The following is a 54939-nucleotide window of genomic DNA, read 5'->3' on the forward strand; positions in this document are numbered from 1 at the left end:
ACCAGAGCGGCCAGCCCTGGAGCGGTAACTTCTACGCCCAGCTCAAGCGCGACAACAGCGCCGATCCGTCCTCCACCACCGCCACCGGCACGGCCACCTACCTGGGTGCGGCCCTGTGGACCGCCGAGGAGCCCTACAAGAAAGTCTCCATGAGCGACATGGACGACAAGAACCTGCGCGAAACCGTGCAGGGCGGCTGGGTTGCCTGGTTGCAGCACTACTTCGTCACCGCCTGGGTCGGTGCCAAGGACGACAACAACAGCGTGCAGACCCGCAAGGACAGCCAGGGCAACTACATCATCGGTTTCACCGGCCCGCTGTTGAGTGTCGCTGCCGGCGCCAGCGCCGAGACCGGCGCCACCCTGTATGCCGGTCCGAAGATGCAGGACAAGCTGGCCGAGCTGTCCCCGGGCCTGGAACTGACCGTCGACTACGGCTTCCTGTGGTTCCTCGCCCAGCCGATCTTCTGGCTGCTGGAACATATCCACAGCCTGCTCGGCAACTGGGGCTGGTCGATCATCTTCCTCACCATCATCATCAAGCTGGCGTTCTTCCCGCTGTCGGCCGCCAGCTACAAGTCGATGGCGCGCATGCGTGCCGTATCGCCCAAGCTGCAGGCCCTCAAGGAGCAGTTCGGCGACGACCGGCAGAAGATGTCCCAGGCGATGATGGAGCTGTACAAGAAGGAGAAGATCAACCCGCTCGGTGGCTGCCTGCCGATCCTGGTGCAGATGCCGGTGTTCCTGGCGCTCTACTGGGTGCTGCTGGAAAGCGTCGAGATGCGCCAGGCCCCGTGGCTGGGCTGGATCACCGACCTGTCGATCAAGGACCCCTACTTCCTGCTGCCGATCATCATGGGCGCCACCATGTTCATCCAGCAGCACCTCAACCCGACCCCGCCGGACCCCATGCAGGCCAAGGTGATGAAGCTGATGCCGATCATCTTCACCTTCTTCTTCCTCTGGTTCCCCGCCGGTCTGGTGCTGTACTGGGTGGTCAACAACGTCCTGTCCATCGCCCAGCAGTGGTACATTACCCGGCAGATCGAGGCGGCCACGGCAAAAGCCTGAACCCGCTAAGCTGCACAAGACGCCCCCTCGTGGGGCGTTTTGCTATCTGTCAGATATCCACAGCCGAGAACACCAGCATGACCAGCGCCCGTGAAACCATTGCCGCCGTCGCCACCGCCCAGGGTCGCGGGGGCGTCGGCATCGTGCGCGTGTCCGGGCCACGTGCGCGCGCCATCGGCATCAGCCTGTCCGGCCTGGAGCCCAAGCCGCGCCACGCCCACTACGGCCCCTGGCACGACGACGATGGCCAGGTGATCGACCAGGGCCTGCTGCTGTTCTTTCCCGGCCCGCATTCCTTCACTGGCGAAGACGTGCTGGAGCTGCAAGGGCACGGCGGCCCGGTGGTGCTGGACATGCTGCTGCAGCGCTGCCTGCAGCTCGGCGCGCGGCAGGCGCGCCCGGGAGAATTCAGCGAGCGCGCCTTCCTCAACGACAAGCTCGACCTGGCCCAGGCCGAGGCCATCGCCGACCTGATCGAGGCCAGTTCGGCCCAGGCCGCGCGCAATGCCCTGCGCTCGCTGCAAGGCGAGTTTTCGCGGCGGGTGCACGAGCTGACCGAACGGCTGATCCAGCTGCGCATCTACGTGGAGGCCGCCATCGACTTCCCCGAGGAAGAGATCGACTTCCTCGCCGACGGCCATGTGCTGAGCCAGCTCGACGCGGTGCGCGAGTACTTGTCCACCGTGTTGCGCGAGGCCGGTCAGGGCGCCCTGCTGCGCGACGGCATGAACGTGGTCATCGCCGGCCGGCCCAACGCTGGCAAGTCCAGCCTGCTCAATGCCCTGGCCGGGCGCGAGGCGGCCATCGTCACCGATATCGCCGGTACTACCCGCGACGTGCTGCGCGAACATATCCACATCGATGGCATGCCGCTGCACGTGGTGGACACCGCCGGCCTGCGCGACACCGAGGATCAGGTGGAGCGCATCGGCGTGGAGCGCGCGCTCAAGGCCATCGGCGAGGCGGATAGGGTGCTGCTGGTGGTGGACTCCACTGCACCGGAAGCCGCCGATCCCTTCGCCCTGTGGCCGGAGTTTCTCGACAGCAAACCCGACCCGGCGCGGGTCACCCTGATCCGCAACAAGGCCGACCTGTCCGGCGAAGCCGTCGCCCTGGAAACCTGCAGCGACGGCCATGTCACCATCGCCCTGTCGGCCAAGTCGGCCGACGGCCTGGATCTGTTGCGCGAGCACCTGAAGGCCTGCATGGGCTTCGAGCAGACCGCCGAGAGCGGCTTCAGCGCGCGCCGCCGTCACCTGGAGGCGCTACGCCAGGCCCAGGCCAGCCTGGAGCATGGACGCAACCAGCTGACCCTGATGGGCGCCGGCGAACTGCTGGCCGAGGATCTGCGCCAGGCCCAGCAAGCACTGGGCGAAATCACCGGAGCCTTCAGCTCGGACGATCTGCTCGGACGCATCTTCTCCAGCTTCTGCATCGGCAAATAACCAACCTGAGCCCTGTGGAAAACCTGCCCTGAACCCGGTCGATAAGCCTGGTGAAAAGGTCTTGGAAAAACCGTCTGTGCATAAACAGCAATTTCATCCACAGGGGTTATTCAGCTTGCCCAGTGGAAAGGGCCAGGAATGGCACAGGCTTATACAGCGCTGAACTCCATGAGTGGCGAGCCCTATAGCCATCTATCCACAGAAAGTCGCCGCACCATACATAAACATAGAAACTAAGCTTTATAAGATTTCTCTCTTTTATTCTCTATTTTCCTGAAAGCCCGAGCGCTGGCTATTTTTTGTGCAGAAGGCTTCATTCGGGCAGGTCAACTCCCTATACTTGCCACCCCTTTTCATTCCTCTTTTTCAACAGGCACGAGGTGCGTGGTGGACTTCCCTTCCCGTTTTGACGTGATCGTGATCGGCGGCGGCCATGCCGGCACCGAGGCTGCCCTGGCAGCCGCACGCATGGGCGTGAAGACCCTGCTGCTGACCCACAACGTGGAAACCCTCGGCCAGATGAGCTGCAACCCGGCCATTGGCGGCATCGGCAAGAGCCACCTGGTCAAGGAAATCGATGCCCTCGGCGGCGCCATGGCGCTGGCCACGGACAAGGGCGGCATCCAGTTCCGCGTGCTCAACAGCCGCAAGGGCCCGGCCGTACGCGCCACCCGCGCCCAGGCCGACCGCGTGCTGTACAAGGCGGCGATCCGCGAGATCCTGGAGAACCAGGCCAACCTGTGGATATTCCAGCAGGCCGCCGACGACCTGATCGTCGAGCAGGACCAGGTCAAGGGCGTGGTTACCCAGATGGGCCTACGTTTCATGGCCGACAACGTGGTGCTGACCACCGGCACCTTCCTCGGCGGACTTATCCACATCGGCCTGCAGAACTATTCCGGCGGTCGTGCCGGCGACCCGCCCTCGATCGCCCTGGCCAAGCGCCTGCGCGAGCTGCCGCTGCGCGTCGGCCGGCTGAAGACCGGTACCCCGCCGCGTATCGACGGTCGTTCCGTGGATTTCTCGGTGATGACCGAGCAACCCGGCGACACCCCGACCCCGGTGATGTCCTTCCTCGGCAACCAGGCCATGCATCCGCGCCAGATCAGCTGCTGGATGACCCACACCAACGCGCGCACCCACGAGATCATCGCCAGCAACCTCGATCGCTCGCCGATGTACTCGGGCGTGATCGAGGGGATCGGCCCGCGCTACTGCCCGTCGATCGAGGATAAGATCCACCGCTTCGCCGACAAGGACAGCCACCAGGTGTTCATCGAGCCGGAAGGCCTGACCACCCACGAGCTGTACCCAAACGGTATCTCCACCTCGCTGCCGTTCGACGTGCAGCTGGAGATCGTGCGCTCGATTCGCGGCATGGAGAACGCCCACATCGTGCGGCCCGGCTACGCCATCGAGTACGACTACTTCGATCCGCGCGACCTCAAGTACAGCCTGGAGACCAAGGTCATCGGCGGCCTGTTCTTCGCCGGCCAGATCAACGGCACCACAGGCTACGAAGAAGCCGGCGCCCAGGGCCTGCTGGCCGGCGCCAATGCCGCGCTGCGTGCCCAGGGCAAGGACAGCTGGTGTCCGCGCCGTGACGAGGCCTACATCGGCGTGCTGGTCGACGACCTGATCACCCTGGGCACCCAGGAGCCCTACCGCATGTTCACTTCGCGCGCCGAGTACCGGCTGATCCTGCGCGAGGACAACGCCGACCTGCGCCTGACCGAGAAAGGCCGCGAGCTGGGGCTGATCGACGACACCCGCTGGGCCGCCTTCGAGGCCAAGCGCGAGGGCATCGTCCTGGAAGAACAGCGCCTGAAAAGCACCTGGGTACGCCCCGGTACCCCGCAGGGTGATGCCATCGTTGCGCGCTTCGGCACACCGCTGGCCCACGAGTACAACCTGCTCAACCTGCTGGCCCGCCCGGAGATCGACTACGCCGGCCTGGCCGAAGTGACCGAAGCGCCGGCCGTGGATGCCCAGGTCGCCGAGCAGGTGGAGATCAAGACCAAGTACGCCGGCTACATCGACCGCCAGCAGGAAGAGATCGCCCGCCTGCGCGCCAGCGAGGACATCAGGCTGCCGGCCGACATCGACTACGCCGGCATCTCCGGCCTGTCCAAGGAGATTCAGGGCAAGCTGGGCAAAACCCGCCCCGAGACCCTCGGCCAGGCCGGACGCATTCCCGGCGTGACCCCGGCGGCCATCTCCCTGCTGCTGATCCACCTGAAGAAGCGCAACGCCGGCCAAACCCTGGAGGCCAGCGCCTGATGTCTCTGGTTACCCAACGCCATGCCGATGAACTCGCGCAGGGCGCGCAGACGCTTGGCGTGGCGCTCAGCCCCCTGCAGCAGGAACAGCTGCTGGCCTACCTGGCCCTGTTGATCAAGTGGAACAAGGCCTACAACCTCACCGCGGTGCGCAACCCGGACGAGATGGTGTCGCGTCATCTGCTCGACAGCCTCAGCGTGGTGCCCTTCGTGGCCCGATACGGTGACAACTGGCTGGACGTCGGCAGTGGCGGCGGCATGCCCGGCATTCCCCTGGCCATCCTGTTTCCCGAGCGGCGCTTCACCCTGCTCGACTCCAACGGCAAGAAGACCCGCTTCCTCACCCAGGTGAAGCTGGAGCTCAAGCTCGCCAACCTGGAAGTTATCCACAGCCGGGTCGAGGAGTTTCGTCCGCCAGTTCCGTTCAGCGGCATCTGCTCACGCGCCTTCAGCTCGCTGCAGGACTTCACCGACTGGACCCGCCATCTGGGTAACGGCGATACCCACTGGCTGGCGATGAAGGGCGTGCAGCCGGACGATGAGCTGCAGGCGCTGCCGGCGGACTTCCGCCTGCAAAGCTGCGACGTGCTCAAGGTTCCCGGTTGCCAAGGCCAGCGTCACCTGTTGATACTGCGACGCTCGGTCTAGGGGGAAGCACAGATGGCCAAGGTATTCGCGATCGCCAATCAGAAAGGCGGGGTCGGCAAGACCACCACCTGCATCAACCTGGCCGCCTCGCTGGTCGCCACCAAGCGCCGCGTGCTGCTGATCGACCTCGATCCACAGGGCAACGCCACCATGGGCAGCGGTGTGGATAAGCAGGCCCTGGAGCACTCCATCTACGACGTGCTGATCGGCGAGAGCACCGTCGGCGAGGCCATGCAGTTCTCCGAGCACGGCGGCTACCAGTTGCTGCCGGCCAACCGCGACCTGACTGCCGCCGAAGTCGCCCTGCTGGAAATGAAGATGAAGGAGAGCCGCCTGCGCTATGCGCTGGCGCCGATCCGCGAGAACTACGACTACATCCTCATCGACTGCCCGCCGGCGTTGTCGATGCTCACGGTCAACGCCCTGGTCGCCGCCGACGGCGTGATCATCCCCATGCAGTGCGAGTACTACGCGCTGGAGGGCCTGACCGACCTGATGAACAGCATCCAGCGCATCGGCGCGCTGCTCAACCCGGGCCTGAAGATCGAGGGCCTGCTGCGTACCATGTACGACCCGCGCATCAGCCTGACCAACGACGTCAGCGCCCAGCTCAAGGAGCACTTCGGCGAGCAGCTGTACGACGTGGTCATCCCGCGCAACGTGCGCCTGGCCGAGGCGCCCAGCTTCGGCATGCCGGCGCTGGCCTACGACAAGCAATCGCGCGGCGCCATCGCCTACCTGGCGCTGGCCGGCGAACTGGTGCGCCGCCAGCGCGCCAGCGCGAAAACCGCAACCGCATAAAGGAATCCCATGGCCATCAAGAAACGCGGACTCGGCCGCGGACTGGACGCCCTGCTCGGCGGCAGCACCGCCGCCACCCTGGAAGAAGAGGCGGTCAAGGTCGACAGCCGCGAGCTGCAGCACCTGCCGCTGGACCTGATCCAGCGCGGCAAGTACCAGCCGCGCCGCGACATGGACCCGGCCGCCCTCGAGGAGCTGGCCAACTCGATCAAGGCCCAGGGCGTGATGCAGCCGATCGTGGTGCGGCCCATCGGTGGCGGCCGCTTCGAGATCATCGCCGGCGAACGCCGCTGGCGCGCCAGCCAGCAGGCCGGTCTGGACAGGATCCCGGCCATGGTCCGCGAAGTGCCGGACGAAGCCGCCATCGCCATGGCGCTGATCGAGAACATCCAGCGCGAGGACCTCAACCCGATCGAGGAAGCCGTGGCCCTGCAGCGCCTGCAGCAGGAGTTCGAGCTGACCCAGCAGCAGGTCGCCGACGCGGTGGGCAAGTCGCGGGTGACCATCACCAACCTGCTGCGCCTGATTGCCCTGCCGGAAGAGATCAAGACCCTGCTGTCCCATGGCGACCTGGAGATGGGCCATGCCCGCGCCCTGCTCGGCCTGCCCCTGGAACAGCAGGTGGAAGGCGCGCGACATGTTGTCGCACGCGGCCTCACCGTGCGCCAAACCGAGGCACTGGTGCGCCAGTGGCTGAACGCCAAGGAAAAGCCGGCCGAAAAGGCCAAGGTCGACCCGGACATCAATCGCCTGGAGCAGCGCCTGGCCGAGAAGCTAGGGGCCCCGGTGCAGATCAAGCATGGTCAGAAGGGCAAGGGCCAGCTGGTCATCCGTTACAACTCGCTGGACGAACTGCAGGGCGTTCTGGCCCACATTCGCTGAAACAATTGCTCATCGTTGCCCGTGTAGCGGGCGGTCGGAATTCACTACCGGCCAGTTGAACAGGGGGGGAACCCCCCCTATACTCTGCGCGCATTTTGTCGGCACAAAGTATGCCAAGTTGTTGATTTAACGTGCCGACCCAGAGGAACAGCAACAGATGGACGCCCGCACGCCGAACCGCCTGCCCTTCCATCGTCTGCCGGTGTTTCCGGTGCTGCTGGCCCAACTGGCCGTGATCCTGCTGGCCGCTGCCGCCCTGTTCGGCTGGCGCGGCGCGGTGAGTGGCTACTCGGGACTCTGTGGGGGGCTCATCGCCTGGCTCCCCAACCTGTATTTCGCCCACAAGGCGTTCCGCTTCAGCGGGGCGCGGGCCGCCCAGAGCATCGTCCGGTCGTTCTACGCCGGCGAGGCGGGCAAGCTGATTCTGACGGCAGTGCTGTTTGCACTGGCGTTCGTGGTGGTGAAACCGCTGGAGGCGCCGGCGCTGTTCGGTGTCTTCGTGCTGGCGCTCAGCGTCGGCTGGTTCGCCCCGCTGTTGATGAGAACAAGACTTTCGAGACCTTAGAGCGTTTGAGGCAAACATGGCAGAACAAACCGCTTCGGGCTATATCCAGCACCACCTGCAGAACCTGACCTTCGGGAAACTGCCGAATGGTGACTGGGGCTTCGCCCATACCGCGCAAGAAGCAAAGGAAATGGGCTTCTGGGCCTTCCACGTCGATACCCTCGGCTGGTCCGTTTTCCTTGGCCTGGTATTCATCCTGCTGTTCCGCATGGCCGCCAAGCGCGCCACCAGCGACCAGCCGGGTGGCCTGCAGAACTTCGTCGAAGTGCTGATCGAGTTCGTCGACGGCAGCGTGAAGGACACCTTCCACGGCCGTAACGCCCTGATCGCTCCGCTGGCCCTGACCATCTTCGTCTGGATCTTCCTGATGAACTTGATGGACCTGGTACCGGTCGACTTCCTGCCGGTCCTGGCCGCCACCATCACCGGCAACGAGCACCTGTTCTTCCGTGTGGTGCCGACCACCGACCCGAACGCCACCCTGGGCATGGCCCTGTCGGTGTTCGCCCTGATCGTGTTCTACAGCATCAAGGTCAAGGGCATTGGCGGCTTCCTCGGCGAGCTGACCCTGCACCCATTCAGCAGCAGCAACATCTTCGTGCAGACCCTGCTGATTCCGGTGAACTTCCTGCTTGAGTTCGTGACCCTGATCGCCAAGCCGATTTCCCTGGCTCTGCGTCTGTTCGGCAACATGTACGCCGGCGAGCTGATCTTCATCCTGATCGCCGTGATGTTCGGCAGCGGCCTGTTCCTGCTGAGCACCCTGGGCGTGGCGCTGAACTGGGCGTGGGCCGTGTTCCACATCCTGATCATCACCCTGCAGGCCTTCATCTTCATGATGCTGACCATCGTCTATCTGTCGATGGCGCACGAAGACAACCACTAAGAGGCGCCTTGCGCGCCTCTGGTACCGCTAAACCGCTTTACCGCTTCACTTAAACCCCTAAACCAATACGACATAAAAAGTCGGGAGGAAAAATGGAAACTGTAGTTGGTCTCACCGCGATTGCTGTTGCCCTGCTGATCGGTCTGGGCGCTCTGGGTACTGCCATTGGCTTCGGTCTGCTGGGCGGCAAGTTCCTGGAAGGCGCTGCTCGTCAGCCGGAAATGGTTCCGATGCTGCAGGTGAAAATGTTCATCGTCGCCGGTCTGCTGGACGCCGTGACCATGATCGGTGTGGGTATCGCCCTGTTCTTCACCTTCGCGAACCCCTTCGTTGGTCAAATCGCCGGCTAATCACTCGCTTTCGAGTGATTGGTGTGACGAACAACGAACGAGCGAGGTGTTGGCGTGAACATTAATGCAACCCTGATTGGCCAGGCCGTTGCGTTCTTCATTTTCGTGCTGTTCTGCATGAAGTTCGTGTGGCCTCCGGTCATCACGGCTCTGCGCGAACGCCAAAAGAAGATCGCTGATGGTCTGGACGCCGCCAACCGTGCGGCTCGCGATCTGGAACTGGCCCATGAGAAAGTGGCCCAGCAACTGCGCGAAGCCAAAACCCAGGCTGCTGAAATCATCGAGCAAGCCAAGAAGCGCGCGACCCAGATCGTCGACGAAGCCCGTGATCAGGCTCGTGTCGAGGCTGACCGCGTGAAGGCTCAGGCTCAGGCCGAGATCGAGCAGGAAATCAACGGTGTCAAAGACGCCCTGCGTGCCCAAGTGGGTGCCCTGGCCGTTACCGGTGCCGAGAAGATCCTGGGCTCGACCATCGATCAAAACGCGCATGCGGAGCTGGTTAACAAACTGGCAGCCGAAATCTAAGCGAGGGCGATCATGGCAGAACTGACCACGCTGGCCCGTCCTTACGCTAAGGCTGCCTTCGAGTACGCCCAAGGCAACCAGCAGCTGGCCGCATGGTCGGCCATGCTGGGCCTCGCTGCAGCGGTGTCGCAGGACGACACCATGCAGCGCGTGCTCAAGGCCCCGCGTTTGACGAGCGCAGAAAAGGCCGCCGCTTTCAACGAAGTGTGCGGTGACAAGTTCGACGCCCAGGCACGCAACTTCATTTCCGTCGTCTCCGAAAACGGTCGTCTCGACCTGTTGCCGGAAATCGCCGCCCAGTTCGAGCTGTACAAGGCCGAGCAGGAGAAGTCGGTGGACGTGGAAGTGACCAGTGCCTTCGCATTGAGCACAGAACAGCAAGACAAACTCGCCAAGGTTCTCAACGCACGGCTCAGCCGAGAAGTGCGTCTGCATGTGACGGAAGACGCCGCCCTCATCGGTGGTGTGGTTATCCGCGCAGGCGACCTGGTTATCGATGGCTCGGTTCGCGGCAAAATCGCGAAGCTGGCCGAAGCGTTGAAATCTTGAGTTTGAAGGGGCAGCAGAGCAATGCAGCAACTCAATCCTTCCGAAATTAGTGAAATCATCAAGGGACGTATCGAGAAACTCGACGTCTCTTCCCAAGCCCGCAACGAAGGTACCGTGGTATCCGTTTCCGACGGTATCGTGCGTATCTACGGTCTGGCCGACGTCATGTACGGCGAAATGATCGAGTTCCCGGGCGGCGTCTACGGTATGGCGCTGAACCTGGAGCAAGACTCCGTCGGTGCCGTAGTGCTGGGTGCATACACCAGCCTGGCCGAAGGCATGAGCGCCAAGTGCACCGGCCGCATCCTGGAAGTCCCGGTTGGTCCGGAACTGCTGGGCCGCGTGGTCGATGCCCTGGGCAACCCGATCGACGGCAAAGGCCCGATCAATGCTCAAGCCACCGACGCCGTCGAGAAAGTCGCTCCGGGCGTGATCTGGCGTAAGTCGGTCGACCAGCCGGTGCAGACCGGTTACAAGTCGGTCGATGCCATGATCCCGGTCGGCCGTGGCCAGCGCGAGCTGATCATCGGTGACCGTCAGATCGGTAAGACCGCTCTGGCCGTCGACGCCATCATCAACCAGAAGAACAGCGGCATTCGCTGCGTCTACGTGGCCATCGGTCAGAAGCAATCGACCATCGCCAACGTGGTGCGCAAGCTGGAAGAAGCTGGCGCCCTGGCCAACACCATCGTGGTCGCCGCGTCCGCGTCCGAGTCGGCTGCCCTGCAGTTCCTCGCGCCGTACGCCGGTTGCACCATGGGCGAATACTTCCGCGACCGCGGTGAAGACGCCCTGATCGTGTACGACGACCTGTCCAAGCAGGCCGTGGCCTACCGCCAGATCTCCCTGCTGCTGCGCCGTCCGCCGGGCCGCGAAGCCTACCCGGGTGACGTGTTCTATCTCCACAGCCGTCTGCTGGAGCGCGCTTCCCGCGTTTCCGAAGAGTACGTCGAGAAGTTCACCAATGGCGCCGTGAAGGGCAAGACCGGTTCCCTGACCGCTCTGCCGATCATCGAAACCCAGGCTGGCGACGTTTCCGCGTTCGTTCCGACCAACGTGATCTCGATCACCGACGGTCAGATCTTCCTGGAATCGGCCATGTTCAACTCGGGTATCCGTCCGGCCGTCAACGCCGGTATCTCGGTTTCCCGCGTGGGTGGTGCCGCTCAGACCAAGATCATCAAGAAGCTGTCCGGTGGTATCCGTACCGCTCTGGCTCAGTACCGTGAACTGGCGGCTTTCGCCCAGTTCGCTTCTGACCTGGACGAGGCCACCCGCAAGCAGCTGGATCACGGTCAGCGCGTTACCGAGCTGATGAAGCAGAAGCAGTACGCGCCGATGTCCATCGCCGACATGGCGGTGAGCCTGTATGCCGCCGAGCGTGGTTTCCTGGCCGACGTCGAAGTCGCCAAGATCATCAGCTTCGAGCAGGCCCTGATCGCCTTCTTCAACCGTGAGAACGCCGCGCTGATGGCGAAGATCAACGAGAAGGGCGACTTCAATGACGATATCGACGCTCAGCTGAAGGCTGGCATCGAGAAGTTCAAGGCCACCCAAACCTGGTAAGCCGCAGTGGGGGCCGCGAGGTCCCCGCTTGCTAACCTGATAGGTGTTACATGGCAGGCGCAAAAGAGATTCGCAGCAAGATTGCGAGCATCAAAAGCACGCAGAAGATCACCAGCGCCATGGAAAAGGTGGCGACCAGCAAGATGCGCAGGGCTCAACAGCGCATGGCTGCCAGTCGTCCCTACGCGGAGCGTATCCGCCAGGTGATTGGTCATCTGGCCAACGCCAACCCGGAATATCGTCACCCGTTCATGATCGAGCGTGAAGTCAAGCGCGTCGGTTACGTGGTGGTGAGTTCGGACCGTGGTCTGTGCGGTGGTCTGAATACCAACCTGTTCAAGGCTCTGGTCAAGGACATGGCGAGCAATCGCGAGCAAGGCGTGGAGGTTGATCTCTGCGTGATTGGCAGCAAGGGTGCGGCGTTCTTCCGCAACTTTGGTGGCAATGTCGTTGCTGCGATCAGCCACCTGGGCGAAGAACCGTCGATCAACGATCTGATCGGTTCGGTCAAGGTGATGCTCGATGCCTACCTGGAAGGTCGCATCGATCGTCTGTCCGTGGTCTCGAACAAGTTCGTCAATACCATGACGCAAAAGCCGACAGTGGAGCAGCTGGTTCCGCTGGTGGCGACTCCGGATGAGGGTCTCAAGCACCACTGGGACTACCTGTACGAACCCGACGCCAAGCAGATCCTCGACGGTCTGATGGTGCGTTACGTGGAGTCGCAGGTGTACCAGGCGGTGGTCGAGAACGCTGCTGCTGAACAAGCGGCACGGATGATCGCGATGAAGAACGCCACCGACAACGCTGGCGATCTGATCAAGGACCTGCAGCTGATTTACAACAAGGCTCGTCAGGCAGCGATCACCCAGGAAATTTCGGAAATCGTCGGCGGCGCTGCCGCGGTTTAAGAACGGTTCAAATATTCAGAGGAACCAAAGATGAGTAGCGGACGTATCGTTCAAATCATCGGCGCCGTTATCGACGTGGAATTCCCGCGTGATCAAGTGCCGAGCGTTTATGAAGCGCTGAAAGTAGTTGGCGCCGAAACCACCCTGGAAGTTCAGCAGCAGCTGGGCGACGGCGTGGTGCGTTCCATCGCCATGGGCTCGACCGAAGGTCTGAAGCGTGGCCTGGACGTCACCCGCACCGGCAAGGCCATCTCCGTACCGGTCGGTAAAGCGACCCTGGGCCGGATCATGGACGTGCTGGGCAATCCGATTGACGAAGCCGGCCCGATTGGCGAAGAAGAGCAGTGGGAAATCCACCGCGCTGCGCCGTCCTATGCCGAGCAGGCTGGCGGCAACGAGCTGCTGGAAACCGGTATCAAGGTAATCGACCTGGTCTGCCCGTTCGCCAAGGGCGGTAAGGTCGGCCTGTTCGGCGGTGCCGGCGTCGGCAAGACCGTGAACATGATGGAACTGATCCGTAACATCGCCATCGAGCACAGCGGTTATTCCGTGTTCGCAGGTGTGGGTGAGCGTACTCGCGAGGGTAACGACTTCTACCACGAGATGAAGGACTCCAACGTTCTCGACAAAGTGGCCCTGGTCTATGGCCAGATGAACGAGCCGCCGGGTAACCGTCTGCGCGTGGCGCTGACCGGCCTGACCATGGCCGAGAAGTTCCGTGACGAAGGCCGTGATGTTCTGTTCTTCGTGGACAACATCTACCGCTACACCCTCGCCGGTACCGAAGTATCCGCACTGCTCGGCCGTATGCCTTCCGCAGTGGGTTATCAGCCGACCCTGGCCGAAGAGATGGGCGTTCTGCAGGAGCGTATTACTTCGACCAAGACCGGTTCGATCACCTCGATCCAGGCCGTTTACGTACCTGCGGACGACCTGACCGACCCGAGCCCGGCGACCACCTTCGCCCACTTGGACGCCACCGTCGTACTGTCGCGTGACATCGCCTCCCTGGGTATCTACCCGGCCGTGGACCCGCTGGACTCCACCTCCCGTCAGCTCGATCCGCTGGTGGTTGGTCAGGAGCACTACGAGACCGCGCGTGGCGTGCAGTACGTACTGCAGCGCTACAAGGAACTGAAGGACATCATCGCGATCCTCGGTATGGACGAGCTGTCCGAGTCGGACAAGCAACTGGTAGCCCGTGCTCGTAAGATCCAGCGCTTCCTGTCCCAGCCGTTCTTCGTCGCCGAAGTCTTCACCGGCTCCCCGGGCAAGTACGTTTCCCTGAAGGACACCATCGCTGGTTTCAGCGGCATCCTGAAAGGTGACTACGATCACCTGCCGGAGCAGGCGTTCTACATGGTTGGCAGCATCGACGAAGCGATCGAGAAAGCCAAGAAACTGTAATCCCCTGTGCGCCCGGCAACGGGCGCTCGTGAGGCAAGCGTATGGCCATTACTGTCCATTGCGATATCGTCAGTGCCGAAGCGGAGATCTTCTCCGGTCTGGTCGAGATGGTGATCGCGCACGGCAACCTGGGCGATCTGGGTATCGCTCCGGGCCACGCCCCGCTGATCACTGATCTGAAGCCGGGCCCGATCCGCCTGGTCAAGCAGGGTGGCGAGCACGAGGTGTTCTACATCTCCGGTGGCTTCCTCGAAGTGCAGCCGAACATGGTGAAGGTCCTGGCCGACACCGTGACTCGTGCCAGCGACATCGATGAAGCGGCCGCTCAGGAGGCCCTCAAGGCCGCCGAGAAGGCGCTCAACGAGAAGGGTGCGGAGTTCAACTACGGCTCCGCCGCCGCTCACCTGGCCGAAGTGGCAGCCCAGCTGCGCACCGTCCAGCAGATGCGCAAGAAGTACTGAGGCTCGTCCTCCGGCTTCCAGCGTCAGCGAGTAAAAGGGTAGCCTTGGCTACCCTTTTTCTTTTCTGCCGTTTTAATCCGCGGGCGGCTGGCCGCCTGCACCCGTTCAGGATTCCGCCATGTCCCTCGATATCGTCATTCTCGCCGCCGGCCAGGGCACCCGCATGCGTTCGGCCCTGCCCAAGGTCCTGCACCCGGTGGCCGGCAAGCCCATGCTCGGCCACGTCATCGATACCGCCCGCCAGCTTGCGCCGCGCAAGATCCATGTTGTGATCGGCCATGGCGCCGAGTTGGTGCGCGAGCGCCTGGCGGCCGACGATATCCAGTTCGTGCTGCAGGCCGAGCAGCTGGGCACCGGCCATGCCGTGGCCCAGGCCCTGCCGGCGCTGTCGGCGGACAAGGTGCTGATCCTCTACGGCGACGTGCCGCTGACCCGGGTCGAGACCCTGGCCCGCCTGCTGGAGCAGGCCGGTGACAACCAGCTGGGCCTGTTGACCGTCAACCTGGCCGATCCCACCGGTTATGGCCGCATCATCCGCAACGAAGCCGGCGTGGTGCAGGCGATCGTCGAGCACAAGGATGCCAGCGAAGCGCAGCGCGCCATCCGCGAAGGCAACACCGGCATCCTCGCCGTACCGGGCAAGCGACTCGGTGACTGGCTGGGCCGCTTGTCCAACAGCAATGCCCAGGGCGAGTACTATCTCACCGACGTGATCGCCATGGCCGTGGCCGACGGCCTGATCGTCGCCACCGAGACCGCCCAGGACGAAATGGAAGTGCTGGGTGCCAACGACCGCATCCAGCTGGCGCAGCTCGAGCGCCACTACCAGCAGCGCATGGCCCGCCAGCTGATGGCCCAGGGCGTGACCCTGCTCGACCCGCATCGTTTCGACGTGCGTGGCGAAGTGACCGTGGGCCGCGACGTGACCATCGACATCAACGTGATCTTCGAAGGCAAGGTGGTCATCGAGGACGACGTGCAGATCGGCCCGAACTGCGTGATCAAGGATTCCATCCTGCGTCGCGGCGCCATCGTCAAAGCCAACAGCCACCTGGAAGGCGCCGAGCTGGGTGAGGGCGCCGATTGCGGCCCGTTCGCTCGCCTGCGACCGGGCGCTAGGCTGGGCGCCAAGGCCCATGTCGGCAACTTCGTCGAGCTAAAGAACGCCGTGCTGGGCGAGGGTGCCAAGGCTGGCCACCTGAGCTACCTGGGCGACGCCGAGATCGGCGCACGCAGCAACATCGGCGCCGGCACCATCACCTGCAACTACGACGGCGCCAACAAGCACCGCACCGTGATGGGTGAGGACGTGTTCATCGGTTCCAACAGCTCCATCGTCGCCCCCGTCACCCTGGGCAATGGCGCCACCACCGGTGCCGGCTCCACCGTGACCCAGGACGTACCGGCGGCGGTCCTGGCAGTGGGCCGTGCCAAGCAGCGCAACATCGAAGGCTGGAAGCGCCCGCAGAAGGCGCCGAAGTAACAGGCCTGTCATTGTGCTGAAAGGCGGCTCAGGCCACCTTTCGTCTATCTGGCGCTTGACCTGACGCTTTCATTAGGCTTTGATTCGCGCACTTATCTTTCGAATCGAAACTTAAATGTCGAAACGCAACACACCCCAGCGCCGCCACGCGATTCTCGCCTTGCTCAACGAGCAGGGCGAGGTGGTTGTGGATGCCCTGGCGCAACATTTCGCCACCTCCGAAGTTACGATCCGAAAGGACCTGGCCGAACTGGAGAAGAACGGCCTGCTGCTGCGTCGCTACGGCGGTGCGGTACCCATGCCGCAGGAGCTGATCGGCGAGCCGGCGCAGCCCATCTCCCGCCACAAACAGGCCATTGCCCGCGCAGCGGTCGGCCTGATCCGCGAGCACGCGCGCATCATCATCGACAGCGGCAGCACAACGGCGGCAATGATCCCGCAGCTTGGCCGCCAGCCCGGTCTGGTGGTGATGACCAACTCGCTGAACGTGGCCAACGCCCTGCGCGACATCGAGCACGAACCGGTGCTACTGATGACCGGCGGCACCTGGGACCCGCACTCGGAGTCCTTCCAGGGCCAGGTCGCCGAGCAGGTCCTGCGTTCCTACGACTTCGACCAGCTGTTCATCGGCGCCGACGGCATCGACCTGGAGCGTGGCACCACCACTTTCAACGAACTGCTGGGGCTGTCGCGGGTCATGGCCGAGGTGGCCCGCGAGGTCATCGTCATGGTCGAGAGCGACAAGGTCGGCCGCCGTATTCCCAACCTGGAGCTGCCCTGGAGCAGCGTCCATACCCTGATCACCGACGACCGCCTGGATAGCCAGGTGGCCGAACAGATACGCGCGCGCGGGGTCCAGCTGATCCTCGCCGCCGCTTCCTGAGGAGAACCCCTATGTGTGGCATCGTTGGCGCCGTCGCCGAACGCAACATCACCCCGATCCTGGTCGAAGGCCTCAAGCGCCTGGAGTACCGCGGCTATGACAGTGCCGGTGTGGCGGTCTTCACCCAGGCCGGTACGCTTTCGCGTTGCCGCCGCGTGGGCAAGGTCGCCGAGCTGGAGCAGGCCCTGGCCGCTGAGCCGTTGACCGGCCACCTGGGCATCGCCCATACCCGCTGGGCCACCCACGGCGCGCCGAGCGAGCGCAACGCCCACCCGCATTTCTCCGGTGAGCAACTGGCCGTGGTGCACAACGGCATCATCGAGAACCATGAGGAGCTGCGCGAGCGCCTCAAGGGCCTCGGCTACGTCTTCACCTCCGACACCGACACCGAGGCCATCGTCCACCTGTTGCAGCACAAGCTGCAGCAGCTCGGCGACCTCACCGCTGCGCTCAAGGAAGCCATTCCTGAGCTACACGGCGCCTACGGTCTGGCGGTCATCAGCGCGGCGCAGCCGGACCGCATCCTTGCCGCCCGCAGCGGCAGCCCGTTGGTGATCGGCTTAGGGCTCGGCGAGAACTTCCTCGCCTCCGATCAGCTCGCTTTGAGACAAGTAACGGACCGTTTCATGTACCTGGAGGAGGGCGATATCGCCGAAATCCGCCGCGACAGCGTGCAGATCTGGGACGTCGCCGGCCAGCCGGTACAGCGTGAGTCGGTGCAGTACCACGAAGGCGCCGAGGCCGCCGACAAGGGCGAGTACCGCCACTTCATGCTCAAGGAAATCCACGAGCAGCCCCAGGTCGTGCAGCGCACCCTGGAAGGCCGCCTGGGCGGCGACCACGTGCTGGTCCAGGCCTTCGGCCCGCAGGCCGCCGAACTGTTCGCCAAGGTGCGCAACGTGCAGATCGTCGCCTGCGGTACCAGCTACCACGCTGGCATGGTCGCCCGTTACTGGCTGGAGGCGTTGACCGGCATTCCCTGCCAGATCGAAGTGGCCAGCGAGTTCCGCTACCGCCAGGTGGCGGTGCAGCCGGACAGCCTGTTCATCACCATCTCCCAATCCGGCGAGACCGCCGACACCCTGGCCGCCCTGCGCAATGCGAAACAGGCCGGCTACCTGGCCAGCCTGACCATCTGTAATGTCGACACCAGCTCCCTGGTGCGTGAATCCGACCTGTGCCTGCTGACTCAGGCCGGCCCGGAAATCGGCGTCGCCTCGACCAAGGCCTTCACCACCCAGCTGGTCTCTCTGCTGCTGCTGACCCTGGCCCTCGGCCAGGTGCGCGGCACCCTGCAAGCCGGTGTTGCCGCCGAGCTGGTGGAAGAACTGCGCCGCCTGCCGACCCGCCTGGGCGAGGCGCTGGCGATGGACAAGACGGTGGAGAAGGTCGCCGAGCTGTTCGCCGAGAAGCACCACACCCTGTTCCTCGGCCGCGGTGCCCAGTACCCGGTGGCCATGGAAGGGGCGCTCAAGCTCAAGGAAATCTCCTACATCCACGCCGAGGCCTACCCGGCCGGCGAACTCAAGCACGGCCCGCTGGCCCTGGTCGACGCCGACATGCCGGTGGTCACCGTGGCGCCGAACAACGAGCTGCTGGAAAAGCTCAAGTCCAACCTGCAGGAAGTCCGCGCCCGTGGCGGGCAGCTGATCGTCTTCGCTGACGGCGCCGCCGGCTTGGGCAATGGCGAAGGCACGCATGTCATCAACATGCCGCACATCCACGACGTGCTGGCGCCGATTCTCTACACCTTGCCGCTGCAGCTGCTGTCCTACTACGTGGCCGTGCTCAAGGGCACCGATGTGGACCAACCGCGCAACCTGGCCAAGTCGGTAACGGTGGAATAATTAGAGAGCAAAAAGAAAAAGCGGGCTATTAGCCCGCTTTTTTACTTGTCTTGCTGAATCTATTGGACCAGATCCGGCATGTGCGAATGGGGTAGAGCCATGAGGCTCTTGCCAGGCCGAGTGAGCGAGGTATTTGTTCGCTGGCTGGGGCTAGAGCGGGCCTATGGCTGTTGCCTCCAGAGTCTCTAAGCTCTGTGAGTCAGCCATCTCTCGAGGAGCCAGACCATGTTCACTACACCGCGCGCCATGTTGCTAGGTCTCTGTCTGCTGCCAGCCCTGGCCGGCGCGGAGCCGCGTGCCGGCCTGTGGGAGTTCACCAGCCAGATGCAGCAGGACGGCCAGGCCATGCCGGACATGCAGCAGATGCTCGAGCAATTGCAGAAGTTGCCGCCCGAGCAGCGCCAGATGATGGAACAGATGTTGGCCCAGCAGGGCGTCAAGCTGGGCGGCGGAGGGGTGCAGCTGTGCCTCAGCGAGGCGAGCGCCAAGGCCCGTGACATCCCCCTGCAGGACCCCGATTCGGGTTGTACCCAGGAGATCACCGAGCGCAGCGCCGAGGTGTGGAAGTTCCGCTTCAAGTGTCCCAATGGCGAGGGCGAAGGTGAGACCCGTTTCGACGGCGATACGGCCTTCACCACCACGCTCAATGGCGTCTACGACGGCCAGCAGAGCAGCATGCACAGCCAGGCGCGCTGGCTCGGCGTGGACTGCGGCGGGCTGCCCGCCCGCTGAGCGTCGCTGGCGGGTACACTGCCCGCTGGGCAACGGCAGGGGGCAGGGAATGCAGGGGCTGGGACTTGGGTTGGCGCTGGTGCTGGCGGCGCTGGTGCTGCTGGCGGTGATCTATTGCTACAACCGTCTGGTGTTCAACCGCGCACGGGTGGCCGAGGCCTGGAGCGGCATCGAGGTGCAGCTCAAGCGCCGCTCCAGTCTGATTCCGCAGCTGGTCGCCTGTCTCAAGGCGTACATGGCCCATGAGCGAGATACCCTCGAAGAGCTGGTCATCCGGCGTGGCGAAGCGCAGGCCCACGAGACCGATGGCGCCGCCGGCCGCGGTCCGGTCGAAGGCCAGCTATCGGCAGCCCTGCAGCGCGCCTTCGCCTTGGTCGAGGGCTACCCGGAGCTCAAGGCCGATGCGGTGTTCCTCGACCTGCAGCGCAACCTCAGCGAGGTCGAGGAGCATATCCAGATGGCTCGCCGCTACTACAACGGCGCCGTGCGCGAGCTCAACGTGCTGGTCGAATCGGTGCCGAGCAACCTGGTGGCGCGCGCCTTCGCGTTCCGCTGCGCCGCCTATTTCGCCCTGGACGACGCCCGCGACGGGCAATCACCGGAAATGGAGTTCTGAACATGCCGGGATGGCTGAAACCCCTGCTGCTGTTGTGTGCTCTGCTGCCTGGCGTGACGCTGGCGCGGGAAGTGATCGAGGATTTCGCAGTCGAGCTGCAGGTTCGCAACGATGGCCTGCTGGATGTGACCGAGCGCATCACCGTGCAGGCCGAGGGCGACAGGATCCAGCGTGGCATCTATCGCGACATTCCGGTGACCTATCGCCTGCCCGGTGGCCTGCTGCGCAAGACGCCGATCGACCTGCTGAGCGCCACCCGCGACGGTGAAGCCGAGTCGGTACGCCGCGAGACCCAGGGTGCCTACCAGCGCTTCTACCTCGGTTCGCCGCATATCCTGCTGGAGCCGGGGCGTTATGTGTATGAACTGCGCTATCGGGTCGATCCGCAACTGCTGCAGCGGCCGGACGAGGACGAGCTGTACTGGAACGTCACCGGCAACGCCTGGGCGTTCCCGATCCTGCAGGCATCGGCGCGTGTAGAACTGCCGGAGGGGGCGAGGATCGGCCGCGTCTCAGGGTACACCGGTGCCAGTGGCGAGCAGGGCGTGGGCTACCAGGTGCTGGAGCAGACCGAGAATTCGCTGCTGCTGGAGACTACCGTTGTGTTGCCGCCGCAACAGGGTTTCACCCTGGCCGTGGACTGGCAGGCCGGCATCGTCGAGCGGCCCGGCCTGTTGCAGCGCAGCCTGCGCCTGCTGTTCGACAACGCCGGCCTGACCCTGGGTGCCGTGCTCTGGCTGGCCCTGCTCGTTTACTACCTGCGCACCTGGCGACGCGTGGGGCGCGACCCGCGCAAGGGCCTGCATATCGTGCGTTTCGAGGCTCCCGATGATCTCAGCCCGACGCAGGTGGGCTATCTCTGGCATCGCGGCTTTCGCGGTGCCTTCAACGATGCCCGCGCGCTGGCGATCTGCTTCACCGACTGGGCGATCCACGGTCTGATTCGCCTGGAGGACCGGCCAGGTGGCGACGGTTTCGTTCTGCAGCCCGGCCGCAAACCGGCGGAATCGGCACGTGTGGGCGAGATCGAATGGCTCCGCCGCCTGTTCCCGCTGAACAACTCCGCGCCCCTGGAATTGGGCAGTCGCTACCAGCCGCGCCTGGCCGAGATGAAGACGCGCATGTTCGACAGCCTGCAGACGGTGGGGGTGCTGTGGCACGCCAACAACCGTGGGGCCTGGGCCACCGGCCTGGCCATCGCCGTGCCCGGCCTGTTGCTCGCTGTGCTGACCGGGCTGGAGGGCGAAGAGCAATGGGGCTTGGCCATCGCCGGCATGGTCTTCAGCCTGGGCTTCGGCATACCGGCGGCGGTGGTGCTGACGCTGGCGATGCGTGAGGCGGGCTACGGCAAACGGATTGGCTTGGTGGTAGTGGCACTGCTGTTCGGCTTCCCGGTGCCGATTGGCCTGTGGATGCTGCTGTCTGCCTGCTCGCTGCCGGTCATGCTGCTGGTGATCGCCTACCTGTTGCTGGTGGGGTTGTTCTACCGCTGGCTGGAGGCGCCTTCGGTGAAGGGGCAGCAGTTGCTGGATGCCGCGGCCGGCTACCGTGACTACCTGCAACTGGCCGAGAGCGAGGTACTGGCGCGCGCGGCCGAAGCGCCGGCGATGAGCATCGAGCTGTACGAACGCCACCTGCCGTACGCCATGGCGCTGGGCGTGGAGGCACAGTGGAGCGCGCGTTTCGCCGCCGCGCTGGAAGCCGGCCTGATCGATCCCAGCCGGCACGAGTACCGACCGGGCTGGTACGCCGCGCGTGAGCGCTTCAGCTCGCCGACCGCCTTCAGCGGCGCCCTGAGTTCGAGCCTGGCCAGTGCCAGTGCCAGCGCCTCGACGCCGCCGGCCAGCTCATCCTCGTCCTCCGGCGGCTCCTCAGGCGGAGGTTCCTCGGGGGGTGGCAGTGGCGGCGGCGGTGGTGGTGGCTGGTAGGGTAGCTGTGCCTCGCTACGCAGCCGTTCGACCAGCTCGGGCAGCGGGCGGCTGTCGCCAGCCAGAGGTTCATGGTGCGAGCGCGGTCAGCAGGGTATCGAGGTTGTGCTGGAGCATGCCCAGGTAGGTGCTGGCCGGCCCCTGGCTGGCCAGGGCATCGGAATACAGGGTGCCGCCGACGCGGGCACCGGCCTCGTCGGCAATCTGCTGCAGCAGGCGCGGGTCGCGGATGTTTTCCACGAACACGGCGCGCACGCCTTCGCTGCGCAGCTGACGGATCAGCGCGGCGACTTCGGCGGCAGACGGCTCGTCATGGGTGGACAGGCCCTGCGGCGCGATGAACTGCAGCTGCCAGGCCTGGCCCAGATAGCCGAAGGCATCGTGGCTGGTCACCACCTTGCGCTGGCTGGCCGGCAGGCTGGCCAGACGTGTGTTGGCCTGTTTGAGCAGCGCATGCAGCTTGGCCAGGTAGGCGTCGCGGTTGGCGGCGTAGGCGTCGGCATGCGCAGGGTCGAGCTGGCTGAGCGCCTGGGTGATGTTGCGCACGTAGATCTCGGCATTGCTCAGGCTCTGCCAGGCGTGCGGGTCGGCGACTTTCTCGCCGTCCTCCTCCAGCCACAGCGGCAGCACGCCCTGGCTGGCGTCGATGCGCCGGCCGCGCGCTTCGCTGCTGGCCAGCAGGCGTTCCAGCCAGGGCTCGAAGCCCAGGCCGTTGGCGATGATCAGGTCGGCCTGCAGCAGTGTGCGCGCATGTTCCGGGCTGGGCTCGAAGACGTGGGCGTCTTCGTCGGGCCCGACCAGGTTGGTCAGAACAATGTGCTCACCGCCAACGGCGCGGGTCAGGTCGGCGAGGATGCTGAAGCTGGTGACCACCTACGGCTTGTCGGCGGCGGACAGTGACAACGGCAGGAGCAAAGCGATCAGGGCGAGCAGGGCGCGCATGGGTTTTCCTCAGGGCGATGTGGGTAAGGGAGCCGGGCGCCAGAGACCGTGAACCGGCCCGGCGATCACCGAGATCAGGTAGGCCAGCCCGGCCAGCAGGACGATGCAGGGTCCGCTCGGCAGGCCGGCGTGGTACGACAGCAGCAGGCCGAGCCAGACGCTGGCGGCGCCGATCAGCGCGGCGAGCAGCAGCAGGTGCGGCAGGTGGCGGCTCCAGAAGCGCGCGGCGGCGGCCGGCAGCATCATCAGGCCGACCACCATCAGGGCGCCGATGGCCTGGAAGCCCATCACCAGGTTCAGCACCACCAGGGCCAGGAACAGGCCGTGCACCAGCGGGCCGATGCGGCTGACGCTGCGCAGGAACAGCGGGTCGAGGCTGTCCAGCGCCAGCGGGCGGTAGATCAGCAACAGCACGATCAGGCTGATGGCCGCCACGCTGAGCATGCCGTGCAGGGTGGGCAGGTCTACCGCCAGCGCCGAGCCGAACAGCAGGTGCATCAGGTCCAGCTTGCGCCCGGCCAGGCCGAGCAGCAGCACGCCGCTGGCCAGCGAGATGGGGTACAGGGCGGCCAGGCTGGTGTCCTCGCGCAGCCCGGTGCGACGCGTGACCCAGGCGGCCAGCATGGCCATGCCCAGGCCGGCGACCAGGCCACCGGCGGTCAGCGCCGGCAGGCTCAGGCCGAACAGCCAGAAGCCCAGCGCGGCGCCGGGCAGGATGCCGTGGGCGATGGCATCGCCAATCAGGCTCATGCGCCGCAGCATCAGGAACACGCCCAGCGGCGCGGCGCTGCAGGCCAGCGCCAGGCCGCCGAGCAGGGCGCGGCGCAGGAAGGCGAATTCGGCGAAGGGCTGCCATAGCGGCTCGAGCATCAGGCCACGCGCTCCAGACGCGCGCCGCGCAGTTCGCTGACCGGCGCCAGGATGCAGCCCTGTGCGGACACCAGCAGGGCATTGTCCTGCCAGTCGCTCAAATGGCCCACGGCGTGGCTGACCACCAGCAGCGTGCGGCCTTCGGCCTGCCACTGGCGCGCGCGTTGCCAGAACAGCGCCTGGCCTTCGGCATCCAGCGCCGCTTCCGGCTCATCGAGCAACAGCAGGCGGGCACCGGTCAGGTCGAGGCGGGCGAGCAGGGCGCGCTGCAGCTGGCCGCCGGACAGTGCTTCCAGCGGCAGTGCCTGCAGCCCGTTCAGCTGCCAGCGCTCCAGCGTCTGCTCCAGCCGGGCCCGTTGTGCGGCGCGCGAGTGCTTCTGCGACCACAGTCCGCCGGCCACCAGGGCGTCCAGGCGAATGGGAAACTGGCGGTCGAAGGCCTGCTGCTGGATCAGCACGCCGATGCCACCCTGGCGTGGCGCCTCCACCCGCACCCGGCCCGCCAGCGGCGCCTGCCAGCCGGCGATGACCTTGAGCAGGCTGCTCTTGCCGCAGCCGTTGTGGCCGATCACGGCGGTCAGGCTGCCGGCCGTCAGGTGCAGGTCCAGCGGTGGGGTCAGCGGGCGGCCGGGCGGCCCCCATTGCAGGCCCTCGCAGCGGATCATGCCGGCCGGCTCCACTGGCTGCGGGCCACGGCATCGTGGGCATGCAGGCTTTCGGCGTGTACCACTTCCAGGGCGAAGCCGAGCAGCCCGTCCTGCTCGCGCAGGGTTTGGTGCAGACGGCGCGCGGCGTCCTCGCAGAACATCAGGTTCTGCCCGTTGGCCAGGGCGAAGGCCTGTTCATCGGCGCGTTTGACCGCCGTCTGCAGGGCGGTGCCCAGGGCGGCCTCGGCGCTGTCCAGCCAGTGCAGCAGTGGCAGCTCCTGCAGGCTCGGGTCCAGGTGCAGCTGCAGGCGCGCCTCGCTGCGCTGGCTGTGCGGGGTGGCGAGGATGCCCTGTGAACTGCCCAGCCAGTCGATGATATCGGCATGATCGAGTGATTTGCCGGCAAAATAATCTACAAATCGCTGCTGAATCAGTTGCCGGGCCAGCGCCGCCGAGCACGGGCAGGTCGAGGAATAGCCCAGTGTCAGCTGCAGTTCCACGTGAAACCCCAGGTCATCCAGCCGGGTGTTGAGTGCCACGGGGTAGGCCTTCCAGCCGGCCAACGGGCTGACCAGTGCCGGGCGCTTGAGCAGCAGCTCGCCGCGCAGGTTGAGGTAGGCGCGTTGTGACAGGCCTGCGTGGCTGTCCAGGAACTGGCGCAGCACCCGCTGCACGGCCGTCAGGGTCAGCGGCTGGTGTTCCAGGGCTTCCAGTGCCAGGTACAGGCGCGACATGTGAATGCCCCGCGCGCTGGCATCATCCAGGCTGACCCCGGCGTCCACCCGGCAGGCCAGCGGCATGCCGGCCAGCTGCACGGGCAGGGCGATCTGCTGCATGCCGACGAAGTCCAGCGCGGGCTGCGCCTGGGCGCTGGTTTGCGCAGCGATATCGGGGAGAGTCAGGGCGTTCATCGGGAACCTGTGGCGGCGAGGGTGGTTGTTCAAAATGTTATGTTATAACAAAATAAAGCGACACCCCTGACGAGTCCACCCCGTGATCAGCGAAGCCGACCTGCTTGCCATGCCTGCCGACACCTACATGAACGAGGTGCAGCAGGCGTTCTTCCGCCAGCGCCTGCTGGAGCAGCGTGCCGAGCTGCAGCAGCGCATCGACGAGGAATTCGGCCAGCTGCGCGAGCAGCAGCCGGCCAGCGATCCGGCCGACCTGGGCAGCGCCGAGGAGCAGCGCCAGTGGCAGCTGCGCCTGCTGGAGCGGGAGAAGAAGCTGCTCGACAAGATCGACGAAGCGCTGGAGCGCCTGGCCCGCGGCGAGTACGGCTGGTGCAGCGAGACCGGCGAGCCGATCGGCCTGCGCCGTCTGCTGCTGCGGCCCACTGCCAGCCTGTGCATCGAGGCCAAGGAACGTCAGGAACAACGCGAACGCCATATCCGTGATGTGCGAGGAAACCCCAATGGATAACCGCTTACCCGTCACCGTGCTGTCGGGCTTTCTCGGCGCCGGCAAGAGCACCCTGCTCAACCATGTGCTGAAGAACCGCGACGGCCTGTGCGTGGCGCTGATCGTCAACGACATGAGTGAAATCAACATCGACGGCAGCGAAGTGCAGCGCGACGTCAGCCTCAACCGTGCCGACGAGAAGCTGGTGGAGATGAGCAACGGCTGCATCTGCTGCACCCTGCGCGAAGACCTGCTGGAGGAAGTGGCGCGGCTGGCCCGTGATGGTCGCTTCGACTACCTGCTGATCGAGTCCACCGGCATCAGCGAGCCGCTGCCGGTGGCCGAGACCTTCACCTTCCGCGACGAGCAGGGCCAGAGCCTGTCCGACCTGGCGCGCCTGGATACGCTGGTGACGGTGGTCGACGGGGTGAACTTCCTGCGCGATTTCCATGAGGCCGAGAGCCTGGCCAGTCGTGGCGAAACCCTCGGTGAGGAAGACGAGCGCTCGATCACCGACCTGCTGATCGAACAGGTGGAGTTCGCCGACGTCATCCTGATCAGCAAGACCGACCTGATCTCCAGCGCCGAGCGCGAGGAACTGATGGCCATCCTGCGTGGGCTCAACACCGAAGCCGAGATCGTGCCGATGGTGATGGGCCAGGCGCCGCTGGCGAAGATCCTCAACACCGGCAGCTTCGATTTCGACCGGGCTTCCCAGGCCCCCGGCTGGCTCAAGGAGCTGCGTGGCGAGCACGTGCCGGAGACCGAGGAGTACGGCATCGCCTCGACCGCCTACCAGGCGCGCCGGCCCTTCCACCCGGAGCGTTTCTTCGCCTTCCTCAGCCGCGAATGGGTCAATGGCCGTCTGCTGCGCTCCAAGGGCTACTTCTGGCTGGCCAGCAAGTACCAGGAGGCCGGCAGCTGGTCGCAGGCCGGCGGCCTGATGCGCCATGGCTATGCCGGGCGCTGGTGGCGCTTCGTGCCCAAGACGCAGTGGCCCGAGGACGAGGACGGTCTGCGCACCGTCATGAGCAAATGGAGCGCCGAGGTCGGCGACTGCCGCCAGGAGCTGGTGTTCATCGGCCAGAACATCGACTTCGCGCGCCTGCGCGCCGAGCTGGACGACTGCCTGCTGACCGACGCCGAAATGGCCGCCGGCCCCGAAGCCTGGCAACGCCTGCCCGACCCATTCGGCGCCTGGACCGAGGAGGCCGCCTGATGCTGGCGCTGCAGCTGCGACCGCCGCCCCGCGCGTGCCTGGGAGCCGAGCCCGAGGTGCTTGCCGAGGCGCTGCAGGAGGGCGTCAACCTGGCGGTCTGGCAGCGCCGTCTGCCAGCGCAGGTCGAGGACTTCGCGCGGGTGTTGCTGGCCCAGCCGCTGGAGGTCTCGGAGTCGGTGCAGATCGAGGTGGGCGCCGACGAGCAGCTGCGCCTGCCCGCGCTGCTGCGGGCGCAGGCCGATTTTCATGGCTATGACGCCTTCGTCGCCGATCTCACCTGGCTGGTCGAGGCCTTTGCCTGCCTGCTCGGTGCCCGGCGTATCGGCCTGCGCCTGCGCAGCCTGGACAAGCCGATGTGCCCGCGTTTCCACGTCGACCATGTGCCGCTGCGGCTGATCAGCACCTACGCCGGCGTGGCCAGCGAATGGCTGGAGGAAGGCGGCATGGACCGCCGCCGTCTCGGCGAGGCCCAGGCTGAACCGCGTGACGGCGAGCGCATCCAGCGTCTGCAGGCGGGCTGGGTGGCGCTGGCCAAGGGCGAGAAGTGGCCGGGTAACGAAGGCGCCGGGCTGATCCATCGCTCGCCGACACCGCCACCGGGCGAGCGCCGCTTGCTGCTGACCCTGGACTGGCTGGCCTAGCGCGCCATCCACACGCCCTTGCTCTGCTGCTCGCAGGCGGGCTTGAGGTAGCGGGCGTCGCTGGCCACGCCGTAGTAGTGGATGTCCTGCTGGTAGGGCGTGCCCTGCACCTTGGCGTTGCGGCACTCGCCGAAGGCGCCGGCCGGGCACTGCGCGGCGAAGCTGACCTCGACCTTCTGCCCCTTGAGCTGCGGCGCGCAGAAGCCTTCGCGGAACAGGTGGGCGGGGATGCTGCGGTTCTGCTGGCAGAGCTTCACTTCCACCTGCTTGCCTTCGGCATGCACCACGCAGGCCTCGGCCCAGGCCTGGCCGGCCAGGCTCAGCAACAGCAGGGCAAGCATCGCACGCATCGCATCTCTCCTCGAACAAAGCGGCGACTTTAGCCTTTCCCGCGGCCGCGTGAAACCGCACCATAGCGCCATGCTCGCGAATATCCCGACCCATCTCATCGCCGGCCCCCTGGGGGCTGGAAAGACCAGCCTGATCCGCCATCTGTTGGCGCACAAGCCGGCGCATGAGCGCTGGGCGGTGCTGATCAACGAGTTCGGCCAGATCGGCCTGGACCAGGCGCTGCTGAGCGGTGCCCACGACGGCGTGAGCCTGAGCGAGATCCCCGGTGGCTGCCTGTGCTGCGTTGCCGGCGCGCCTTTCCAGGTCGGCCTGGCCCGCCTGCTGCGCCAGGCCCGGCCGGATCGCCTGCTGATCGAGCCTTCCGGCCTGGGCCACCCCCTGGAATTGCTGCGCCAGCTGGGCCAGGCGCCCTGGGCCGGGGTGCTGGCCCTGCAGCCACCGGTACTGGTGCTGGACGCCGCCGCTCTGGCCGCCGGCCAGGCGCTGCCTGAGAGCCAGCAGGCGACCCTGGCGCTGGCCGGCCTGTTGCTGCTGAACAAGGCGGAGGCCCTGGACGAGGTGGCGCGCGCGCGGCTGCAGGCGCAGCTGCCGGCCGTGCCGCTGCGCTGGACCTGCCAGGGCGAGCTGGACTTCGCCGCGCTGCCCGGCAGTGCGCTGCGGGCGGCAGCGGCCGAGCAGGATGTGCCGCTGCCCGCGGGGCGGGCACCGTTGGCGCAGATCTGGCGCGACCCGCGCGAGCCGATCTGCCAGGTGCAGGCGCAGGCCGAGGGCTGGAGCATTGGCTGGCGCTTCCATCCGTCGCAGCGCTTCCAACTGGGGCGGGTGCAGGCCTGGCTGGCCGGCCTGCCCTGGCGGCGGGCCAAGCTGGTGCTGCACGGCGAGTCGGGCTGGCACTCGGCCAACGCCCTGGACGGTGGCGAGCTGCTCTGGCGAGAGAGCGAGTGGCGGCGTGATTCGCGGCTGGAGCTGATCTTCGCCTCCGCGCAGGAGGCGTCGGAACTACAGGAGGCCTTGCTGGCCTGCCGGCTGGGTTAGGTCGCCAGCAGCGCCTCGATGCCGGCACCGAGCAGTACCAGGCCCAGCAGGATGAGGCTGGCGCGGCGCATCAGTGGCGAGCGGCACAGGGCGATGAATCGGTTGTCCCGGGCCTCGGCCTGCTGCAGCCGGTAGCCGGATTCGTCGGGCGCCTCGCCGAGCAATTGCCAGGCCTGCTGTGCATCGTGCGCGTGTGGCAGCAGCAGGGCGTAGCGATGGCCGCGAGCCTCCTCGCCCAGGTCGCAGGCGATGGCCTCTATGCCGCGGCCTTCTAGGCGCTCGCGGAGAAAGTCGATATAGCCGCCGTTGTCGGAGGTACGCAGGTTCTGCAAGGGGAGGGTCCGGGTGCCTGGGGTGATGGGTGCAGATGGTAGCAGAGTGCCATGCCGGATTTCCGCAGCATGCTGCCGATCGCGCGGCCTTATCGGGAAGTATTCGGCGCCTGTGCCGGCCTGACTCGGCCGGGCGTCGTCGTTACACTGGCTGCAGTTTCCTGTCGTGGCCTCTTCCATGCACCTGCTTCCCTGGTCCCATCCCACTTCCGCCGGCTTCACCCTGAGTGGCTGGCACAGCCCGCCCTCGGGCAAGCCGCTGCTGCACTTCCTGCACGGTAACGGCTTCTGCGGGCGTACCTACGAGCCGATGCTGGCCGACCTGGCCGAGCACTTCGACCTGTGGCTGTGCGATGCCCAGGGCCATGGCGACAGCGAGCACGGCGGCCGTTTCCATGGCTGGAACCGCAGCGCCGAGCTGGCGGTGGAGGCCTTCGCGGCCGGCCGCGGGATCTTCGGCGAGGTGCCGTGCTTCGCCCTCGGCCACAGCTTCGGCGGGGTGCTGACCTGCCTGATCCTGGCCCGCCACCCCGAGCTGTTCGAGCGCGCCGTGCTGCTCGACCCGGTGCTGTTCAGCAAGCCGATGATCGGTGTAATGGCGCTGTCCGAGCTGGTCGGCCTGCACCGGCGCAACGTGATGGCGAAGAAGTCGGCCAGCCGCCGCCGGCACTGGCCGGATCGCGCCAGCGCCTTCGCCCTGCTGCAGGGCAAGGGCATCTTCCGCGGCTGGACCGATGCGGCGCTGCAGGCCTATGTCGACCATGCGCTGAAGGACAGCGCCGAGGGCGGCGTCGAGCTGAAGTGCCGGCCCAGCCGCGAGGTGGACATCTTCAGCTCCTTCCCGCGGCGCCTGTGGCCGTCGCTGGCGCGCATCGCCACGCCGAGCCTGCTGCTCTACGGCGATAAGACCTACCCCTTCGTCGGCCAGTCGGCGCGGCGCCTGGCCGCGCTCAATGCCGCGGTGAGCATCGCCGAGGTGGCCGGCGGGCACTGCTTCATGCAGGAGCAGCCCGAGGCCGCCGCCGCACGGGTCCTGGCCTTCCTCCTGCCCGGAGCCTGAGATGGGCGCCAGTCGCGAGGATGTCTGGCTGGCGCTGTCCGAGCTGTGGCTGGACAGCGAGCCGGGGCCCGTCGGCCTCGCGCACATCGTCCGCGTGCTGCGGGCCAGCGGCCTGTCACGCCAGGAGCTGCAGCACATCTTCCACTGCGAGGTGGCGCCGGCGGTCTGGCTCAACGCCTGGAGCGCGGCCGGGGTGTGGAGTGGCTTCGCCCCACAGTGGCTGTTCGCCGAATGCCGACGCAACCAGGCGCGCGGCCGCCTGCACCGCTGTCGCTGCCGCCTGCTGCGCCGGCCCATGACCTACGCCTGTCGCGCCGAGTGGCGTGCCATCCTGGCGCAGCTGGACAACCCCGAGGAACGCCCATGAAGCATCTGCTCCTGAGCCTGTTGCTGAGCCTGTGCGCCACCGCCCGTGCCGCCCCGCTGGAGGAAGTCCCGGCCCTGGCGCCGCTGTTCGCGGCGGCCGGGGTCGACGCCACCTTCGTGCTGCACGACGTCGCCAGCGGCGGCCTGCGCGGCTACAACGCGCCGCGCGCCGCGACGCGCTTCGTGCCAGCCTCGACCTTCAAGATCGCCAACAGCCTGATCGGCCTGGACAGCGGCGCGGTGGCCAGCGTCGACGAGCTGTTCCGCTACGACGGCCAGCCGCGCATGCTCGACAGCTGGGAGCGTGACATGGGCCTGCGCGAGGCGATCAGGGTCTCCAACGTGCCGGTCTACCAGGAGCTGGCGCGGCGCATCGGCCTGGCGCGCATGCGCAGCCAGGTGGCAGCGCTGCAGTACGGCAACGGCGAGATCGGCGCGGTGGTGGACCGCTTCTGGCTGGACGGCCCGCTGGCGATCAGCGCGCTGGAGCAGACGCGCTTCCTCGCCCGCTTGGCGCAGGGTCACCTGCCGCTGCCCGCGGCGGTGCAGGCGCAGGTGCGCGAGATCTGCCTGCTGGAACAGGGACCGGGCTGGAAGCTGTACGGCAAGACCGGCTGGGGCACTGCGCGCGAGCCGGGTATCGGCTGGTGGGTCGGCTGGCTGGAACAGGACGGTCGGCTGTACAGCTTCGCCCTGAACATGGACATGCGCGGCGAGCAGGACCTGCCGCGTCGCATCGAGCTGGGCAAGGCCAGCCTGCGCGCGCTCGGGCTGCTCTAGTCGACCCGGCGCTGCTCGTCGCCCTTCGGATGCTCGCGGCGCCAGTCGTCCAGGCGGATCACCTTGGCGTCATCGGCCCCCGCCGCGTGGAAGGGATGCGCATCCAGCTCGATGCGCCCGGGACGCTGGCCGAACATCTGCACCGTGCCGCGCAGGCGCTGCTCGCCGGTGACGGTGAATTCGAAGTCGTAGAGGCGCGCCAGGCGACGCTGGCCGCGGGCATCGCGCACCAGCTGCAGGCGGCGCAGGGCGACGTTGCCGTCCAGCAGTTCCACGTCCAGGCGCGCACAGTGCTGCTTGGCCAGCAGCAGGGCGCGCTCGCGAATGCCATGGCCGCGCCACAGCCAGGCGCAGGCGGCGGCGAACAGCATCAGCAACAGCACATCCAGCAGGTCGATCATGGCGGCTCCGGCAGTCCCTCGGGCAAGCTTAACCGATCCGCGCCGGCGCGGCCTGTCGCCGAGCCACCCGGTAGCGGCTATGCTTGCCGGCGGCGCCCCCGCCCGCCCGGATAGCCCGCCCTTGTCCTCGACCCGCCATCTCCAGAACACCGCGCGCCTGGCCCTGCTGGCCATGTTCCTGCTGCTGGCCGCGCCGCTGTTCTCGCAGGCCGTGGGGGCCAGCGCCGTGCCGGCGTGGATGAGCGAGATGGCCTGCGGCGACGGTGGCCACGAGCCCCTGGGCCACGATGCGCCGCTGTGGGCGCAGTGCGGCTACTGCACATTGCTGCTGTCCAGCCCGGCGCTGCCCGGCGCCCCGGCCATGGCCGCGAGCAATGTGCTGCCGGCGGTGGGCGCCGGGTTGCCTGGCGCGCCGCACGCCTCGCGCGGGCGCCTGGCCGCGCACGACGCGCCGCCGCGCGCGCCGCCGCTCCGCTCCGTCTGATCTTCGTCACCCGAGGCCGCAGAGCCTGCCGATCCGACCATTGCGGAGTCTTTCCCGTGAGCACGCCATCCTTCTACCACCTGGCCTGGCGCTGGCATTTCTATGCCGGGCTGTTCGTCATTCCCTTCATGATCCTGCTGGCGCTGACCGGCATCGTCTACCTGTTCAAGCCGCAGCTGGACCAGCTGATGTACCCCGAGCTGCTCAGGGTGCAGGCGGCCGCCACGCCGCTGTCCGCCGACCAGCAGCTGGCGCACCTGCAGCAGGCCCTGCCGCAGGCGCAGGTGAGCCAGTACTTGCCGCCGGCGACGGCGACCAGCAGCGCGCAGTTCGTCGCCCAGCTCGACGGGCGCCAGACCAACCTGTTCCTCGACCCCTACAGCGGCGCGCTGCTCGGCCAGCAGGACGCGGCGAACAACCTGCAGGCCATCGCCCGCGCCCTGCACGGCGAGCTGCTGATCGGCACCGTCGGCGACCGCCTGATCGAACTGGCCGCCGGCTGGGGCGTGGTGCTGGTGGTGTCCGGCCTGTACCTCTGGTGGCCGCGCGGCCAGGGTGGCGCCGGCGTGCTTTGGCCGCGCCTGTCGGCCCGCGGGCGCCTGCTGTGGCGCGACCTGCATGCGGTCACCGGGTTCTGGGGCAGCGCCCTGCTGCTGTTCATGCTGCTCACCGGCATGACCTGGACCGGCTTCTGGGGCGCGCAGTTCGCCGGCGCCTGGAACCACTTCCCGGCGGCCATGTGGGATGCGGTGCCGCAGTCGGACGTGCCGGCGCGCAGCCTCAACACGGCGGCCCGGCAGACCGTGGCCTGGGCGGTGGAGAACACGCCGCTGCCGCAGTCCGACCCGCATGCCGCACACCAGGCCCACACCGATACGGCGCCGGCAGCGCCCACGCGCATCGGCCTGCAGCAGGTGGTCGACACCGCCGGCCGCCTGGCCGTGCAACCGGGCTACAGCGTCAGCTTCCCGGCCGACGACAAGGGCGTGTTCACCGTCGCCCTGTTCGCCGACGACCCGCGCCATGACGCCACCCTGCACCTGGACCAGTACAGCGGCCAGGTGCTGGCGGACATCCGCTGGGCCGACTACGGCCTGGTGGCGCGGGCGGTGGAGAGCGGGGCGATGCTGCACGAGGGCAAGCTGTTCGGCCTGGCCAACCAGCTGCTGATGCTCGGCGTGTGCCTGCTGATCCTGTTGGCCTCGGTCAGCGGCCTGGTGATGTGGTGGAAGCGCCGCCCGCAGGGCCGCTTCTGCGTGCCGCCGCTGCGCCATGACCTGCCGCTGTGGAAGGGCGGGGTGGCGATCATGTTCGGCCTCGGCCTGCTGTTCCCTCTGGTGGGCGCCTCGCTGCTGCTGATGCTGGCGCTGGACTGGCTCGGCCAGCGCCTGACCCGGCGCGGGGCCGAGGCAGTCGCCGGCTGATGCTCTCGCCCGCCTTGTGGCAGGAGGTCAGCCCTCGTCGTCGAGGAACTGGTAGCGCTGCTCCAGTTCCTCGCGGATCACCCGGCGCTGCTGCGCCTGGCGGAAGCGCCGCTGCTCGTCGGCGCTCTCCGGCTGCAGCGGCGGCACCGGCTTGGGCTGGCCCTCGGGGTCCATCGCCACCATGGTGAAGAAGCAGCTGTTGGTGTGGCGCACCGAGCGCTCGCGGATGTTCTCGGTGACCACCTTGATGCCGACCTCCATCGAGGTGCGGCCGGTGTAGTTGACCGAGGCGAGGAAGGTGACCAGCTCGCCGACATGCACCGGTTCGCGGAAGATCACCTGGTCCACCGACAGGGTCACCACGTAGCTGCCGGCATAGCGGGCGGCGCAGGCATAGGCCACCTCGTCGAGGTACTTGAGCAGGGTGCCGCCGTGCACGTTGCCGGAAAAGTTGGCCATGTCCGGCGTCATCAGGACGGTCATCGACAGTTTGTTGGTTCCAAGTTCCATGGGTATCTCATAGGCAGATGAATATGCGCCGGCGTTGCAGTCCTGCGGGTCTGCTTCTTGTTATAGGTTCTGCCTTACATCTTCGCTGTGCCGGCGCCCGCGCCATGCAAGTTTGTGGCCGCTACCCGGCATGGGCGGTGGCGGCCCGCTAAGCTTGGGTCTTTGTCCGAGGAGGCCGACCATGCGCGCCCATTTCCTGCCCCTGCTGCTGCTCCCATTCGGCGCGCCCTGCACCGCCGCGGAGCAGGCCTGCGCCACTGCCTCGGCCTGCAACCAGGCCGGTACTGCCGCCTACCAGACCGGCCGCTACGAGCAGGCCATCGCCGCCTTCGAGCGCCAGTTGCGGCGGGCCGAGCAGGCCAACGGCGATGCCGGCGACGGCGAGGAGCTGGCGCTGAACAACCTGATGCTGGCCAACCTCAAGGCCGGCCAGCCGGGCCTGGCCCGTGCCTGGCTGGAAGTGGCGCTGGATCGCGGCTTCAGCGGCGCGGCCACGCGCCATAACCTGGGCAAGGTGGCGCAGGCGCTGGACTTCGCGGCACTCGCTGCCAGCGTCGAGGGGCACTACCTGCGCTACGCCGGCCAGGGCCTGTGGAGCAGCCTGGATATCCAGCGCCAGGGGCAGGGTTACGAGGTGTTCTTCAGCCCGCTGCGTGCCGGCTTCCAGGTCGAGGACTATGGACCGGCGGCGATCGGCGAGCTGACTGGCCGCATCAGCGGTTCCGGGCCACATTTCCGCCTGACGGATGCCGGGCTGGAGCAGGGCTGCGCCGTGGAGCTACTGTGGCACGGCGCCGACCTGCGCGTGCTGGAGGTGCCGGGCGAGCGCTGCCAGGCCTATGGTGGCGCCGGTATCGGCGTCGCCGGCCGCTACTACAAGACCAGCGGCGCGGCGCAGTTCTGAGCCGTCACTTGCCGGCGGACAGGCCCAGGTCGATGGCCAGGTCGGCACCGGTGATCGCCGCTGCCCCCGGCTGGCAGAGGAAATGCACCAGCTCGGCCACCTCGGCGGGCTGCACGAAGCGCGCCTGCTCGCCCTGCGGATACTTGTCCAGCAGCTCGCGGAAGTAGGCGCGCGGGTTGCCGTTGCCGTAACGCTCGGCCTGGAACTGCAGCATGGGCGTGTCGATATCGCCGGGCGACACCGTATTGACCCGCACGCCATGCGGCGCCAGGTCCAGCGCCAGGGTCTTGCCGAGCAGGGTCAGGCCGCCCTTGCTGGCGCAGTAGGCCGCCGCGTTGCGGTTGCCCTGGTGGCCGGCGTCGCTGGAGATGTTGACGATGCAGCCGCGGGTTTCCTTCAGGTGCGGGATGGCGGCCGAGCACATGAAGAAGGGCGCCTTGAGGTTGGCGGCCATCACCAGGTCGAAGTCCTCCTCGGAGAAGTCCTCCACCGGCCCCTCGCGCCAGATGCCGGCGGCGTTGATCAGGGCGTCCAGGCGACCGACGCGGCCCAGCGTGCGCTCAACCACGTCGCGGCAGGCGCCGGCCGTGCGCAGGTCGGCAGGGATGGAACCGGCCAGCGGCAGCTCGTTGCCCAGCTCGGCCAGGCCGGCGGCGTTCTGGTCGGTGACCACCACCCGCCAGTTGCCCTGGTGAAAACGCTGCGCCAGGGCGCGGCCGAGGCCGCCGGCGGCGCCGGTGATCAGTACGACGGGTTGCATACGGACTCCTGCAAAGGGGGAGGGGGCAGATGCAGCAAGGCCAGCCGGTGGGGGCTGGCCTTGTAGGTGGACATCAGGCGTGGGTCAGGTACCAGCGCCAATCCTGCTCGCCGACTTCGCCGACGAACTGGCGGAACTCTTCCCACTTGATCGCCAGGAATATCTTCAGGAAGTCCTCGCCGAGGGCTTCTTTGGCCCAGGCCGACTGTTCCAGGGTGCGCAGCGCGGTCAGCCAGTCGGTCGGCAGGGTCTCGCGCGCCTGCTCGTAGCCGTTGCCGACGATGGCTTCGCCCGGGTCGATCTGGTGCTTGATGCCGTGGTGGATGCCGGCGAGGATCGCGGCGGCGGCCAGGTAGGGGTTGGCATCGGCGCCGCAGATGCGGTGCTCCACATGGCGGCTCTTGGCCGGGCCGCCGGGCACGCGGAACGACACGGTGCGGTTGTTCACGCCCCAGCTCTTGGCCAGCGGCGCGTAGCTGTTGGCCTGGAAGCGGCGGTAGGAGTTGGCGTTGGGGCAGAAGATCGCCAGCGCGTCGTTGAGCGTGGCCATCATCCCGCCGATGGCGTGCCTGAGCAGCGGGGTGCCGTGCGGGTCTTCCGAGGCCATCAGGTTATTGCCCTGCTCGTCGGCCAGCGACACGTGCATATGCAGGCCGCTGCCGGCCAGGTCGCCGAACGGCTTGGCCATAAAGCAGGCAATGAGGCCATGTTTGTTGGCCACGCCCTTGACCAGACGCTTGTAACGGATGCCTTCGTCGACCGCCTGCAGGGCGTCGAAGCGGTGCTCCAGGGTCAGCTCCAGCTGGCCGGGGGCGTACTCGGAGATCGCCGTGCGCACCGGCAGGCCCTGGGCTTCGCAGGCGCTGTAGAGGTCATCGAGGAAGGCCTGCTGCTGTTCCAGCTCCAGCACGCCATACACCTGCGGCGCCTGCGGGCGCACGCCGTTGGCCTGCACGGCCGGCTGCGGGCGGCCATTGGCGTCGCGGTTCTTGTCCAGCAGGTAGAACTCCAGCTCCACCGCCATCACCGGGTGGTAGCCGTCGGCCTTGAGGCGGTCGATGGCGCGCGCCAGCACATGGCGCGGGTCGCCGGCGGCGGCCGGCTGGCCCTGGGTCGGGTGCATGCTCACCTGCACCTGACCGGTGGGCGTGGCACGCCAGGGTTGCAGGGTCAGGGAGCCGGGGATCGGGTAGGTCCAGCAGTCGGCATCGGCGACTTCCCAGACCAGGCCGCTGGCCTCGACGTCCTCGCCCTGGATGGTCAGCGAGAGGATGGAGCTGGGCAGCGGGCGGCCGTTCTCGTAGATCGCCAGTAGCTCGTCGCGGTGCAGCAGCTTGCCGCGCGGGATGCCGTTGGCGTCGATCAGCATCAGCTCGATCAGGCGCACCTCGGGGTGCTGGGCGAGGAAGTCGCGGGCTTCCTGGGGGTTGGCGAATTGCATGGTGGTGTCCTTTGCTGTGGTCCCCTCTCCCACTAGTGGGAGAGGGGCCGGGGGAGAGGGAAGGGGCTGTTGCCCTCTCCCCAGCCCTCTCCCGTAAACGGGAGAGGGAGTTAAAGCCGCGCGCCGGGAATGGCCAGCAGCTCGGTGATGGCCTGGTCCAGCATGCTGATCAGCTTGTCCACATCCTCGGCCGTGGTGCTCGGGCAGCACAGGGTCATGTTGTGGAACGGGGTGATCAGGATGCCGCGGTTGATCAGGTACAGGTGCAGGGCCATCTGCAGCTCATCGTGGAAGGCGGCCTCGGCCTCGGCACCGGTGCGTGGCGACACCGGGCAGAACTGGAACTCGCTGCGCGCGCCCAGCTCGGTCACCGACCACTTCAGGTCGTGCTTGGCGATCAGGCCACGGAAGCCGTCGGCCAGGCGCTTGGCCAGTGGCAGCATGTGGTCGTAGGCGGCCTGGGTCATCACCTGTTCCAGGTTGGCGCGCATGCAGTGCATGGCCAGGGCGTTGGCCGACAGGGTGGTGCCCATGCCGCTGTGGCCGTGGCCCTGGCTGTCCGCCTGGGCTTTCTTGCGCGAGGCGAGCATCTTCTCGGCCATCTCCGCGCTGCAGCCGAAGATGCCGCAGGGCACGCCGCCGGCGATCGGCTTGCCGACCACGAAGAAGTCCGGGTCGAGGTTCCACAGCTTGGTGCAGCCGCCGATGTCGGTGGAGATGGTGTGGGTCTCGTCGATGATCAGCAGCGAACCGTACTTGCGCGTCAGCTCGCGGCACTTCTGCATGAAGCCCGGGTCGGGCAGGACCATGCCGATGTTGGTCATGGCCGGCTCGCACAACAGGGCGCAGACATCGCCCTGAGCCAGCGCGGCTTCCAGTGCCGCCACATCGTTGAACGGGATGGCGCGGCTGTATTCGGTCAGGTCATAGGCCTGGCCGACCAGGCCGGAGCGGTGCACGGTCTGGCCGTCGCGGTAGCGCACCATCACGTCGTCGACGGTGCCGTGGTAGCAGCCGTCGAACACCAGCAGGGTCTTGCGCCCGGTCACCGCGCGGGCCCAGCGCAGCACGTAGCGGTTGGAGTCGGTGGCGGTGGCGGTGACCTGCCAGAACGGCAGGCCGAAGCGCGCGGCCAGCAGCTCGCCGCAGACCACGGCGTCCTCGCCCGGCAGCATGGTGGTCAGGCCGTTGCCCGCCTGCTCGGCGATGGCCTTGGCGATCGGGTCCGGCGAGTGGCCGAACATGGTGCCGGTGTCGCCCAGGCAGAAGTCGATGTACTCGTGGCCGTCGACGTCATAGAAGCGCGCCCCCTTGGCGCGCTCGACGAACAGCGGGCAGGGGGTCGACCAGTCGGCCATCCAGTGCATCGGCACGCCGGCGTACAGCGAGCTGCGCGCACGTTCGGCCAGGGCCACGGATTTCGGGTTGCGCGCCAGGAACAGTTCGCGCTCGCGGGCGGCGAAGGTTTCCACGGCGGAGGGGCTGATACCGCTGGCAGTCATGTTGAACACCTCGTTCGAATTTCTGCACATGCTATTTTGTGATCACAGAAATGGCAATAGCTCCATTTTTTAGCGATTTGATCTAGTATCGACTTGAATTTGTGATCACAAAAGGCTTATCCATGAACATGAAAGGGCAAGTGGCTCTGGTCAGCGGCGCCGGCAGCGAACAGGGCATCGGCATGGCCATCGCGCGGCGCCTGGGGCTGGCGGGTGCGCGGGTGCTGGTGACCGCCAGCAGCGCGCGCATCGAGCAGCGTGCCGCCGAGTTGCGCCAGGAAGGTATTGAAGCACGCGCCTGGGTGGCCGACCTCACCGACGAGCAGCAGGTCGCCGAACTGGCCGCCTGGGCCGAGGCGCAGTGGGGCCGGGTGGATATCCTGGTGAACAATGCCGGCATGGCCATGCAGGGCAGCCCCGAGCCGTTCGCCGAGCTGGCGCAGATGGACCTGGCCACCTGGCAGCTGTCGCTCACGCGCAACCTGACCACCGCCTTCCTGCTCACCCGCGCCGTGCTGCCGGGCATGCAGGCGCGCGGCTACGGGCGCATCGTCAATATCAGCTCGACCACCGGCACCCGCGGCAGCAATGTCGGCGAGTCGGCCTACAGTGCGGCCAAGGCCGGCATGCTCGGCCTGTCGATGGGGCTGGCGCTGGAAGTGGCCAAGCAGGGCATCACAGTCAACAGCGTGGCGCCAGGCTGGATCGGCACCGGCTCCTCCACCGACGAAGAGCGGCACGCCGCCGAGTACACGCCGGTCGGGCGGGCTGGGCGCCCTGAAGAAGTGGCCGCCGCCGTGGCCTTCCTGGCGTCGCCCGAGGCCAGCTACATCACCGGCGAGGTGCTGGTGGTGGATGGCGGCAACTGCCTGATCGAAAACAAGGCGCCCTGAGCGCATCGGCGCCCGTCAGGCGTTATTGCGTCTTTCGGACACTTTCGCACCCAGCCTGCCTCCAGCAGAATCGCCCAGCCGATTTTTCCACCCTCCGGAGACCACCATGCGCAATTGCCTGCTCACCCTGTCCCAGCTGCCCGCGCCGCCACGGAGCCTCTGAGCCATGGCCGACAATCTGCAGGAACAACTCTACCAACGCATTCGCGAAGGCCTGCTCGAAGGGCGCTTCCAGCCCGGCGAGCGCCTGAAGATCCGCGACCTGGCCGCCGCCTGGGGCACCAGCCCGATGCCGGTGCGCGCCGCGCTGCAGCGCCTGGTCGCCGAGGGCGCCCTGGAGGGCGAGCCACAGCGCTCTGTGCGGGTGCCGGCGATGACCCGCGAGCGCTACGAGAACATCTTCCAGGTCCGCCTGGGCCTGGAGGGCCTGGCCGTCGAGCTGGCCACGCCCAACCTCACGGCCGCCGACCTGGCCGAGCTGCGCGACTGCGTGGCGCGCATGGACCTGGCCATCGAGCAGCGCCAGGTGCAGGCCTACCTGGAGGCCAACAGCCGCTTCCACCTGCAGCTGTACGGCGCCTGCGGCAACCCGGTGCTGCTGCGTTCCATCGAGTCGCTGTGGCTGCAGATCGGTCCCTTCTTCAACCGCCTGTTCACCGGCGCCGACCTGTCGCTGCGCCTCAACGATTTTCACGAGCAGGCCTTCGCCGCCATCGAGGCCGGCGACGCCAAGGCCGCGCGCCAGGCCATGGAACAGGACCTGATCTACTTCGCGCGCTTCCTCCTCAACCTGCTGGAGCTGGAACAGCACCCGGCGCCGGCTCGGTAATCATGCCGATCTCGCCGCCGGCGTTTCCTGTCTTACACTGAAGGCGATCGCTTCTCCGACACCAAGGATTGCCCGATGCAGGACTACAGCGACAAGCGTTTTCTGGTGGTCGACGACTTCAACGACTTCCTCAGCTCGGTCAAGGCCATGCTGCGTGAGATGGGCGCGCGTGACGTGGATACCGCCAACCGGGGCGAGGAAGCCATCGCCATGTGCCGGCAGAAGCGCTACGACATCATCCTCCACGACTACAACCTGGGCGCCGGCAAGAACGGCCAGCAGGTGCTCGAGGAGCTGCTCGCCGCGCGCCTGATCAGCCATCAGTGCATTTTCGTCATGGTCACCGCCGAGAGCAGCCAGGCCATGGTCCTCAGCGCCCTCGAACACGAGCCGGACGCCTACCTGACCAAGCCGTTCAACCGCGCCAGCCTGGCCCAGCGTCTGGACAAGCTGGTGGAGCGCAAGACCCTGCTCAAACCGGTGCTGCAGGCCCTCGACAAGCAGGCCCCGGCGGAGGTGCTGGCCGCCTGCGAGCGCCTGGCCCAGCAGGACAAGCGCCTCGTGCCGCTGTGCCTGCGGCACAAGGCCGGCGCCCTGCGCGAGCTGGGCCGTGTCGATGAACTGGAGCGCCTGCTCGGCGGCGTGCTGGCCGAGCGCGCGGTGCCCTGGGCCTGCCAGGCGCTGGGCAACCTGCTGCTGGCGCGTGGCGACCTGGTGCGGGCCAAGGAGGTCTTCGAGAAGGCGCTGCAGACCTTCCCCATGCAGCCCGGCCTGTACGACGGCCTGGCCGCCGTGCTGGAGGCCCAGGGCGAGGCCCGGCGCGCCCAGGAAGTGCTGGAGGATGCCGTGCGCATCTCGCCGCTGGCCATGCGCCGGCAGATGCAGCTGGGCAAGCTGGCGATGCGCAACGAGGATTTCCAGGGTGCCTCCAAGGCCTACCGCAGCGCCGTCGAGCAGGGCCGCAACTCGCGCCTGAAGAGCCCGGAGAACTACCTGGGGCTGAGCCAGGCGCTGATCGCCGGCGCCGGCGACGAGAGCCTGGACAAGCGTGCCCTGGCCGAGATCAACCAGACCCTGGCCGAACTGGACAACCAGTACGGCGACGACCCGGCGCTGCAGGTGCGTGCGCGCCTGATGCAGGCCAGCAGCCTGCACAAGTCCGGCGACCCGGCGCGCGCCGCGCAGCTGGCCGCCCAGGCCGTGGCGCAGCTCGACAGCCTCGGCGAATTCCTTTCCGCCGAGGCGGCCCTGGCCGTGGCTGGGCAACTGCAGCAGCTGGGCCAGGCCGAAGCCGGCGCAGCCATGCTGAAGAGCTGCGTGGAGATCTACGGCGACGATGCCAAGGTCATGGAGGGCATCGCCAGGCTGACCGACGACCCGGCCATCCTCTCCGGCGGCAAGGAGGCGGTGGAGCTCAACCGTCAGGGCGTGCGCGCCTACCAGCTGGGCCGCGCCAGCGATGCCCTGGAGCTGTTCCGCCGGGCCCTGGCGCTGCAGCCGAAGAACATCAGCATCGCCCTCAACACCGCGCAATCGCTGCTGCGCCTGGGCGGCGATGCACCCAGCGCCGAGCTGCTCGCCGAATGCCGGGCCTGCCTCGACGCAGTGCGCATGATCCCGGCCAGCGATCCGCGCCACGAGCGCTACCAGCAGTTGCGGCGCAAGGCCTTCGGCACATGAGCGGGCTGGACCTCGCCACGGTCATCGCCTCCACCGTGCACGACATGAAGAACTCCCTGGCCCTGCTCGGCCAGGCCCAGGCGCGCTGGCTGGCGCAGCTGCCGGCCGAATTGCAGGCGAGCCCCGAGCGCGGGGTGATCGAGTACGAGGCGGCGCGCCTCAACGGCATGCTGGTGCAGCTGCTCGGCCTGTACAAGCTGGGAGTCAACCAGCTGCCGCTGTACCCGGCGTACCACGAGCTGGACGACTTCATCGGTGCCCAGCTGGCGCGCCACCAGGAAATCCTCGACAGCCGTGGCATCGCCGCCCGCGGCGAGGTGGAGGCGTTCGATCTGATGGGTTTCTTCGACCAGGAACTGGTCGGTTCGGTGGTCGGCAACGTCATCGCCAACTCCATCCGCTATGCGCGCAGTGCCCTGCTGATCGGCGCCCGCGAGGAAAACGGCGAACTGCTGCTGTTCATCAACGACGACGGCGCCGGCTATCCGGCGGCAATGGTCGAGCAGCAGGGCGACTACGTACTCGGCCTCAACCAGAGCAGCGGCAGCACCGGCCTGGGCCTGTACTTCGCCGCGCGCATCGCCGAGCTGCACGAACGGGACGGCCGCCGCGGGCGCATCGAGCTGGGCAACGGCGGGCCGCTGGGCGGCGGCGAGTTCCGCATCTACCTGCCCTGATACCCGAGAGACGATCCGATGATGTTGCATATTCCCCAGGTGCTGAAGCCACAGCAGGTCGCCGAGTGCCGCCAGGTGCTGCAGCAGGCGAAGTGGGTGGACGGCCGGCAGACCGCGGGGGCGACCTCGGCGCAGGTGAAGAACAACCTGCAGCTGCCGACCGACAGCGCCGAGGCGCAGCGGCTGGGGCAGACCATCCTCGCTGCGCTGGAGCGCAACGCCTTGTTCATGTCCGCCGCCCTGCCGCGGCGGGTGCTGGCGCCCCGCTTCAACTGCCACCAGGCCGGACAGAGCTACGGCCTGCACGTGGACAACGCGGTGCAGCGCCTGGCCGGCGGCGAGCTGCTGCGTTCCGACCTGTCCGCCACCCTGTTCCTCAGTGCCCCGGAGGAATATCAGGGCGGCGAGCTGGAGATAGTCGCCAGCCTGGCCACCCACAGCATCAAGCTGGCCGCCGGTGATCTCCTGCTGTACCCCTCCACCAGCCTGCACCAGGTCTGCCCGGTGACCCAGGGCACGCGCCTGTGCGCCTTCTTCTGGCTGCAGAGCATGGTGCGCGACGCCGAACAGCGCCGCCTGCTGTTCGAGCTGGACCAGAGCGTGCAGCAACTGTCGCGCGAGCTGGGCCATGGCCATGCCAGCGTGGTGCAGTTGACCGGCGTGTACAGCAATCTGGTGCGTCAGTGGGCGGAGATCTGAGCGGCTGGCCCATGTTGCCGCGCCCCTGCAAATGATCGACCAGAGCACTCCTCGCCCGTTTGCGGGAGAGAGGCTGGGAGAGGGCCGCGCTGCCCTAGACCTGTAGCCCGGATGCAATCCGGGCGCGGAGCCGCCTGCTACCCGGATTGCATCCGGGCTACACAGACCCCAGCTCGCGCTTACCCAAGAGCCTTCAGGGCGTGCAGCTCAGCGGCTGTTGGCGCCACTCGGCCCAGGCCCGTCGCCAGCCCTCGGCATGGCCGACGCCGGGCAGCGGGCAGGCCCCAGCTGTGCGCGGTAGTGCTGCAGCAACTCCAGCGCAATGACCCGGTCGGCACCGCCCAGCAGATGGCGCCACCGGAATGACCGGCCAGCTGGCGTAGCGCGTCTTGAGCCGATCCGGCGCCTGGTCGAGGCTGTGCAGCACTTCCTCGGCATAGCTGCGGCCGGCCCACCGCGCGGTGCTACAGGCTGGCATGCTGAGACTTCAGCCAGACAAGTGTTCGTTGTTCAGCTTTCCAGCCAGACGTCGCGGCACCAGTGCCAGACCGAGTCCCAGCTCTCGTCGGTGAGTTCGCCCGTGCTGCCGTCCCACAGCCACACGGTGCCTTCCACGTCCACCGCGTAGTAGTCGCTGCCGTCCTGGCACAGCGGCACCAGGTCGCGCGGCAGGCCGCGGTCCCAGGCCACCGAGGCGACTTCCGGCAGGTAGGTGTGCGAGTGCGGGTCGCTGGCGGTAACCGGCTCCAGGCGGCCGTAGACCACGTCGCTGACCTTGAGCAGGTATTCGCGCAGCTCGAAGGGCAGGTGGATGAGGATCTGCTCCTGGATCTCCACCAGGGTCTCCTCGTCCGGCAGCTCCAGTGGCACCGGCACCGGCTCGTTGAGTTCGCGCAGCTGATCGATGACTTCTTCCACGGGACGTCTCCTGCAAGCGGTTTCGGCTAGAGGGTAGCCGAACGGAGGCGCGTTTTACCCTGTACGGGCGCCGAGCGGAAGAGGGCCGGTCATCATGGGCTGCACGGCTTCAGGACGTAGCCCGGATTCAACCCGGGAAAACCGGCGGCTCAGTTCCCGGATTGCATCCGGGCTACGCGAGGCGATCTGTTCGCGTGTGGCGGCTGTCGCTCCCTCCCCTCTCATGGGAGAGGGGGGAGCGACATATAGCTGCTTGGGCCTTACATCAGGCGCTTGCCGTCCTCGCGGGTGATCACCACGGTGGCCGAGCGCGGGCGGCGGCCGGGGCCGTCCGGCCAGCTGCTGAGCAGGTTGGTCGCGGTGGAGCCTTCGCCCGGGTGCTGGATGTTGACGAACAGGGTGCGGAAGTCCGGCGTGGCGCTGATGCCGGTGACTTCGGCGCCGATCGGGCCGGTAAGGAAGCGCTTGACCTGGCCCGTGCGCGGGTCGGCCACCAGCATCTGGTTGTGGCCGAAGGGGCCGCTGGCCAGCTGACTGCCGCTCATGTCGGTCTGGATCCACAGGCGGCCGTCCGGGTCGAACCACAGGCCGTCCGGGCTGGCCAGGATGCTCGCGTCGGTGAGCGCCGCGCCATCCGGGCCGCGGCTGTCGGACTGCGGCCCGGCGAGCAGGAAGATGTCCCAGTTGAAGCGCTGGCCGGCATGGTCGCGGCGGTCCTCGCGCCAGCGGATGATGTGGCCGTAGGGGTTGGCCGCGCGCGGGTTGGCGGCGTCGGCGAGGCTGCGCGAGCTGTTGTTGGTGAGGGTGAAGTAGACCTCGCCGTTGTCCGGGTTGACCGCGCCCCACTCGGGTCGGTCCATCTTGGTGGCGCCGACGATGTCGGCGGCCAGGCGGGTATTGATCAGCACCTCGCCCTGGTCGGCGAAGCTCACCCCGGCGGCTGCACAGGCGGCCTGGAAGGCCTTGTCCTTGAGGTCCAGGGCCAGCCAGTCGCCCGTGCCGTCGGCATTGAAGCGCGCCACGTAAAGGGTGCCCTCGTCGAGCAGGCGACCGGGCTGGCGCAGCAGTGGCAGGTATTTGCCGCGGCTGACGTACTTGTAGATGTACTCGTTCTGCGAATCGTCGCCGGAGTAGCACACCAGCGGGCGGCCGGCTTGCACCGGGGCGAAGATCAGGCCTTCGTGGGCAAAGCGGCCAAGGGCGCTGTGCTTGACCGGTGTGGAGGTCGGGTCGAAGGGGTCGATCTCGACGATCCAGCCGAAGTGGTTGGGTTCGTTGCGGTAGTCGCCGCTGGCATCGGCGGCCTTGCGGGTGGCGTCGAAGCGCTGGAATTCGTCGCCGGGCAGGGTGTCCCAGCCGAAGCGGCTGCTGTTGCGCAGGCCGTAGCGCTTCAGTTCGCGCGGCAGCTCGGCGTCGCGGCTGGCGAAGTAGCCGGCCCAGTTTTCCTCGCAGGTCAGGTAGGTGCCCCAGGGCGTCACGCCGTGGGCGCAGTTGTTCTGCGTACCGCGGGTGGCGGTGCCGTCCGGGCTGTGCAGGGTCCTGAGCAGGGCGTGGCCGCGCGCCGGGCCGGCCATCTGCATCGGCGTGGCGGCGGTGATGCGGCGGTTGTAGGGGCCGGGCACCACCTGCCAGTCGCCGAAGCGGTCGCGACGGATCTCGACGATGGTCACGCCGTGGGCGTTGATTTCCTTGCGCACTTCTTCGGCCGAGGTGCGCTTGCCGTCCACCACGCTCGGGCCGTTGGGGTGCAGCAGCGGCGCGTCGATGTACTCGTTGTTGAACACCAGCAGGCCGTGGCTGGAGCGGCGCCCGCCACCGTGGCGGCCGTCGATGGGGAAGAAGTGCATGCCGTCGTGGTGCATGCCGACCTGCTCGGCCTGGTCCTGGGCGCTGTTGCTGGCGTCTTCGAGGAAGGCCGGGAAGCGCCCGCCGATCGGCGTGCCCCAGGGCAGGATGACGCTGGCACGGTAACCGGCCGGCACCTGGATGGCGTCGGCGCGGCTCACCGGCACGGCGTCGAAGGGCAGGCGGTTGCGCTTGCCGAACGGCAGCCTGGCGCCCTGTTCGGCGGCCGCGACCGCCTGTGGCAGTACACCGAGGAAGCCCAGCGCACCGACGGCCGCGCCACCGGCAAGGATCTGCCGGCGGCGCTGGTCGATCAGCTCGCTCATGTGCGGGTTGCCGCAATGGTTGCTGGGGCGTTCATCGCCGCTGCCAAAGAGCACGGCGTCGTGGTCATCGAGGCTCATCGTTCGGGTCCTTCTGCTGAGGAGGTGCGACGGAGCCATGACGCTAGCGGGCAAAGAAGACGGGACTGTGACGCTGAGGTGGCGGATCTGTGGATTGCGACTCGCTTAACGTTTTGCCGGCGCTGTGACGCGGGCAGAAAAAACCCGGGCCAGGCCCGGGTTCCGTGGTGCGTGCAGCGATCAGCCGTTCTGGCGGATGCCGGCCACCAGCCAGGGCTGGTCTTCGCCATTGACCCGCTCCATGCGCCAGCTCTCGCTGAAGGGCTCGCCCTGGTCGAAGCGCGAGGTCTTGGCCAGGCCGCGGAAGGTCAGGGTGGCGACGGTCTTGTCGGCCAGTTCGTCGATGCCGTCCAGCTGCACCTCGAGGGCGTCGATGTAGGTGGACTGGTAGCCGTCGCCCAGGCTGGCGCGCTCTTCCTTGAGGAAGCTGAGCATCTGCGGGGTGACGAACTCGGCGATCTTGTCCATGTCGCCGGCGTCCCAGTGCTGCTGCAGGGCCAGGAAGTGCTCGCGGCCGGCGCTGACGAAGCGCTGCTCGTCGAACCAGGCCGGGGCGTTGAAGGCCGGGCGGGCGGCGGCCGGCGCGCTACCGCCGAAGATCGGCTGCTGCGGCATCTGGCGCTGCATGCCGCCGGCCATCGCCGGCTGGCCCTGGGCCTGACGGCGGGCGGCGAACAGACGGAAGATGACGAAGGCGATCAGGCCGAGGAGCAGGATGTCGAGCAGCTGGATGCCCTCGAAGCCGTCACCCATGAACATGGCGGCGAGCAGGCCGCCGGCGGCGATGCCGGCCAGTGGGCCGAGCCAGCGCGAAGCACCGCTGGCTGCCGGGGCGGCACGCCCGGCGGTGGCCGCGGCGCCACTGGTGGCGGCCGGCTGGCTGGCGCTGGGGGCGTCGGCCTGGCGGGTCTGGTGGGTCGGCGCGGAGCCGAAGGACTTGCCGCCGCCCATGCGCTTGGCGCTGGCGTCGAGGCTGAGGGTCAGGCCCAGGCACAGGGCCAGGGCGATGCTGAGAAAACGCTGCATGTGGGGTGATCCCGCTGAGGTTGTGGTTCGCGCGTCATGCTGCCGCAGTCCCGGGTGGCTGGCCAGCCGCAGAATGTTTCCGGATTTATGTACAACTGTGTCTGTTCGCCGCGCCGGGCATCCGGTACACCGGGGTTTTCGCCACAGGCACGCGAGGTGCGCCATGTACATTCCCAAGGCATTCGCCGCCACCGAGCTGGGCCAGCTGCACGGCCTGATCGAGCACAGCCGCCTGGCCGTGCTGGTCACCCAGGGCGCGCAGGGGCTGCAGGCCAGCCACCTGCCGTTGCTACTGGCGCCGGATGAGGGCGAGTTCGGCACCCTGTACGGCCACTTCGCCCGGGCCAACCCGCAGTGGCGCGAGCTGCAGGCCGGTGCCGAGGTGCTGGTGGTGTTCCAGGGCGCCGAGGCCTACGTCAGCCCGAGCTTCTATCCGTCCAAGGCCGAGCACGGCAAGGTGGTGCCGACCTGGAACTACCAGGCCGTGCACGCCTATGGTCGTGCCGAGGTGTTCGACGCGCGCGAGCGCCTGCTGGCGCTGGTCAGCGCCCTCAGCGACAGGCACGAGCAGGGCCGCGAGCGACCCTGGGCGGTGAGCGAAGCGCCGGCCGAGTACATCGAGGCCATGCTGCGCGCCATCGTCGGCTTCGCCCTGCCCATCGCCCGGCTGGAGGGCAAGGCCAAGCTCAGCCAGAACAAGGACGCCGCCGATTTCGCCGGGGTGCACGCGGGGCTGGCGGCCTCGCCGCTGCAGGTCGAGCGCCAGCTGGCGCAGGAGATGGCCCTGCTGCGCGGTGCCTAGCCGAGCAGCCAGCCCAGCGCCGGGCCTCGCAGCTGGCGGCGCAGCAGGGCGCGCAGGTCGGCCTCGTCCGCCTGGGGCTGGCGCAGCCAGTGCACGAAGGTACGCAGGTAGGCGGCGGTGAGCAGGCTTTCCTCGGCGATGCGCGCCAGGTGCAGGCTCTGCCGGCCGGCCGCCTCGCGCCACCACTGCACGGTGCGGCTGATGCGCAGCAGGCCGCCGACCTGCAGGTGGACATGGCCGGGCTCCAGCTTGTACAGCAGCATCTGTCCGGTCAGCGCGCGGTGCCCGGCGAGCGCCGCCAGCCAGGCCAGCAGCAGCTCCTCCAGGCGTTTCTCGGCGTTCAGTGCGGCCAGGTCGGCGCCCTTGGCGCGTGCCAGCAGGGCCTGGTCGGCGCGGTCGAACCAGGCCTCGACCAGGTCGTCCTTCTGCCGGTAGTGCTTGGCGATGGCGACCAGATCGCAGCCCAGCGCGGTGGCGACCTGGTGCAGGTGCAGGGCTTCCCAGCCGCAGTGCTCGGCCAGGTCGAGGGCGCAGTCGAGGATCTGCGCGGCGGAAGGGCTCGAACGGGGCATGGCGGCTACCTCCGTTCGACAGTATGGTCAGTCCGGCCCGACAGACACGGTGGTCTGACGGGCGGCCTGTCCTGGCATCAGCGCCAGTTGAACAGTTCTTTCTCGGTCACCTCGTGCAGCGGTGCCACCTGGGCCTGGAAGGCCTGCATGGAGGCCCAGATGCGCCCGTTCAGCTCATTCTGCGCGGCCAGCTCGCCGAGCACCAGGGCGGACTGCTGGCGCAGGGCGGCCAGCACCTCGTCGGGCAGGCGCTTGAGCTCGGTGCCCTGCTGCTTGAGCTCTTCCAGGGCGCGGGCGTTGTTGAACACGTAGTCGTCCTGCATGTCCTGGTTGGCGGCGCGGGCGGCTTCCTCGACTATTGCCTCGAGGTCGTCCGGCAGGCTGTCCAGGGCCTTCTGGTTGACCAGCAGCTCCAGTGCCGCCTGCGGTTCCTGCCAGGCCGGGTAGTAGTAGTACTTGGCCGCCTTGTGCAGGCCGAAGGCCAGGTCGTTGTAGGGGCTGACCCAGTCGGTGGCGTCGATGGCGCCGGTCTGCAGGGCGGTGAACACCTCGCCGCCGGGCAGGTTGACGGTGGTGGCGCCGAGCCGGCTGAGCACCTCGCCGCCGAGGCCGGGCATGCGGATCTTCAGGCCCTTGAGGTCGTCCAGCGAGGCGATCTCCTTGTTGAACCAGCCACCCATCTGCATGCCGGTGTTGCCCACGGTCAGCGGCTTCACGCCGAACGGTGCGTAGGCCTCGGCCCACAGGGCCTGGCCGCCGCCGTGGCTGAGCCAGGCGTTCATCTCCGAAGCGGACAGGCCGAAGGGCACGGCGGTGAAGAATTGCGCGGCCGGCACCTTGCCCTTCCAGTAGTAGGCGGCGCCGTGGCCCAGCTCGGCGGTGCCCTGGGATACCGCGTCGAACACCTCCAGCGCCGGCACCAGCTCGCCGGCGGCATACACCTTGATCTGCAGGCGCCCGCCGCTCATCGCCGCGACCCGCTCGGCGAAGCGGTTGGCCGCGGTGCCCAGGCCCGGATAGTTCTTCGGCCAGGCGGTGACCATCTTCCACTGGAAGCTCTGCGCCGGGGCGGCGGCCGGCGTGGCGGCGGTCTGGTTCTCGTCCTTGCAGGCGGCCAGGCCGAGGGCGGCGAGGATGCCGGCGAGCAGCATCAGGGGGCGGCGGATCATGGGGGCTCCTTGTTGTAGGTCTGTCTGAATCAGATCGCTTCCAGCTTGGCGTACGCCAGCATCAGCCACTTGCTGCCTTCGCTGGCGAAGTTGACCTGCACCCGCGCCTGGGCGCCGCTGCCCTCGAAGTTGAGGATCACGCCTTCGCCGAACAGCGCATGGCGCACCGGCTGGCCGAGGCTGAAGGGGGTTTCCGGCACTTGGCTGCCTGCGAACATCGAGCCACCGCTCATGCTCCGGCTCGGCGCCGCGTAGGGGCGGCTGACGCTGTTGCTCAGGCGCACTTCCTGGATCAGCGCTGGCGGGATCTCGCGGACGAAGCGCGAGACCTTGTTGTAGGTCTCGTTGCCGTACAGGCGGCGGGTCTCGGCGTAGGTCAGCACCAGCTGCTGCATGGCGCGGGTCACGCCGACGTAGGCCAGGCGGCGCTCTTCCTCGAGACGGCCGGGCTCCTCCAGGCTCATCTTGTGCGGGAACAGGCCCTCCTCCATGCCGACCAGGAACACCAGGGGGAACTCCAGGCCCTTGGCGCTGTGCAGGGTCATCAGCTGCACGCAGTCCTCGTGCTCCTCGGCCTGGGTATCGCCGGCCTCCAGTGAGGCGTGGGTGAGGAAGGCGGCCAGCGGGCTCATCTCCTCTTCCTCGTTGTTCTCGAAGTTGCGCGCGGCGCTGACCAGTTCCTCGAGGTTTTCCACCCGCGCCTGGGCTTTCTCGCCTTTCTCGGCCTGGTGCCAGGCGATCAGCCCGCTCTGCTCGATGACGGTCTGGGTCATCAGGTGCAGCGGCATGTCCAGCACCTTGGCGGCGAGATTCTCGATCAGCTCGATGAAGCCACTCAGCGCGCCGGCGGCGCGGCCGGGCAGGGCTTTGCCCGCGATCAGCTGCTGCATCGCCGCCCACATCGACAGGTCGCTGTGGCGGGCGTGCTCGCGGATGGCCTCGACGGTCTTCTCGCCGACGCCACGGGTCGGCACGTTGATCACCCGCTCCAGCGCGGCGTCGTTGTGGCGGCCGTCGAGCAGGCGCAGGTAGGCCACCGCGTTCTTGATCTCGGCACGCTCGAAGAAGCGCTGGCCGCCGTAGATGCGGTAGGGAATCTTCTCGCGCAGCAGGGCCTCTTCCAGCACCCGTGACTGGGCGTTGGAGCGGTAGAGGATGGCGATCTCGCTGCGCTTCAAGCCGTCCTTGCGCAGCGCCGCCTCGATCGACTCGACCACGTAGCGGGCCTCGTCGTGCTCGTTGAAGGCGGCGTACAGACTGATCGGCTCGCCATCGCTGCCCTCGGTCCACAGCTCCTTGCCGAGGCGCCCGTTATTGTTGGCGATCAGCGCGTTGGCGGCCTTGAGGATGCCGGCGGTGGAACGGTAGTTCTGTTCCAGGCGGATCAGCTGGGTGCCTTCGAAGTCGCTGCTGAACTGCTGGATGTTCTCGATCTTGGCGCCGCGCCAGCCATAGATCGACTGGTCGTCGTCGCCGACCACCATCAGGCTCTCGCCACCCTTGGCCAGCAGGCGCAGCCAGGCGTACTGCACGGCGTTGGTGTCCTGGAACTCGTCGACCAGGATGTGGCGGAAGCGCTTCTGGTAGTGCGCCAGCAGGTCGGGCTTGTCGCGCCACAGGTCCAGCGCACGCAGCAGCAGCTCGGCGAAGTCGATCACCCCGGTGCGCGCGCAGGCGTCTTCATAGGCCTGGTAGATCTTCAGCATGGTGGCGAGGAACAGGTCGCCGCCGGGCTGGATATTTTTCGGCCGCAGGCCCTCGTCCTTCTGCCCGTTGATGAACCACTGGGCCTGCTTGGCCGGCCAGCGCTGCTCGTCCAGGCCCAGCTCGCGGATCACCCTTTTCACCAGGCGCTGCTGGTCGTCGGAGTCGAGGATCTGGAAGTTCTCGGCCAGCCCGGCTTCCTGCCAGTGCGCGCGCAGGATGCGGTGGGCCAGGCCATGGAAGGTGCCGACCCACATGCCGGCCGGGCTCTGGCCGAGCATCTGCTCGATGCGCTGGCGCATCTCGGCCGCTGCCTTGTTGGTGAAGGTCACCGAGAGGATCGAGTAGGGCGAGGCGCCGAGGAACTGGATCAGGAAGGCGATGCGGTGCACCAGCACGCGGGTCTTGCCCGAGCCTGCGCCGGCCAGCACCAGCTGGCGGCCCAGCGGGGCGGCCACGGCCTGGCACTGCGCATCGTTGAGGGAGGCGAGGAGAAGTTCGGGGTCGAGAAGGGCGGGATCTTTATGCATCGCGGCATTCTACGGGCGGGGTCCGGGGGCGGCAAACCGCACCGTACGCTCAGTGAACAAGCGTGCGCCGTTTGTCGAGCGGTGCCATTAAAAAGCCAGCCTCAGGCTTGGGCGGGCGCTCTAGCTCGGGTATGCTCGGGAAAAGTCAGGCATCCCATTACAAGAATATCGCCTATGACCCAAGCCAATCGGGGGGCTTCCGCCAGCGCTGCGGCGGAAGCGTCGCGTGCCATCGCCCAGCAGTTCGCCACCGAAATCGCGGTCGAGCGCACGCGCCTGTTGTACCAGGGCTCCCAGGTACCCACCCTGTTCATGCTCCTCAGCGGCCTGGCCTGCGCGGCGCTGCTCTGGCAGCCGCAACCCAGTCTGCTGCTGGCCGGCTGGCTGGTATGGCTGGTGCTGCTGGCGGTGCTGCGGCTGATCCAGATGACCGCGTTCAAGGCCGCGCTGCCGTCGCGCCAGGCCAACCCGCAGTGGCGGCGCACCTTCCTGCTCGGCGCCGGGCTGTCCGGCCTGACCCTGGCCTGCGCCGCCATCTTCCTGGTGCCGCCCGAGCGTTTCCTGCTGCAGGCCCTGGTCTATGGGCTGATCGCCGCCGCCATCCTCTCCGCCAGCGTGGCCTATGCGGTCAGCCGCGCGGCCTTCCTGGTATTCGCCCTGCCGTGCCTGCTGCCGACCGTGGTCTACCTGCTGCTCAGCGACAGCCCGCGCCAGCAGGGCTGGGGCGCGCTGGGGCTGATCCTGCTGCTGAGCCTGTGCGTGGTGGCCTGGCAGGTCAACCGCCTGGTGCAGAGCAGCCTGCTGCGGCGTTTCGAGAACCAGGCGCTGATCGAGCGTCTGGAGCACGCCCGCGAGAGCGCCGAGGGCCTCAACCAGGAACTGGCGCGTGAGGTGGAGCAGCGTCGCCGCGCCGAGCGCGAACTGCGCCGTGCCCACGACGAGCTGGAAATCCGCGTGGCCCAGCGCACCCTGGAGCTGGACGACGCCAGCCATGCCCTGGGCAAGAGCGAGACGCGCCTGGCCCTGGCCCTGGAGGCCAGCGAGCTGGGCCTGTGGGACTGGAACCTGCAGACCGATGAAGTGCACCACAGCCACCTGGAGAGCATCTTCGGCATCAGCCAGGACGAGGTCAAAGGCGTGCTCAGCCACCTCAAGCCGCGCCTGCACCCGGACGACCTGCCGCTGCTGCGCCGGGCCCTGGTCGAGCACCTCAAGGGCCGCACCGACGGCTACTGCGTGGAGTACCGCGTACGCCACGCCGACGGCCGCTGGCGCTGGGTCGAGGACCGTGGCCGGGCGGTCGAGCGCGACCCGCAGGGGCGCGTGCTGCGCATGCTCGGCACGCGCCGCGACATCACCGAGCGCAAGCGCCTGGACGAGGAACAGCGCCTGGCCGCGACGGTGTTCGAGGCGACCAGCGAAGGCATCGTCATCCTCGACGCCGACTACCTGCTGCTGTCGGTCAACCAGGCCTTCAGCGAAGTCACCGGCTACCGCAAGGAGGAGGTGCTCGGGCGCAGCGTGGCCACCCTGATCAGCAGCCGCGACGCGCGCCGCCAGTACCAGCTCATTCGCCAGCAGCTGGAGAGCCATGGCAGCTGGCGCGGCGAGCTGATCGAGACGCGCAAGAACGGCGAGCTGTACCCGCAGTGGCTGCAGCTCAACGTGGTGCGCGACAGTCGCGGCCGGGTCAGCCATATCGTCGGCTTCTTCTCCGACCTGTCGCAGCGCCGGCAGACCGAGGAGCGCCTGCGCTACCTGTCGCACTACGACGAGCTGACCGGCCTGGCCAACCGCAGCCTGTTCCGCGAGCGCCTGCACGAGGCCTGCGACAGGGCGCGCCACGGTGCCGCGCACATGGCCCTGCTGCACATCGACCTGGACCGTTTCAAGCTGCTCAACGACAGCCTCGGCCACGAGGTGGCCGACCAGCTGCTGCGGCAGATGGCCCGCCGCCTCAACCAGGCGGTGCCGGAGGCGCATACGGTGGCGCGCCTGGCCGGCGACGAGTTCGCCATCCTGCTCGACGACTACGCCAGCCTGTCGACCCTGGCGCGCACCGCCAGCCGCCTGCTGAGCAAGTTGCGCATGCCGATGGACGTGGGCGGCCACGAGCTGGTGGTGAGCGCCTCGATCGGCATCAGCCTGCTGCCGGATAACGCGCGCGAGGTCGCCACCCTGCTCAGCCAGGCCGGCATGGCGGTGCAGCACGCCAAGCACCTGGGCGGCAACACCTTCCAGTTCTACACCGACAACCTGCAGGCCTGCACCCTGGAGCGCCTGCAGCTGG

54 protein-coding genes and 1 pseudogene (2 of these 55 only partly in view) are annotated in these 54939 nt (G+C 67.4%); 38 read left to right on the forward strand and 17 right to left on the reverse strand.

What is annotated here, in order from left to right; all coding sequences use genetic code 11:
• The 21 genes from yidC to DMO17_RS01910 form a co-directional block, all read left to right on the forward strand.
• Positions 1–1070, forward strand: partial view of a membrane protein insertase YidC gene (yidC, locus tag DMO17_RS01810; protein ID WP_110680596.1) — the 3' portion only. It extends 604 nt beyond the left edge of the window; 1070 of the gene's 1674 nt are visible here — the last part of the coding sequence; the start codon falls outside the window, past its left edge; it ends in the stop codon at positions 1068–1070.
• Between the two features lie 77 nt (positions 1071–1147).
• A complete protein-coding gene (gene mnmE, locus DMO17_RS01815) occupies positions 1148–2515 on the forward strand; it encodes a tRNA uridine-5-carboxymethylaminomethyl(34) synthesis GTPase MnmE (RefSeq protein ID WP_110680597.1) in 1368 nt (455 codons plus the stop codon).
• A gap of 387 nt (positions 2516–2902) precedes the next feature.
• Positions 2903–4795 carry a tRNA uridine-5-carboxymethylaminomethyl(34) synthesis enzyme MnmG gene (gene mnmG, locus DMO17_RS01820; RefSeq protein WP_110680598.1) on the forward strand — a complete coding sequence of 631 codons (1893 nt, stop codon included), beginning with the start codon at positions 2903–2905 and terminating at the stop codon, positions 4793–4795.
• Positions 4795–5442 (forward strand): 16S rRNA (guanine(527)-N(7))-methyltransferase RsmG, encoded by a 648-nt coding sequence (rsmG, locus tag DMO17_RS01825; RefSeq protein WP_110680599.1) that lies wholly within the window; start codon positions 4795–4797, stop codon positions 5440–5442. The genes mnmG and rsmG overlap by 1 nt, the downstream gene beginning before the upstream one ends.
• Before the next feature lie 12 nt (positions 5443–5454).
• A complete protein-coding gene (locus DMO17_RS01830; RefSeq protein ID WP_110680600.1) occupies positions 5455–6243 on the forward strand; it encodes a ParA family protein in 789 nt (262 codons plus the stop codon).
• A 9-nt stretch (positions 6244–6252) separates the two neighbouring features.
• The gene (locus DMO17_RS01835) at positions 6253–7125 is read left to right on the forward strand and encodes a ParB/RepB/Spo0J family partition protein (protein WP_110680601.1); all 873 of its coding nucleotides are present in this window, start codon (positions 6253–6255) and stop codon (positions 7123–7125) included.
• Between the two features lie 157 nt (positions 7126–7282).
• Positions 7283–7690 (forward strand): F0F1 ATP synthase subunit I, encoded by a 408-nt coding sequence (locus DMO17_RS01840; RefSeq protein ID WP_110680602.1) that lies wholly within the window; start codon positions 7283–7285, stop codon positions 7688–7690.
• A 16-nt stretch (positions 7691–7706) separates the two neighbouring features.
• The gene (atpB, locus tag DMO17_RS01845) at positions 7707–8576 is read left to right on the forward strand and encodes a F0F1 ATP synthase subunit A (protein ID WP_110680603.1); all 870 of its coding nucleotides are present in this window, start codon (positions 7707–7709) and stop codon (positions 8574–8576) included.
• 92 nt (positions 8577–8668) lie between these two features.
• Positions 8669–8926, forward strand: a complete 258-nt coding sequence (gene atpE, locus DMO17_RS01850; RefSeq protein ID WP_003097235.1) for a F0F1 ATP synthase subunit C — start codon at positions 8669–8671, stop codon at positions 8924–8926.
• A 54-nt stretch (positions 8927–8980) separates the two neighbouring features.
• Positions 8981–9451: a F0F1 ATP synthase subunit B gene (locus DMO17_RS01855; protein WP_110680604.1), complete on the forward strand. Its 471-nt coding sequence runs from the start codon at positions 8981–8983 to the stop codon at positions 9449–9451.
• Between the two features lie 12 nt (positions 9452–9463).
• The gene (locus DMO17_RS01860) at positions 9464–10000 is read left to right on the forward strand and encodes a F0F1 ATP synthase subunit delta (RefSeq protein WP_110680605.1); all 537 of its coding nucleotides are present in this window, start codon (positions 9464–9466) and stop codon (positions 9998–10000) included.
• 21 nt (positions 10001–10021) lie between these two features.
• On the forward strand, positions 10022–11566 hold the full coding sequence (atpA, locus tag DMO17_RS01865; RefSeq protein WP_110680606.1) for a F0F1 ATP synthase subunit alpha: 1545 nt from the start codon (positions 10022–10024) through the stop codon (positions 11564–11566).
• Between the two features lie 50 nt (positions 11567–11616).
• Positions 11617–12477 (forward strand): F0F1 ATP synthase subunit gamma, encoded by an 861-nt coding sequence (gene atpG, locus DMO17_RS01870; RefSeq protein WP_110680607.1) that lies wholly within the window; start codon positions 11617–11619, stop codon positions 12475–12477.
• 30 nt (positions 12478–12507) lie between these two features.
• The gene (gene atpD / locus DMO17_RS01875) at positions 12508–13884 is read left to right on the forward strand and encodes a F0F1 ATP synthase subunit beta (protein ID WP_110680608.1); all 1377 of its coding nucleotides are present in this window, start codon (positions 12508–12510) and stop codon (positions 13882–13884) included.
• Positions 13885–13925: 41 nt separating this feature from the next.
• Positions 13926–14345 (forward strand): F0F1 ATP synthase subunit epsilon, encoded by a 420-nt coding sequence (locus tag DMO17_RS01880; RefSeq protein WP_110680609.1) that lies wholly within the window; start codon positions 13926–13928, stop codon positions 14343–14345.
• A gap of 118 nt (positions 14346–14463) precedes the next feature.
• Positions 14464–15828: a bifunctional UDP-N-acetylglucosamine diphosphorylase/glucosamine-1-phosphate N-acetyltransferase GlmU gene (glmU, locus tag DMO17_RS01885; RefSeq protein ID WP_110680610.1), complete on the forward strand. Its 1365-nt coding sequence runs from the start codon at positions 14464–14466 to the stop codon at positions 15826–15828.
• A 115-nt stretch (positions 15829–15943) separates the two neighbouring features.
• On the forward strand, positions 15944–16711 hold the full coding sequence (locus tag DMO17_RS01890) for a DeoR/GlpR family DNA-binding transcription regulator (protein WP_021702541.1): 768 nt from the start codon (positions 15944–15946) through the stop codon (positions 16709–16711).
• An 11-nt stretch (positions 16712–16722) separates the two neighbouring features.
• Positions 16723–18558 (forward strand): glutamine--fructose-6-phosphate transaminase (isomerizing), encoded by a 1836-nt coding sequence (gene glmS / locus DMO17_RS01895; protein ID WP_110680611.1) that lies wholly within the window; start codon positions 16723–16725, stop codon positions 18556–18558.
• A 225-nt stretch (positions 18559–18783) separates the two neighbouring features.
• A complete protein-coding gene (locus DMO17_RS01900; protein WP_110680612.1) occupies positions 18784–19290 on the forward strand; it encodes a DUF3617 domain-containing protein in 507 nt (168 codons plus the stop codon).
• A gap of 49 nt (positions 19291–19339) precedes the next feature.
• Positions 19340–19906 carry a LemA family protein gene (locus DMO17_RS01905; RefSeq protein ID WP_110680613.1) on the forward strand — a complete coding sequence of 189 codons (567 nt, stop codon included), beginning with the start codon at positions 19340–19342 and terminating at the stop codon, positions 19904–19906.
• Between the two features lie 2 nt (positions 19907–19908).
• Positions 19909–21834, forward strand: coding sequence for a DUF2207 domain-containing protein (locus DMO17_RS01910; RefSeq protein WP_110680614.1), 1926 nt, complete (start codon positions 19909–19911; stop codon positions 21832–21834).
• A 69-nt stretch (positions 21835–21903) separates the two neighbouring features.
• Here the strand turns inward: DMO17_RS01910 and DMO17_RS01915 are convergent.
• The 4 genes and pseudogenes from DMO17_RS01915 to folE2 form a co-directional block, all read right to left on the reverse strand.
• Positions 21904–22776 (reverse strand): annotated as a pseudogene (locus DMO17_RS01915) (metal ABC transporter substrate-binding protein).
• Between the two features lie 9 nt (positions 22777–22785).
• Entirely contained in the window at positions 22786–23646 is an 861-nt protein-coding gene (locus DMO17_RS01920) for a metal ABC transporter permease (protein ID WP_110680615.1), read from the reverse strand.
• Positions 23646–24311, reverse strand: coding sequence for a metal ABC transporter ATP-binding protein (locus DMO17_RS01925; RefSeq protein ID WP_110680616.1), 666 nt, complete (start codon positions 24309–24311; stop codon positions 23646–23648). Before DMO17_RS01925 ends, DMO17_RS01920 begins: the two co-directional genes overlap by 1 nt.
• Positions 24308–25204 (reverse strand): GTP cyclohydrolase FolE2, encoded by an 897-nt coding sequence (gene folE2, locus DMO17_RS01930; protein WP_110680617.1) that lies wholly within the window; start codon positions 25202–25204, stop codon positions 24308–24310. Before folE2 ends, DMO17_RS01925 begins: the two co-directional genes overlap by 4 nt.
• An 85-nt stretch (positions 25205–25289) precedes the next feature.
• Between folE2 and dksA the strand changes: the two genes are divergently transcribed.
• From dksA to DMO17_RS01945, 3 genes are read left to right on the forward strand one after another with little or no spacing between them, the layout of a single operon-like run.
• A complete protein-coding gene (gene dksA / locus DMO17_RS01935; RefSeq protein ID WP_076424528.1) occupies positions 25290–25712 on the forward strand; it encodes an RNA polymerase-binding protein DksA in 423 nt (140 codons plus the stop codon).
• Positions 25705–26910 (forward strand): zinc metallochaperone GTPase ZigA, encoded by a 1206-nt coding sequence (gene zigA / locus DMO17_RS01940; protein ID WP_110680618.1) that lies wholly within the window; start codon positions 25705–25707, stop codon positions 26908–26910. The genes dksA and zigA overlap by 8 nt, the downstream gene beginning before the upstream one ends.
• Entirely contained in the window at positions 26910–27551 is a 642-nt protein-coding gene (locus tag DMO17_RS01945; protein ID WP_110680619.1) for a DUF1826 domain-containing protein, read from the forward strand. The genes zigA and DMO17_RS01945 overlap by 1 nt, the downstream gene beginning before the upstream one ends.
• Here the strand turns inward: DMO17_RS01945 and DMO17_RS01950 are convergent.
• Positions 27548–27901: an NADH:ubiquinone oxidoreductase gene (locus tag DMO17_RS01950; protein ID WP_110680620.1), complete on the reverse strand. Its 354-nt coding sequence runs from the start codon at positions 27899–27901 to the stop codon at positions 27548–27550. The two genes, DMO17_RS01945 and DMO17_RS01950, sit on opposite strands and share 4 nt — an antisense overlap.
• A 70-nt stretch (positions 27902–27971) precedes the next feature.
• Here DMO17_RS01950 and DMO17_RS01955 point away from each other — a divergent pair, with 70 nt between their 5' ends.
• Positions 27972–28937, forward strand: coding sequence for a CobW family GTP-binding protein (locus tag DMO17_RS01955; RefSeq protein WP_110680621.1), 966 nt, complete (start codon positions 27972–27974; stop codon positions 28935–28937).
• Here the strand turns inward: DMO17_RS01955 and DMO17_RS01960 are convergent.
• Positions 28934–29269 (reverse strand): hypothetical protein, encoded by a 336-nt coding sequence (locus tag DMO17_RS01960; RefSeq protein WP_110680622.1) that lies wholly within the window; start codon positions 29267–29269, stop codon positions 28934–28936. The two genes, DMO17_RS01955 and DMO17_RS01960, sit on opposite strands and share 4 nt — an antisense overlap.
• A 178-nt stretch (positions 29270–29447) precedes the next feature.
• On the opposite strand from DMO17_RS01960, the gene DMO17_RS01965 reads away from it, so the two are divergent.
• From DMO17_RS01965 to blaOXA, 3 genes are read left to right on the forward strand one after another with little or no spacing between them, the layout of a single operon-like run.
• Positions 29448–30329 carry an alpha/beta fold hydrolase gene (locus DMO17_RS01965; protein WP_110680623.1) on the forward strand — a complete coding sequence of 294 codons (882 nt, stop codon included), beginning with the start codon at positions 29448–29450 and terminating at the stop codon, positions 30327–30329.
• Position 30330: 1 nt separating this feature from the next.
• Positions 30331–30696, forward strand: a complete 366-nt coding sequence (locus DMO17_RS01970; RefSeq protein WP_110680624.1) for a DUF7079 family protein — start codon at positions 30331–30333, stop codon at positions 30694–30696.
• A complete protein-coding gene (gene blaOXA / locus DMO17_RS01975; RefSeq protein ID WP_110680625.1) occupies positions 30693–31475 on the forward strand; it encodes a class D beta-lactamase in 783 nt (260 codons plus the stop codon). The genes DMO17_RS01970 and blaOXA overlap by 4 nt, the downstream gene beginning before the upstream one ends.
• Here the strand turns inward: blaOXA and DMO17_RS01980 are convergent.
• Positions 31472–31876 carry a DUF3301 domain-containing protein gene (locus DMO17_RS01980; RefSeq protein ID WP_110680626.1) on the reverse strand — a complete coding sequence of 135 codons (405 nt, stop codon included), beginning with the start codon at positions 31874–31876 and terminating at the stop codon, positions 31472–31474. The two genes, blaOXA and DMO17_RS01980, sit on opposite strands and share 4 nt — an antisense overlap.
• A 121-nt stretch (positions 31877–31997) precedes the next feature.
• Between DMO17_RS01980 and DMO17_RS19655 the strand changes: the two genes are divergently transcribed.
• Both DMO17_RS19655 and DMO17_RS01990 read left to right on the forward strand, forming a co-directional pair.
• A complete protein-coding gene (locus DMO17_RS19655) occupies positions 31998–32360 on the forward strand; it encodes a DUF2946 family protein (protein ID WP_181418713.1) in 363 nt (120 codons plus the stop codon).
• A 56-nt stretch (positions 32361–32416) separates the two neighbouring features.
• Complete coding sequence (locus tag DMO17_RS01990; RefSeq protein WP_110680627.1) at positions 32417–33784, forward strand: PepSY-associated TM helix domain-containing protein; 1368 nt, start codon at positions 32417–32419, stop codon at positions 33782–33784.
• A 27-nt stretch (positions 33785–33811) separates the two neighbouring features.
• Here the strand turns inward: DMO17_RS01990 and DMO17_RS01995 are convergent, their stop codons facing one another.
• A complete protein-coding gene (locus tag DMO17_RS01995) occupies positions 33812–34294 on the reverse strand; it encodes an acyl-CoA thioesterase (RefSeq protein WP_110680628.1) in 483 nt (160 codons plus the stop codon).
• A gap of 181 nt (positions 34295–34475) precedes the next feature.
• Between DMO17_RS01995 and DMO17_RS02000 the strand changes: the two genes are divergently transcribed.
• Positions 34476–35198, forward strand: coding sequence for a tetratricopeptide repeat protein (locus DMO17_RS02000; protein WP_110680629.1), 723 nt, complete (start codon positions 34476–34478; stop codon positions 35196–35198).
• A 4-nt stretch (positions 35199–35202) separates the two neighbouring features.
• Here DMO17_RS02000 and DMO17_RS02005 read toward each other — a convergent pair whose 3' ends face one another.
• The 3 genes from DMO17_RS02005 to DMO17_RS02015 all read right to left on the reverse strand — a co-directional run bounded on the left by DMO17_RS02005 (position 35203) and on the right by DMO17_RS02015 (position 38901).
• Positions 35203–35958 (reverse strand): SDR family NAD(P)-dependent oxidoreductase, encoded by a 756-nt coding sequence (locus DMO17_RS02005; RefSeq protein WP_110680630.1) that lies wholly within the window; start codon positions 35956–35958, stop codon positions 35203–35205.
• A gap of 73 nt (positions 35959–36031) precedes the next feature.
• A complete protein-coding gene (locus DMO17_RS02010) occupies positions 36032–37399 on the reverse strand; it encodes a glutamine synthetase family protein (RefSeq protein WP_110680631.1) in 1368 nt (455 codons plus the stop codon).
• Between the two features lie 110 nt (positions 37400–37509).
• The gene (locus tag DMO17_RS02015; protein WP_110680775.1) at positions 37510–38901 is read right to left on the reverse strand and encodes an aspartate aminotransferase family protein; all 1392 of its coding nucleotides are present in this window, start codon (positions 38899–38901) and stop codon (positions 37510–37512) included.
• Positions 38902–39023: 122 nt separating this feature from the next.
• Here DMO17_RS02015 and DMO17_RS02020 point away from each other — a divergent pair, with 122 nt between their 5' ends.
• The 5 genes from DMO17_RS02020 to DMO17_RS02040 all read left to right on the forward strand — a co-directional run bounded on the left by DMO17_RS02020 (position 39024) and on the right by DMO17_RS02040 (position 43679).
• The gene (locus tag DMO17_RS02020; RefSeq protein ID WP_110680632.1) at positions 39024–39794 is read left to right on the forward strand and encodes an SDR family NAD(P)-dependent oxidoreductase; all 771 of its coding nucleotides are present in this window, start codon (positions 39024–39026) and stop codon (positions 39792–39794) included.
• Between the two features lie 166 nt (positions 39795–39960).
• Positions 39961–40623, forward strand: coding sequence for a GntR family transcriptional regulator (locus DMO17_RS02025; protein WP_110680633.1), 663 nt, complete (start codon positions 39961–39963; stop codon positions 40621–40623).
• 75 nt (positions 40624–40698) lie between these two features.
• On the forward strand, positions 40699–42303 hold the full coding sequence (locus DMO17_RS02030) for a tetratricopeptide repeat-containing response regulator (protein WP_110680634.1): 1605 nt from the start codon (positions 40699–40701) through the stop codon (positions 42301–42303).
• A complete protein-coding gene (locus DMO17_RS02035; RefSeq protein WP_110680635.1) occupies positions 42300–42980 on the forward strand; it encodes a sensor histidine kinase in 681 nt (226 codons plus the stop codon). Before DMO17_RS02030 ends, DMO17_RS02035 begins: the two co-directional genes overlap by 4 nt.
• A gap of 18 nt (positions 42981–42998) precedes the next feature.
• Positions 42999–43679: a Fe2+-dependent dioxygenase gene (locus tag DMO17_RS02040; RefSeq protein WP_110680636.1), complete on the forward strand. Its 681-nt coding sequence runs from the start codon at positions 42999–43001 to the stop codon at positions 43677–43679.
• Between the two features lie 510 nt (positions 43680–44189).
• On the opposite strand, the gene DMO17_RS02045 is transcribed toward DMO17_RS02040, so the two are convergent.
• The 3 genes from DMO17_RS02045 to DMO17_RS02055 all read right to left on the reverse strand — a co-directional run bounded on the left by DMO17_RS02045 (position 44190) and on the right by DMO17_RS02055 (position 47872).
• The gene (locus DMO17_RS02045; protein ID WP_110680637.1) at positions 44190–44597 is read right to left on the reverse strand and encodes an SMI1/KNR4 family protein; all 408 of its coding nucleotides are present in this window, start codon (positions 44595–44597) and stop codon (positions 44190–44192) included.
• A gap of 260 nt (positions 44598–44857) precedes the next feature.
• Positions 44858–46846 (reverse strand): PhoX family protein, encoded by a 1989-nt coding sequence (locus DMO17_RS02050; protein ID WP_110680638.1) that lies wholly within the window; start codon positions 46844–46846, stop codon positions 44858–44860.
• Positions 46847–47026: 180 nt separating this feature from the next.
• Positions 47027–47872, reverse strand: coding sequence for a Tim44 domain-containing protein (locus DMO17_RS02055; protein WP_110680639.1), 846 nt, complete (start codon positions 47870–47872; stop codon positions 47027–47029).
• A gap of 163 nt (positions 47873–48035) precedes the next feature.
• Here DMO17_RS02055 and DMO17_RS02060 point away from each other — a divergent pair, with 163 nt between their 5' ends.
• Positions 48036–48674, forward strand: coding sequence for an FMN-binding negative transcriptional regulator (locus DMO17_RS02060; protein ID WP_110680640.1), 639 nt, complete (start codon positions 48036–48038; stop codon positions 48672–48674).
• On the opposite strand, the gene DMO17_RS02065 is transcribed toward DMO17_RS02060, so the two are convergent.
• The 3 genes from DMO17_RS02065 to uvrD form a co-directional block, all read right to left on the reverse strand.
• Complete coding sequence (locus DMO17_RS02065; RefSeq protein WP_110680641.1) at positions 48671–49246, reverse strand: TetR/AcrR family transcriptional regulator; 576 nt, start codon at positions 49244–49246, stop codon at positions 48671–48673. The two genes, DMO17_RS02060 and DMO17_RS02065, sit on opposite strands and share 4 nt — an antisense overlap.
• A gap of 77 nt (positions 49247–49323) precedes the next feature.
• Complete coding sequence (locus tag DMO17_RS02070; RefSeq protein ID WP_110680642.1) at positions 49324–50415, reverse strand: TRAP transporter substrate-binding protein; 1092 nt, start codon at positions 50413–50415, stop codon at positions 49324–49326.
• Between the two features lie 29 nt (positions 50416–50444).
• Positions 50445–52649: a DNA helicase II gene (gene uvrD / locus DMO17_RS02075; protein ID WP_110680643.1), complete on the reverse strand. Its 2205-nt coding sequence runs from the start codon at positions 52647–52649 to the stop codon at positions 50445–50447.
• Between the two features lie 174 nt (positions 52650–52823).
• Here uvrD and DMO17_RS02080 point away from each other — a divergent pair, with 174 nt between their 5' ends.
• On the forward strand, positions 52824–54939 hold the 5' portion of the coding sequence (locus tag DMO17_RS02080; protein ID WP_110680644.1) for a putative bifunctional diguanylate cyclase/phosphodiesterase. Its footprint extends 764 nt past the window's final position; the window shows 2116 of its 2880 coding nt (coding positions 1–2116); it begins with the start codon at positions 52824–52826; its stop codon lies off the right edge, out of view.

Origin of the sequence: Aquipseudomonas alcaligenes, assembly GCF_003205495.1 — a bacterium.
Lineage (GTDB): Bacteria > Pseudomonadota > Gammaproteobacteria > Pseudomonadales > Pseudomonadaceae > Aquipseudomonas > Aquipseudomonas alcaligenes_B.

Bases quoted from the DNA above. Each gene is read 5' to 3' on its own strand.
- DMO17_RS02065 (WP_110680641.1), bottom strand. From the start codon at position 49,246: ATGCCCCGTTCGAGCCCTTCCGCCGCGCAGATCCTCGACTGCGCCCTC.
- DMO17_RS01920 (WP_110680615.1), bottom strand. From the start codon at position 23,646: ATGCTCGAGCCGCTATGGCAGCCCTTCGCCGAATTCGCCTTCCTGCGC.
- rsmG (WP_110680599.1), top strand. From the start codon at position 4,795: ATGTCTCTGGTTACCCAACGCCATGCCGATGAACTCGCGCAGGGCGCG.
- glmU (WP_110680610.1), top strand. From the start codon at position 14,464: ATGTCCCTCGATATCGTCATTCTCGCCGCCGGCCAGGGCACCCGCATG.
- DMO17_RS01880 (WP_110680609.1), top strand. From the start codon at position 13,926: ATGGCCATTACTGTCCATTGCGATATCGTCAGTGCCGAAGCGGAGATC.
- DMO17_RS02025 (WP_110680633.1), top strand. From the start codon at position 39,961: ATGGCCGACAATCTGCAGGAACAACTCTACCAACGCATTCGCGAAGGC.
- DMO17_RS02005 (WP_110680630.1), bottom strand. From the start codon at position 35,958: ATGCAACCCGTCGTACTGATCACCGGCGCCGCCGGCGGCCTCGGCCGC.
- mnmE (WP_110680597.1), top strand. From the start codon at position 1,148: ATGACCAGCGCCCGTGAAACCATTGCCGCCGTCGCCACCGCCCAGGGT.
- atpA (WP_110680606.1), top strand. From the start codon at position 10,022: ATGCAGCAACTCAATCCTTCCGAAATTAGTGAAATCATCAAGGGACGT.
- DMO17_RS01905 (WP_110680613.1), top strand. From the start codon at position 19,340: ATGCAGGGGCTGGGACTTGGGTTGGCGCTGGTGCTGGCGGCGCTGGTG.
- DMO17_RS01890 (WP_021702541.1), top strand. From the start codon at position 15,944: ATGTCGAAACGCAACACACCCCAGCGCCGCCACGCGATTCTCGCCTTG.
- DMO17_RS02020 (WP_110680632.1), top strand. From the start codon at position 39,024: ATGAACATGAAAGGGCAAGTGGCTCTGGTCAGCGGCGCCGGCAGCGAA.
- atpE (WP_003097235.1), top strand. From the start codon at position 8,669: ATGGAAACTGTAGTTGGTCTCACCGCGATTGCTGTTGCCCTGCTGATC.
- uvrD (WP_110680643.1), bottom strand. From the start codon at position 52,649: ATGCATAAAGATCCCGCCCTTCTCGACCCCGAACTTCTCCTCGCCTCC.
- folE2 (WP_110680617.1), bottom strand. From the start codon at position 25,204: ATGAACGCCCTGACTCTCCCCGATATCGCTGCGCAAACCAGCGCCCAG.
- DMO17_RS02040 (WP_110680636.1), top strand. From the start codon at position 42,999: ATGATGTTGCATATTCCCCAGGTGCTGAAGCCACAGCAGGTCGCCGAG.
- atpG (WP_110680607.1), top strand. From the start codon at position 11,617: ATGGCAGGCGCAAAAGAGATTCGCAGCAAGATTGCGAGCATCAAAAGC.
- DMO17_RS01840 (WP_110680602.1), top strand. From the start codon at position 7,283: ATGGACGCCCGCACGCCGAACCGCCTGCCCTTCCATCGTCTGCCGGTG.
- zigA (WP_110680618.1), top strand. From the start codon at position 25,705: ATGGATAACCGCTTACCCGTCACCGTGCTGTCGGGCTTTCTCGGCGCC.
- DMO17_RS01835 (WP_110680601.1), top strand. From the start codon at position 6,253: ATGGCCATCAAGAAACGCGGACTCGGCCGCGGACTGGACGCCCTGCTC.
- DMO17_RS02070 (WP_110680642.1), bottom strand. From the start codon at position 50,415: ATGATCCGCCGCCCCCTGATGCTGCTCGCCGGCATCCTCGCCGCCCTC.
- DMO17_RS01945 (WP_110680619.1), top strand. From the start codon at position 26,910: ATGCTGGCGCTGCAGCTGCGACCGCCGCCCCGCGCGTGCCTGGGAGCC.
- DMO17_RS01900 (WP_110680612.1), top strand. From the start codon at position 18,784: ATGTTCACTACACCGCGCGCCATGTTGCTAGGTCTCTGTCTGCTGCCA.
- DMO17_RS01830 (WP_110680600.1), top strand. From the start codon at position 5,455: ATGGCCAAGGTATTCGCGATCGCCAATCAGAAAGGCGGGGTCGGCAAG.
- DMO17_RS01995 (WP_110680628.1), bottom strand. From the start codon at position 34,294: ATGGAACTTGGAACCAACAAACTGTCGATGACCGTCCTGATGACGCCG.
- DMO17_RS01925 (WP_110680616.1), bottom strand. From the start codon at position 24,311: ATGATCCGCTGCGAGGGCCTGCAATGGGGGCCGCCCGGCCGCCCGCTG.
- DMO17_RS01980 (WP_110680626.1), bottom strand. From the start codon at position 31,876: ATGATCGACCTGCTGGATGTGCTGTTGCTGATGCTGTTCGCCGCCGCC.
- DMO17_RS02030 (WP_110680634.1), top strand. From the start codon at position 40,699: ATGCAGGACTACAGCGACAAGCGTTTTCTGGTGGTCGACGACTTCAAC.
- atpD (WP_110680608.1), top strand. From the start codon at position 12,508: ATGAGTAGCGGACGTATCGTTCAAATCATCGGCGCCGTTATCGACGTG.
- DMO17_RS02000 (WP_110680629.1), top strand. From the start codon at position 34,476: ATGCGCGCCCATTTCCTGCCCCTGCTGCTGCTCCCATTCGGCGCGCCC.
- DMO17_RS01860 (WP_110680605.1), top strand. From the start codon at position 9,464: ATGGCAGAACTGACCACGCTGGCCCGTCCTTACGCTAAGGCTGCCTTC.
- DMO17_RS01950 (WP_110680620.1), bottom strand. From the start codon at position 27,901: ATGCGTGCGATGCTTGCCCTGCTGTTGCTGAGCCTGGCCGGCCAGGCC.
- DMO17_RS01955 (WP_110680621.1), top strand. From the start codon at position 27,972: ATGCTCGCGAATATCCCGACCCATCTCATCGCCGGCCCCCTGGGGGCT.
- atpB (WP_110680603.1), top strand. From the start codon at position 7,707: ATGGCAGAACAAACCGCTTCGGGCTATATCCAGCACCACCTGCAGAAC.
- DMO17_RS02055 (WP_110680639.1), bottom strand. From the start codon at position 47,872: ATGCAGCGTTTTCTCAGCATCGCCCTGGCCCTGTGCCTGGGCCTGACC.
- DMO17_RS02060 (WP_110680640.1), top strand. From the start codon at position 48,036: ATGTACATTCCCAAGGCATTCGCCGCCACCGAGCTGGGCCAGCTGCAC.
- DMO17_RS01910 (WP_110680614.1), top strand. From the start codon at position 19,909: ATGCCGGGATGGCTGAAACCCCTGCTGCTGTTGTGTGCTCTGCTGCCT.
- glmS (WP_110680611.1), top strand. From the start codon at position 16,723: ATGTGTGGCATCGTTGGCGCCGTCGCCGAACGCAACATCACCCCGATC.
- blaOXA (WP_110680625.1), top strand. From the start codon at position 30,693: ATGAAGCATCTGCTCCTGAGCCTGTTGCTGAGCCTGTGCGCCACCGCC.
- DMO17_RS02010 (WP_110680631.1), bottom strand. From the start codon at position 37,399: ATGCAATTCGCCAACCCCCAGGAAGCCCGCGACTTCCTCGCCCAGCAC.
- DMO17_RS01970 (WP_110680624.1), top strand. From the start codon at position 30,331: ATGGGCGCCAGTCGCGAGGATGTCTGGCTGGCGCTGTCCGAGCTGTGG.
- DMO17_RS02035 (WP_110680635.1), top strand. From the start codon at position 42,300: ATGAGCGGGCTGGACCTCGCCACGGTCATCGCCTCCACCGTGCACGAC.
- DMO17_RS01965 (WP_110680623.1), top strand. From the start codon at position 29,448: ATGCACCTGCTTCCCTGGTCCCATCCCACTTCCGCCGGCTTCACCCTG.
- DMO17_RS02015 (WP_110680775.1), bottom strand. From the start codon at position 38,901: ATGACTGCCAGCGGTATCAGCCCCTCCGCCGTGGAAACCTTCGCCGCC.
- DMO17_RS02050 (WP_110680638.1), bottom strand. From the start codon at position 46,846: ATGAGCCTCGATGACCACGACGCCGTGCTCTTTGGCAGCGGCGATGAA.